The 50,212-nt window shown below is 43.7% G+C and carries 45 protein-coding genes and 2 pseudogenes; 36 read left to right on the top strand and 11 right to left on the bottom strand.

Annotated features, from left to right (window positions below; translation table 11 throughout):
- The 5 genes and pseudogenes from ABLA76_RS13280 to aceK form a co-directional block, all read left to right on the top strand.
- Window positions 1-230 (top strand): annotated as a pseudogene (locus ABLA76_RS13280) (hypothetical protein); the annotation flags it as partial.
- Between the two features lie 209 nt (window positions 231-439).
- On the top strand, window positions 440-1,369 hold the full coding sequence (metA, locus tag ABLA76_RS13285; RefSeq protein ID WP_348988279.1) for a homoserine O-succinyltransferase: 930 nt from the start codon (window positions 440-442) through the stop codon (window positions 1,367-1,369).
- Window positions 1,370-1,679: 310 nt separating this feature from the next.
- Window positions 1,680-3,275, top strand: coding sequence for a malate synthase A (gene aceB / locus ABLA76_RS13290; RefSeq protein ID WP_348988280.1), 1,596 nt, complete (start codon window positions 1,680-1,682; stop codon window positions 3,273-3,275).
- A gap of 57 nt (window positions 3,276-3,332) precedes the next feature.
- Complete coding sequence (aceA, locus tag ABLA76_RS13295) at window positions 3,333-4,640, top strand: isocitrate lyase (protein ID WP_348988281.1); 1,308 nt, start codon at window positions 3,333-3,335, stop codon at window positions 4,638-4,640.
- Between the two features lie 84 nt (window positions 4,641-4,724).
- Window positions 4,725-6,449, top strand: a complete 1,725-nt coding sequence (gene aceK / locus ABLA76_RS13300; RefSeq protein ID WP_348988282.1) for a bifunctional isocitrate dehydrogenase kinase/phosphatase — start codon at window positions 4,725-4,727, stop codon at window positions 6,447-6,449.
- A gap of 223 nt (window positions 6,450-6,672) precedes the next feature.
- Here aceK and iclR read toward each other — a convergent pair whose 3' ends face one another.
- Both iclR and lysC read right to left on the bottom strand, forming a co-directional pair.
- The gene (iclR, locus tag ABLA76_RS13305) at window positions 6,673-7,503 is read right to left on the bottom strand and encodes a glyoxylate bypass operon transcriptional repressor IclR (protein ID WP_047769929.1); all 831 of its coding nucleotides are present in this window, start codon (window positions 7,501-7,503) and stop codon (window positions 6,673-6,675) included.
- A 209-nt stretch (window positions 7,504-7,712) separates the two neighbouring features.
- Window positions 7,713-9,086 (bottom strand): lysine-sensitive aspartokinase 3, encoded by a 1,374-nt coding sequence (lysC, locus tag ABLA76_RS13310; protein WP_348988283.1) that lies wholly within the window; start codon window positions 9,084-9,086, stop codon window positions 7,713-7,715.
- Between the two features lie 277 nt (window positions 9,087-9,363).
- Between lysC and pgi the strand changes: the two genes are divergently transcribed.
- From pgi to ubiA, 3 genes are all read left to right on the top strand, one after another.
- Entirely contained in the window at window positions 9,364-11,010 is a 1,647-nt protein-coding gene (gene pgi, locus ABLA76_RS13315; protein WP_348988284.1) for a glucose-6-phosphate isomerase, read from the top strand.
- A gap of 183 nt (window positions 11,011-11,193) precedes the next feature.
- Window positions 11,194-11,706 carry a chorismate lyase gene (gene ubiC / locus ABLA76_RS13320; protein ID WP_348988285.1) on the top strand — a complete coding sequence of 171 codons (513 nt, stop codon included), beginning with the start codon at window positions 11,194-11,196 and terminating at the stop codon, window positions 11,704-11,706.
- 29 nt (window positions 11,707-11,735) lie between these two features.
- Window positions 11,736-12,602, top strand: coding sequence for a 4-hydroxybenzoate octaprenyltransferase (gene ubiA / locus ABLA76_RS13325; protein WP_348988286.1), 867 nt, complete (start codon window positions 11,736-11,738; stop codon window positions 12,600-12,602).
- 57 nt (window positions 12,603-12,659) lie between these two features.
- On the opposite strand, the gene plsB is transcribed toward ubiA, so the two are convergent.
- Window positions 12,660-15,128 (bottom strand): glycerol-3-phosphate 1-O-acyltransferase PlsB, encoded by a 2,469-nt coding sequence (gene plsB / locus ABLA76_RS13330; protein ID WP_348988287.1) that lies wholly within the window; start codon window positions 15,126-15,128, stop codon window positions 12,660-12,662.
- A 138-nt stretch (window positions 15,129-15,266) separates the two neighbouring features.
- Here plsB and ABLA76_RS13335 point away from each other — a divergent pair, with 138 nt between their 5' ends.
- Window positions 15,267-15,638, top strand: coding sequence for a diacylglycerol kinase (locus tag ABLA76_RS13335; RefSeq protein WP_285809226.1), 372 nt, complete (start codon window positions 15,267-15,269; stop codon window positions 15,636-15,638).
- A gap of 119 nt (window positions 15,639-15,757) precedes the next feature.
- Window positions 15,758-16,375: a transcriptional repressor LexA gene (gene lexA / locus ABLA76_RS13340; RefSeq protein ID WP_348988288.1), complete on the top strand. Its 618-nt coding sequence runs from the start codon at window positions 15,758-15,760 to the stop codon at window positions 16,373-16,375.
- A gap of 148 nt (window positions 16,376-16,523) precedes the next feature.
- On the opposite strand, the gene zur is transcribed toward lexA, so the two are convergent.
- The gene (zur, locus tag ABLA76_RS13345; RefSeq protein WP_348988289.1) at window positions 16,524-17,036 is read right to left on the bottom strand and encodes a zinc uptake transcriptional repressor Zur; all 513 of its coding nucleotides are present in this window, start codon (window positions 17,034-17,036) and stop codon (window positions 16,524-16,526) included.
- Between the two features lie 466 nt (window positions 17,037-17,502).
- Here zur and ABLA76_RS13350 point away from each other — a divergent pair, with 466 nt between their 5' ends.
- From ABLA76_RS13350 to dusA, 4 genes and pseudogenes are all read left to right on the top strand, one after another.
- On the top strand, window positions 17,503-18,024 hold the full coding sequence (locus ABLA76_RS13350; protein ID WP_348988290.1) for a hypothetical protein: 522 nt from the start codon (window positions 17,503-17,505) through the stop codon (window positions 18,022-18,024).
- Between the two features lie 15 nt (window positions 18,025-18,039).
- Window positions 18,040-18,654 (top strand): annotated as a pseudogene (locus ABLA76_RS13355) (DUF1266 domain-containing protein); the annotation flags it as partial.
- A gap of 72 nt (window positions 18,655-18,726) precedes the next feature.
- Window positions 18,727-19,740, top strand: coding sequence for a hypothetical protein (locus ABLA76_RS13360; RefSeq protein ID WP_348988291.1), 1,014 nt, complete (start codon window positions 18,727-18,729; stop codon window positions 19,738-19,740).
- Between the two features lie 188 nt (window positions 19,741-19,928).
- Window positions 19,929-20,903, top strand: coding sequence for a tRNA dihydrouridine(20/20a) synthase DusA (gene dusA / locus ABLA76_RS13365; RefSeq protein WP_348988292.1), 975 nt, complete (start codon window positions 19,929-19,931; stop codon window positions 20,901-20,903).
- Between the two features lie 25 nt (window positions 20,904-20,928).
- On the opposite strand, the gene ABLA76_RS13370 is transcribed toward dusA, so the two are convergent.
- Window positions 20,929-21,912 carry a quinone oxidoreductase gene (locus ABLA76_RS13370; RefSeq protein ID WP_348988293.1) on the bottom strand — a complete coding sequence of 328 codons (984 nt, stop codon included), beginning with the start codon at window positions 21,910-21,912 and terminating at the stop codon, window positions 20,929-20,931.
- Between the two features lie 269 nt (window positions 21,913-22,181).
- On the opposite strand from ABLA76_RS13370, the gene ABLA76_RS13375 reads away from it, so the two are divergent.
- Window positions 22,182-23,399 carry an integrase arm-type DNA-binding domain-containing protein gene (locus tag ABLA76_RS13375; RefSeq protein ID WP_348988294.1) on the top strand — a complete coding sequence of 406 codons (1,218 nt, stop codon included), beginning with the start codon at window positions 22,182-22,184 and terminating at the stop codon, window positions 23,397-23,399.
- A 122-nt stretch (window positions 23,400-23,521) separates the two neighbouring features.
- On the top strand, window positions 23,522-23,806 hold the full coding sequence (locus ABLA76_RS13380; RefSeq protein ID WP_348988295.1) for an AlpA family phage regulatory protein: 285 nt from the start codon (window positions 23,522-23,524) through the stop codon (window positions 23,804-23,806).
- Window positions 23,807-23,924: 118 nt separating this feature from the next.
- Here the strand turns inward: ABLA76_RS13380 and ABLA76_RS13385 are convergent, their stop codons facing one another.
- The gene (locus ABLA76_RS13385; RefSeq protein WP_348988296.1) at window positions 23,925-24,110 is read right to left on the bottom strand and encodes a YlcI/YnfO family protein; all 186 of its coding nucleotides are present in this window, start codon (window positions 24,108-24,110) and stop codon (window positions 23,925-23,927) included.
- A 315-nt stretch (window positions 24,111-24,425) separates the two neighbouring features.
- On the opposite strand from ABLA76_RS13385, the gene ABLA76_RS13390 reads away from it, so the two are divergent.
- The 18 genes from ABLA76_RS13390 to ABLA76_RS13475 all read left to right on the top strand — a co-directional run bounded on the left by ABLA76_RS13390 (window position 24,426) and on the right by ABLA76_RS13475 (window position 41,791).
- A complete protein-coding gene (locus tag ABLA76_RS13390) occupies window positions 24,426-24,836 on the top strand; it encodes a hypothetical protein (protein ID WP_348988297.1) in 411 nt (136 codons plus the stop codon).
- 2 nt (window positions 24,837-24,838) lie between these two features.
- On the top strand, window positions 24,839-27,241 hold the full coding sequence (locus ABLA76_RS13395) for a primase-like DNA-binding domain-containing protein (protein ID WP_348988298.1): 2,403 nt from the start codon (window positions 24,839-24,841) through the stop codon (window positions 27,239-27,241).
- Between the two features lie 545 nt (window positions 27,242-27,786).
- Entirely contained in the window at window positions 27,787-28,752 is a 966-nt protein-coding gene (locus ABLA76_RS13400) for a hypothetical protein (protein ID WP_348988299.1), read from the top strand.
- On the top strand, window positions 28,749-29,144 hold the full coding sequence (locus tag ABLA76_RS13405; protein ID WP_254851503.1) for a DUF1240 domain-containing protein: 396 nt from the start codon (window positions 28,749-28,751) through the stop codon (window positions 29,142-29,144). Before ABLA76_RS13400 ends, ABLA76_RS13405 begins: the two co-directional genes overlap by 4 nt.
- A 126-nt stretch (window positions 29,145-29,270) precedes the next feature.
- Window positions 29,271-30,425, top strand: a complete 1,155-nt coding sequence (locus tag ABLA76_RS13410; RefSeq protein ID WP_348988300.1) for a phage major capsid protein — start codon at window positions 29,271-29,273, stop codon at window positions 30,423-30,425.
- A 43-nt stretch (window positions 30,426-30,468) separates the two neighbouring features.
- Window positions 30,469-31,011 carry an HK97 family phage prohead protease gene (locus ABLA76_RS13415; protein ID WP_348988301.1) on the top strand — a complete coding sequence of 181 codons (543 nt, stop codon included), beginning with the start codon at window positions 30,469-30,471 and terminating at the stop codon, window positions 31,009-31,011.
- A gap of 2 nt (window positions 31,012-31,013) precedes the next feature.
- A complete protein-coding gene (locus ABLA76_RS13420; protein WP_348988302.1) occupies window positions 31,014-32,237 on the top strand; it encodes a phage portal protein in 1,224 nt (407 codons plus the stop codon).
- A complete protein-coding gene (locus ABLA76_RS13425; protein WP_348988303.1) occupies window positions 32,234-32,557 on the top strand; it encodes a phage head closure protein in 324 nt (107 codons plus the stop codon). The genes ABLA76_RS13420 and ABLA76_RS13425 overlap by 4 nt, the downstream gene beginning before the upstream one ends.
- On the top strand, window positions 32,550-32,846 hold the full coding sequence (locus tag ABLA76_RS13430; protein WP_348988304.1) for a head-tail connector protein: 297 nt from the start codon (window positions 32,550-32,552) through the stop codon (window positions 32,844-32,846). Before ABLA76_RS13425 ends, ABLA76_RS13430 begins: the two co-directional genes overlap by 8 nt.
- Window positions 32,846-33,283: an HNH endonuclease gene (locus tag ABLA76_RS13435; protein ID WP_348988305.1), complete on the top strand. Its 438-nt coding sequence runs from the start codon at window positions 32,846-32,848 to the stop codon at window positions 33,281-33,283. Before ABLA76_RS13430 ends, ABLA76_RS13435 begins: the two co-directional genes overlap by 1 nt.
- A complete protein-coding gene (locus tag ABLA76_RS13440; RefSeq protein WP_348988306.1) occupies window positions 33,276-33,428 on the top strand; it encodes a hypothetical protein in 153 nt (50 codons plus the stop codon). Before ABLA76_RS13435 ends, ABLA76_RS13440 begins: the two co-directional genes overlap by 8 nt.
- 130 nt (window positions 33,429-33,558) lie before the next feature.
- Window positions 33,559-33,918 (top strand): phage terminase small subunit P27 family, encoded by a 360-nt coding sequence (locus ABLA76_RS13445; protein ID WP_047961890.1) that lies wholly within the window; start codon window positions 33,559-33,561, stop codon window positions 33,916-33,918.
- Window positions 33,919-33,929: 11 nt separating this feature from the next.
- Window positions 33,930-35,591, top strand: coding sequence for a terminase large subunit (locus tag ABLA76_RS13450; protein ID WP_348988307.1), 1,662 nt, complete (start codon window positions 33,930-33,932; stop codon window positions 35,589-35,591).
- A 278-nt stretch (window positions 35,592-35,869) separates the two neighbouring features.
- Window positions 35,870-36,802: a hypothetical protein gene (locus ABLA76_RS13455; protein ID WP_348988308.1), complete on the top strand. Its 933-nt coding sequence runs from the start codon at window positions 35,870-35,872 to the stop codon at window positions 36,800-36,802.
- Window positions 36,803-37,248: 446 nt separating this feature from the next.
- Complete coding sequence (locus ABLA76_RS13460; protein ID WP_047961888.1) at window positions 37,249-37,509, top strand: helix-turn-helix transcriptional regulator; 261 nt, start codon at window positions 37,249-37,251, stop codon at window positions 37,507-37,509.
- A 426-nt stretch (window positions 37,510-37,935) separates the two neighbouring features.
- Window positions 37,936-39,345 (top strand): replicative DNA helicase, encoded by a 1,410-nt coding sequence (gene dnaB, locus ABLA76_RS13465; RefSeq protein WP_047771251.1) that lies wholly within the window; start codon window positions 37,936-37,938, stop codon window positions 39,343-39,345.
- A 104-nt stretch (window positions 39,346-39,449) separates the two neighbouring features.
- Window positions 39,450-40,529 carry an alanine racemase gene (alr, locus tag ABLA76_RS13470; RefSeq protein WP_348988309.1) on the top strand — a complete coding sequence of 360 codons (1,080 nt, stop codon included), beginning with the start codon at window positions 39,450-39,452 and terminating at the stop codon, window positions 40,527-40,529.
- Between the two features lie 68 nt (window positions 40,530-40,597).
- Complete coding sequence (locus ABLA76_RS13475) at window positions 40,598-41,791, top strand: amino acid aminotransferase (RefSeq protein ID WP_348988310.1); 1,194 nt, start codon at window positions 40,598-40,600, stop codon at window positions 41,789-41,791.
- Window positions 41,792-41,920: 129 nt separating this feature from the next.
- Here the strand turns inward: ABLA76_RS13475 and ABLA76_RS13480 are convergent, their stop codons facing one another.
- The 3 genes from ABLA76_RS13480 to uvrA form a co-directional block, all read right to left on the bottom strand.
- Window positions 41,921-42,487: a disulfide bond formation protein B gene (locus tag ABLA76_RS13480; RefSeq protein ID WP_348988311.1), complete on the bottom strand. Its 567-nt coding sequence runs from the start codon at window positions 42,485-42,487 to the stop codon at window positions 41,921-41,923.
- 12 nt (window positions 42,488-42,499) lie between these two features.
- A complete protein-coding gene (locus tag ABLA76_RS13485) occupies window positions 42,500-42,658 on the bottom strand; it encodes a DUF5993 family protein (RefSeq protein ID WP_167400589.1) in 159 nt (52 codons plus the stop codon).
- A gap of 261 nt (window positions 42,659-42,919) precedes the next feature.
- Window positions 42,920-45,751 carry an excinuclease ABC subunit UvrA gene (uvrA, locus tag ABLA76_RS13490; protein WP_348988312.1) on the bottom strand — a complete coding sequence of 944 codons (2,832 nt, stop codon included), beginning with the start codon at window positions 45,749-45,751 and terminating at the stop codon, window positions 42,920-42,922.
- Between the two features lie 250 nt (window positions 45,752-46,001).
- Between uvrA and ssb1 the strand changes: the two genes are divergently transcribed.
- On the top strand, window positions 46,002-46,517 hold the full coding sequence (gene ssb1 / locus ABLA76_RS13495) for a single-stranded DNA-binding protein SSB1 (RefSeq protein WP_285809244.1): 516 nt from the start codon (window positions 46,002-46,004) through the stop codon (window positions 46,515-46,517).
- Between the two features lie 111 nt (window positions 46,518-46,628).
- Here ssb1 and ABLA76_RS13500 read toward each other — a convergent pair whose 3' ends face one another.
- Window positions 46,629-47,411 (bottom strand): aminoglycoside adenylyltransferase family protein, encoded by a 783-nt coding sequence (locus tag ABLA76_RS13500; RefSeq protein WP_348988313.1) that lies wholly within the window; start codon window positions 47,409-47,411, stop codon window positions 46,629-46,631.
- A gap of 104 nt (window positions 47,412-47,515) precedes the next feature.
- Entirely contained in the window at window positions 47,516-48,484 is a 969-nt protein-coding gene (gene glk, locus ABLA76_RS13505; RefSeq protein ID WP_348988314.1) for a glucokinase, read from the bottom strand.
- 363 nt (window positions 48,485-48,847) lie between these two features.
- Between glk and ABLA76_RS13510 the strand changes: the two genes are divergently transcribed.
- Complete coding sequence (locus tag ABLA76_RS13510) at window positions 48,848-50,194, top strand: NCS2 family permease (RefSeq protein WP_348988315.1); 1,347 nt, start codon at window positions 48,848-48,850, stop codon at window positions 50,192-50,194.
- Window positions 50,195-50,212: the final 18 nt, after the last annotated feature.

Genomic DNA, 50,212 nt, shown 5'->3' on the forward strand with positions numbered 1-50,212 from the left:
CTGACACTCATTCATTAGTCAGAAAAGCCATCCGTCACCGGATGGCTTTTTTGCGTTTAGATGTTTGGAAAAATCAATTACGATATTTGCATCACCATCCAAGTTATCACCTTGCCAGGGAACCTTATGAGTTGGTTGTCTTAAGTTATCCTGAACAACTAAGCGAACAAAGTTATCAGGCGTTTAAAGATTGTTTGAGCTATCAAGTTATGAACTCTGCCTATCTTTAATTTCACTTATGAAATATTGATATTGGTCACATCGTATTGCGACTAATATCGGCTTAATTTTTCTTCCTTATTCTGATAACTATTTCCTATATAATAAAATGAAATAATTTCAATTTGAGTACAATAACTCGACATTTAACTTCCATTTGGGGTAAATTTGGCTATCTGGAAGTCTAAATACACAAGTTCAATAGTCGAGGTTTTAAGCAATGCCAATTCGTGTACCAGATGAATTACCTGCGGTGAACGCTCTTTGCAATGAAAACATTTTTGTGATGACCTCAACACGGGCCAGTATTCAGAATATTCGTCCATTGAAGGTATTGCTCCTTAACCTAATGCCAAAGAAGATAGAAACAGAAAACCAGTTTATTCGGTTATTGTCTAACACACCGCTTCAAATCGATATTCAATTGCTGCGTATTGATAGTCGCCAATGCAAAAATACCCCCGCTGAACATTTGGACACTTTTTATTGTGATTTTGATTCAATAAAAGATCAAAATTTCGATGGGTTGATTGTCACAGGCGCTCCTTTGGGACTCATTGAATTTGAGGATGTGGTTTATTGGAGCGAGGTTGAAAGAATAGTGATGTGGGCAAAAGAGCACGTTACCTCGACACTTTTTGTTTGTTGGGCTGTTCAAGCAGCATTGAAAGTGCTTTACCACCTTCCTAAATATACGCGAAAAACTAAACTATCTGGCGTTTATTCCCATTCAACTTTAGATCCTCTGGCATTGTTAACCCGTGGATTTGACGAAACATTTTTTGCCCCCCATTCGCGTTTTGCTGATTTTCCTGAATCGCTGATTCGTGGACATACAGATTTGGATATCTTAGCCAGCTCAGAAGAAGCAGGCGCTTATTTATTTGCCAGCAAAGATAAAAGATTAGTATTTGTGACAGGGCACCCTGAATATGGCGCAGGTACATTGGCCGCAGAATATTGGCGTGATCGTTCTGCTGGTCTGGAACCGGAATTACCGGTTAATTATTTTCCAAATAACGATCCTGCAAATAAACCTATTGCGTCTTGGCGCAGCCATGGTCATTTACTATTTTCAAATTGGTTGAATTATTATGTCTACCAAATTACGCCATATGATCTGGCTGTTATGAATCCCACCTTAGATTAAATCCAATTTGAGTTTTAAATCAAAATGAGCGGTTGCTGAAGCGAGCCACTTCTCATTTTTTTAATTTTCCTTCCGTTGCTGTCGTTCAATAGTCATCCGTTATTTTTCATGCATAACAAAAACTTAACATTGTTGCGTGTTATTTTTTAGAATTTATTTTCCAGATTTTTTTATCTTTTATGTATCTTAATTTGTTGATTTTACTTAATTAATTTACATTATTAAAAATAATGGAAACTGTTTTTGATTTATTTTTTTAATTGATTACTCTTAAGCAGATGAGTGTTTAAAAGTGAGAAGTGGGGAGATTATGCAGCAGGCATTAGCAACAAAATTAACCTTTATTAAACCTTTTGGAGAGGAGGAGAAACAGGTGTTATCACCTGAATCTATTCGCTTTTTAGAGGATTTAATTATCGAATTTTCTGACAGACGTACAAAATTATTGGATGAGCGTGTACATTGGCAGGAAAAGATAGATAGTGGCTCATTACCTGACTTTATTTCGGAAACAGATTCCATTAGAAATGGGGATTGGAAAATTCAGGGAATACCCGATGATCTCAAAGATCGTCGGGTTGAAATAACGGGTCCTGTAGAGCGCAAGATGGTCATCAATGCCTTAAATGCCAATGTAAAAGTATTTATGGCAGATTTTGAGGATTCATTAGCACCTGAATGGGATAAGGTCATCAATGGACAAATTAACTTACGGGATGCCGTCAATGGAACGATCTCATATACCAATGAGCAGGGTAAGCGTTATGAGTTGAAAGCAGATCCCGCAGTATTGATTGCCCGGGTTAGAGGGCTGCACCTGCCAGAAAAACATATCCTCTACAAGAACGGACCGATTTCTGGCGGACTGTTTGATTTTGCTCTCTATTTCTACTTGAATCATAAGAAATTACTGCAAAAAGGCAGTGGTCCTTATTTTTATCTACCCAAAATACAGAGCTACCATGAAGCACAATGGTGGAGTGATGTGTTTCGTTTTGCGGAATCACGTTTCAATTTGCCAATAGGTACGATTAAGGCAACGGTTTTGATTGAAACATTGCCAGCCGTATTCCAGATGGATGAAATTTTGTATCACTTGCGTCATCACATCGTTGGCCTGAACTGTGGGCGCTGGGATTATATTTTCAGTTATATCAAGACACTGAAAAATCATGCTGATCGCGTTTTGCCGGATCGCCAATCCGTTACGATGACACAACCTTTCTTGAGTGCTTACTCTCGATTACTGATTAAAACCTGTCATAAACGTGGGGCATTTGCAATGGGAGGAATGTCGGCATTTATTCCTAGTAAAGATCCTGTGCAAAATCAGCAAGTTTTGGACAAAGTCAGAGCGGATAAAGAGCTGGAAGCCAATAACGGCCATGATGGTACATGGGTTGCGCATCCAGGGCTTGCAGATATTGTCATGGAGGTCTTTGACGCAAAACTGGCAGAGCGTCAAAACCAATTAACCGTTTTACGTGAAGAAGATGATGCGATTACGGCTGAACAATTGCTTGCGCCTTGTTTGGGAGAAAGGACAGAAGAGGGAATGCGCGCAAATATTCGCGTTGCCGTTCAGTACATAGAAGCCTGGATTTCGGGGAATGGATGTGTACCGATTTACGGTTTGATGGAAGACGCGGCTACGGCAGAGATTTCCCGAACGTCTATTTGGCAATGGATTCGCCATGAAAAATCACTCTCTAATGGTAAAAAAGTGACAAAAGAACTGTTCAGAGAAATGTTGAAAGAAGAATTAGATGTGATTAAACAGGAAGCTGGGGAGCCGCACTTTAATCAAGGGCGATTTATGGAAGCTTCTGATTTAATGGAAAGAATTACCACTCAGGACAACTTAATTGATTTCCTAACATTACCTGGTTATCAGTTATTAGATTAGCTTAAAGACAATAATGGCAAAAATATCCGATTAATTAAGCATAGGAAGTAGAACATCATGACCATGTCCCGGAAACAACAAATCGCTCAATTGGAACAAGAATGGCAACAACCGCGTTGGAAAGGTATCACTCGTCCATATAGTGCTGAAGATGTCGTCAAATTGCGGGGTTCGATTAATCCTGAACATACTTTAGCGCAGCTGGGGGCGAAAAAGTTGTGGAACTTGCTGAAGGGTAACTCGAAAAAAGGCTATGTAAATGCGCTTGGGGCGCTGACAGGCGGGCAGGCACTTCAGCAAGCTAAAGCAGGTATTGAGGCGGTTTATCTTTCCGGTTGGCAAGTGGCGGCAGATGCAAATACCGCAGCGAGCATGTATCCCGATCAATCATTGTATCCTGTTGATTCTGTTCCTAATGTAATCAAACGTATTAATAATAGCTTCCGTCGTGCAGATCAGATCCAATGGTCAAATGGTATCAATCCAGATAGTCAAGAATATATTGACTATTTCCTGCCGATTGTTGCAGATGCGGAAGCGGGGTTTGGCGGGGTACTGAACGCATTTGAACTGATGAAAGCGATGATCGAGGCGGGTGCTGCGGCAGTGCATTTTGAAGATCAACTGGCCGCAGTGAAAAAATGTGGACACATGGGTGGCAAAGTCTTGGTTCCGACTCAAGAGGCTATTCAGAAGCTGGTAGCTGCGCGGTTGGCAGCGGATGTCTCCGGTGTACCCACCTTATTAATCGCACGCACCGATGCAGATGCAGCAGATTTGCTGACCTCAGATTGTGATCCTTATGACAAAGCGTTCATTACTGGCAAGCGAACCTGTGAAGGCTTCTATTGTACTCGTGCTGGTATTGAACAAGCTATCAGCCGTGGGTTAGCTTATGCCCCTTACGCCGATGTTGTCTGGTGCGAAACCTCTACACCGGATATTGAAGCGGCTCGTTGTTTTGCTAAAGCCATCCATGCTAAATATCCTGGCAAGTTGTTAGCTTATAACTGTTCGCCTTCTTTCAACTGGAAAAAGAATCTGGATGATAAAACGATTTCCAGTTTTCAAGAGCAGTTATCTGCTATGGGATATAAATTCCAGTTCATCACACTTGCGGGCATACATAGCATGTGGTTCAACATGTTTGATTTGGCCTACGATTATGCACGTGGTGAAGGAATGAAACATTATGTTGAAAAAGTTCAGGAACAAGAATTTGCTGCCCTTGACCGTGGTTATACATTCTCCTCACATCAGCAGGAAGTGGGAACGGGATATTTTGACAAAGTGACCACGATTATTCAGGGAGAAGGGGCTTCTGTTACAGCATTAACCGGTTCGACAGAAGAACAGCAATTCTAAGTTCATTATACTGATTGGGATAATAAACTGTGGGGGAATTCCCAAAAGGGATACCCCTTTACGTGCCGAGTAAGGTGGCTAAATATGGAAATAGATCTCGCACATTTAATTGCACAAACCATTTTGCAGGGATTTGATGCGCAATATGGTCGATTTCTGGAGGTCACTTCTGGGGCACAGCAACGTTTTGAACAGGCCGACTGGCCGGCTGTACAGCAGGCCATGAAAAAGAGAATTAACTTGTATGATCATCATGTTGGATTGGTGGTGGAGCAATTGAAGCGCATTCACACTTCATTACAATATGATGAAGATTACATTGCTGAAGTTAAAGCGGTTTATACCCGTTTACTGCCTGATTATCCGCGTTTTGAAATTGCCGAAAGTTTTTTTAATTCGGTTTACTGTCGTTTTTTTAAACATCGTAACTTGAAACCAGAAAACCTCTATATCTTTTCTTCCCAACCCTCTTCCCGTTTTCGTCATATTTCTCGCCCATTATCACGGGATTTTTTTCCTAATGATAATCTTGCAGCAACGTTGCGAACCATCTTAAATGATTTGCCATTACGCCTTAAATGGGAGAATTTGGATCGGGATATTAGTTATATCACGCAATATTTACAGAATACATTTTCCCAATCTGATTTATTACACTCCACATTCCAGATCGCGAATGAATTGTTTTACCGCAACAAGGCAGCCTGGTTGGTAGGAAAGATCAGGATGGGGGCGATTGTTTATCCCTTTTTGTTACCGATTCATCACAATGAATCGGGGGGGATTTTTGTCGATACCTGTCTGACCCACTACGATGATGCCAGCATTGTTTTTGGTTTTGCCCGTTCTTATTTTATGGTTTACGCGCCCTTGCCCGCCGCTTTAGTTGAGTGGTTGCGTGAAATTCTTCCGACGAAATCCACAGCAGAACTCTACATGGCGATAGGCTGTCAAAAGCACGGTAAAACAGAATACTACCGTGAATATCTGACATTCATTAATTCCACTCAGGAACAGTTCACAATTGCACCGGGTGTGAAGGGCATGGTCATGCTGGTTTTCACTTTCCCGTCATTTGATCGTGTATTTAAAGTGATTAAAGACAAATTTGCACCACAGAAAGAGGTTTCTCAAGAGCGTGTTCAGGAGTGCTATCGTCTGGTAAAAGAGCATGATCGTGTTGGAAGAATGGCTGATACTCAGGAATTCGAAAACTTTGTGATTGATAAACGCCATATTAGCCCTGAGTTAATGGAGGAATTGCAAAAAGAGATACCAAAAAAGTTAGAGGATTTAGGCGATAACCTCTTGATAAAGCATCTTTATATGGAGCGTAAAATGATGCCGTTAAATATTTATATGGAACAGATCAATGATGAGGAGCAATTGAAGGATGTGATTGAGGAATACGGAAATGCCATTAAGCAACTGGCTGCGGCAAATATTTTCCCTGGTGATATGTTGTTTAAAAATTTTGGTGTTACACGCCACGGAAGGGTGATTTTCTACGATTATGATGAAATCTGTTATATGGCCGAAGTGAATTTTCGGGATATTCCTCCGCCACGCTACCCAGAAGATGAGTTAGCGAGCGAACCTTGGTTTAGTGTTGCTGTTAACGATGTTTTTCCAGAAGAGTTTCGGCATTTTTTATGTACTGACAAACGTATTCGACGTTATTTTGAAGAAAGTCACAGTGATCTGTTTAAATCAGATTACTGGCGGGCATTGCAAGAGCGTATTACAAACGGATATATAGAAGATGTTTTTGCGTATCGCAGTAGACAGCGATTTAGTCAACGTACTTAAATAAACCAAATAAGAAAGATATACCAATCCAACTTCAAGATGCGTGTTATATCTCCCCGCGCAGCGGGGAAATATAAGGCCTCGCGTCATCTTGCAGATTGCAACTTGAAGTTTATCGAGTATAAGCCGTGATATTATGTTGGCTGTTAAAAACGACCGCAGGTGTTTCAATAACTTGACATAATTCGCGGCATGATGAGGTCTGGTTATTTTTTGGAGAAAATTACTTAATGCCACCGTATTCCCGGCTAATTGCCTTTGCTGCCCGCATGACAAGAGCGCCAAGTTCAGTCACTCGATCATCAGAGATACGTGATACTGGGCCGGAGATGGAAATAGCGGCAAAGGCTTCATGATGCTCATCATAGATACAGGCAGCAATACAGCGTAATCCTAACGCATGTTCTTCATCATCAAATGAAAAACCCTGCTTGCGGATCTGTTCGAGATTTTCTGTTAATGCTGCGGCGGTGGTACAGGTATGCTGGGTATAAGCGTGCATTCCTTTTTTATGCAGCAATTGGAAGCGTTTTTGTTCAGAGAGGGTAGACAGCAGGGCTTTTCCAGCGCCGGAAGCGTGCATCGGTAGATTGCCACCAATGGGAGCGGACATTCTCATCAGCGCATTGCATTGCACTTGATCAACAATCACGGCTTCATATTCGTCCAGATTAAGGATAGCAAGGTTGACGGTTTCACCGGAATCTTCCATTAACTGACGCAATATCGGATGAACCAGCACCATCAGATTACGGCTTTGTAAGAAACTACTCCCAACGACAAAAGCATGAGAAGCGATCACCCATAACCCTAGATCACCTATTTGGCGAACAAAACCATGTTGCTGCAAGGTGGTCAAAAGACGGTGGGTCGTAGAGTTGGGCAGACCGGCTTGTATCGCCAGATCAGTCAAAGCAACACCAATAGGCGAATCGGAAATGTATTCCAAAAGTGTCAGCCCTCGGCTTAAAGACTGAACCTGACCGCTTGCAGCGGCACTATTTGTCATCATTTTCGTTTTTTTTGTGCGTTTGCTGGCAACGGCTGTGCTCATAAGATTCTCTCTAAATAATCGTCTGCTTGCAGCAACGATAGCTGCGATGGACAAAAAATGGAATTTATTTTCGTTTTCTTATTATGAATGATAAAGAGGGGAAAAACACATCCGATGTGTTGTGGTTTGATTAATTAATCCTCTTTGCAAAATCAAGAAAACCCGCTTTTCATGCGGGTTTTTCTGGCTCGATGTTTGACTTTATTTTGTCATCCTTCAAACAAACTCTGATGCAATGTCTGAATGACTTGTTCTGCATCGTTACCCGGAACGAGCAGACAGACATTATGGCTGCTTGCACCACAGCTAATCATGCGGATATTAAAGGGTTCCAACACGCCAAAAATTCCTTTTCCCAATCCTTTTGCTCGTGAAAGTTCATTACCGATAATTGCTACTAATGCCATATCTTCCTCGACTTCCACATGGCACAATTTAGAAAGTTCAGTGAGTAATGCATTGGTCAGCAGGTTGCCATTAGTGCTGGTGGAACCTTTAGTATCCAGTGTCAGGGCGATGCTGACTTCTGATGTAGTAATCAAATCCACCGAAATATTATGGCGTGACAGTAGGGTAAAAACTTCTGCCAGAAAACCCCTGGCATGTAGCATTTTCAGGCTATGTAATGTCAGTAAAGTCTGTTTACGGCGCAAGGCCAATGCACGAAACAGCGGGGGATTTTCTGTTTTATCACAAACTACCGTACCGCCTGCTTGTGGATCTTTGCTGGAGCCGACAAATACCGGAATGCCACAGCGAACAGCCGGTAGTAATGTGGCCGGATGGAGGATTTTGGCACCAAATGTTGCCATTTCTGCCGCTTCATCAAAGGCAATTTTATTGATGCGTTTAGCGGTAGGAACAATACGGGGATCGGTAGTGTAGATGCCGGGAACATCTGTCCAGATATCAACACGCTGTAAACCAAGCACTTCCCCCAGTAAAGCTGCGGTATAATCACTGCCACCTCGTCCCAGCGTAGTTGTCCGCCCTTTTTCTTCTCTGCCAATAAACCCCTGAGTGATGACGATTGTATTGTTCAGGCGAGGATGAAGGTACCCCATTGCCAAAGTATGGATCTGGCATATATCTGGCTCTGCCCGCCCAAAGTTATCATTGGTTCGCATGATCCGACGGATATCAAACCATTCGGCACCCATATTGCGTTGACGTAGCAACTCTACAAACAATAAGGTGGACATCACTTCTCCGTGGCTAACCAATTCATCCGTCAGTGCTTCTGATGTGGCGAGCGATGCGGCTTCTGACAGCATCTCAATATTTTCCAGCAGGCGATCAATTTCCCCACGGATCACATCGGCTTCATTCAAGCGGTCAATAATGGCATATTGAATGTCACGGATCTGTTTCAGGTAACTCTCCCGTTTGTCACTCCCGCAGCCAGTCGCCAATGCAACCAGCAAATTGGTTACGCCAGCAGAAGCTGACAGAACGACCACCCGGACATTTGTGTTCGCCAGGATAATGTCGGCGCAATTATTCATGGCATCAAAATCTGCCACACTAGTACCACCAAATTTTGCTACTACATACTGCGAGTTAGGAGATGAAACAGCACACATGGATGATAACCCTTTGTTTGGAGAATAGTTCAGAGAATAGGCTGTTAGAAATATCGGGTTAGGCGTACGGAGTCAATATTTGACAATAAAGCATAAATAATTTTCATGATGGAAAGGAAATTATCGTTTTTGCCTATCTCAACAATTAAGACTGGAAATCATGAGCTATTTTGACCAATATCAGTAATTACAAGGAAAAGGAGATCAATCACAGAATTAAGCCGTTACAATCTGTGCATTCCTATTATTTATTGACAGTTGATAGAGAGCATTATTCATGAAAAGCATCAACCCTAGCCAGACCGAAGCCTGGAAAGCATTGCAGCAGCATTTTGAGCAAATGAAAAATGTGCATTTGCGGGATCTGTTTGAACAGGATAAAAAACGATTTACGGCATTTTCTGCGACATTTGATCAGCATATTCTGGTGGATTATTCCAAAAACCGCATTACGACGGAAACACTGGAGAAATTACAAGCATTGGCACAAGAAACCGATTTAGCCAGTGCAATTCGCAGTATGTTCTCTGGTGAGAAAATCAATCGCACTGAAGATCGTGCTGTGCTGCATATTGCCCTACGTAACCGGAGTAATACCCCGATTATGGTGGATGGGGAAGATGTGATGCCGCAAGTCAATGCGGTGCTGGCGAAAATGAAATCATTCAGTGAACGCATCATTAGTGGTGAGTGGAAAGGCTATACAGGCAAAACCATTACAGATGTTGTCAATATTGGTATTGGTGGTTCTGATCTTGGTCCTTATATGGTGACTGAAGCACTGAAAGCGTATAAAAATCACCTGAATATGCACTTTGTTTCCAATGTTGATGGAACCCACATTGTTGAAACGCTCAAAAACTTGGATCCAGAAACCACCTTGTTCTTGATTGCTTCCAAGACGTTTACTACGCAAGAAACCATGACCAATGCACATTCTGCCCGCCATTGGTTCCTGCAAAGTGCCGCTGATGAAGCACATGTCGCGAAACATTTTGCGGCATTATCCACCAATGAACAAGAAGTGAGAAAATTTGGTATCGATCCCCAAAACATGTTTGAGTTCTGGGATTGGGTAGGGGGGCGCTATTCGCTCTGGTCTGCAATTGGTTTATCTATTGCGATTTCCATTGGTTATGAAAATTTTGAACAGCTGTTGAGTGGCGCTCATGCCATGGATAAACACTTTGAGCAAACCGCCTTCGAGCAGAACATTCCTGTTTTGCTGGCACTGATCGGCATCTGGTACAACAATTTCTTTGGGGCAGAAACTGAAGCGATTCTGCCTTACGACCAATACCTGCACCGTTTTGCTGCCTATTTTCAACAAGGCAATATGGAATCAAATGGTAAGTACATCGATCGTGATGGCAATCCGGTGAATTACCAGACAGGGCCAATTATCTGGGGCGAGCCTGGCACCAATGGTCAACATGCGTTCTACCAGCTTATCCATCAGGGAACTAAATTGATCCCGTGTGATTTTATTGCGCCAGCAATTAGCCATAATCCAGTGAGTGATCACCACAGTAAACTGCTCTCTAACTTCTTTGCACAAACTGAAGCATTGGCATTTGGTAAAACACAGGCTCAGGTGGAAGCTGAATTTGCACAAGCAGGAAAAAATGCCGAAGACGTGGCGAATGTTGTGCCATTCAAAGTGTTTGAAGGTAATCGTCCGACCAACTCTATTTTATTACGTGAAATTACCCCATTCAGTTTGGGGGTATTAATTGCTATGTATGAACATAAGATCTTTGTTCAAGGCGCCATTTTGAATATCTTCTCATTTGACCAATGGGGCGTAGAATTGGGCAAACAATTGGCGAACCGTATTTTGCCTGAACTGCACGATGTAGAAGCTGTAACTAGCCATGACAGCTCTACAAATGGCCTGATTAACCAATTCAAAGTGTGGCGTTAATCTGAACTTTTATATTATCTAATCTCTTCTCACCTTAATAACAACAGTTGTTAAGGTGAGTTTTTTTGTGATTTACATAATTTGTTATCAACTTTTAATTTTATTGGTCTGCAACATGATATCCTCACTCCCCATTCGTTGCGCTGTCGGGGAAATTGCTCTTCCCCGCAATGGGAAAATGATATGGCAGATGACACAATATTAAATTCAACCCCCATCCACTGGTTATCATCAAATGAGACTGACCCTCTGCCTGAATCTGTTTTAGATTGGCTGATGGAAGTCGGCTCAATGACACGTCGCTTTGAACAACATTGTCAGCAGGTATCGGTTGCACCTTTCCGGGAAGATTTTATTACTCTGGCAGAGTTAAATGATGAAAGTGAGCACTTACCTGAAAGTGGAAAATATTGGTTACGTGAAATTGTCTTGTATGGAGATAACATCCCGTGGCTTTTGGGGCGCACAGTGATCCCTGAGGAAACACTCACTGGCCCAGATAGAAAATTGGTGGATGTCGGCACGGTTCCACTTGGACGTTATCTTTTTAGTGGTCATAATTTAACGCGGGATTATATCCAAATAGGCCGGCAGGGGGATCGTTGGGCGCGTCGTTCTTTATTGAGGCTGTCGGGCAAGCCACTGCTGCTCACAGAGGTTTTTTTACCGAATTCACCTGTATATAAAGAGAATTAAGATCAACAGAACTAAAGGGGAGAAATAGATTGAAGGTCAGTATTACGCGGGATAAATGGCGTGCTTATTGTCGTTTAATGCGTATCGATAAACCGATTGGCACATTATTACTATTATGGCCAACCTATTGGGCATTGTGGATCGCCGCAAAAGGTATGCCAGATTTGCACATAGGGTTAGTCTTTACTCTTGGTGTGTTTTTCATGCGTGCTGCGGGATGTTGCATTAATGATTTCGCAGACAGAAAATTTGATGGGTATGTAGAACGGACAAAATCTCGTCCTCTTCCCAGTGGCGATATTACCGAAAAAGAAAGTAAAATCTTGTTTGCCACACTGATACTTATTTCTTTCGCGCTGGTTCTGACACTGAATAAAATGACGATTGCATTGTCGGTCGTTGGTCTGGCACTGGCGTGGGTTTACCCTTTTGTCAAGCGTGTTAGTCACTTGCCACAAGTTGTGTTAGGTGCTGCTTACGGCTGGTCAATTCCTATGGCATTTGCCGCAATCAGTGAGTCCTTACCTTTAGAATGCTGGCTGTTATTTTTGGCTAATATCATTTGGTCTGTCATTTATGATACACAATATGCCATGGTTGATCGTGACGATGACCTGAAAATCGGCGTGAAATCGACCGCTGTGCTTTTTGGGCGCTTTGATAAACTGATCATTGGCATTCTGCAATTCATCATGCTGGGCATTTTGGTTTTAGTTGGCGGGATGGTGAATCTGGGGGGAATCTATTATTGGACGGTATTGCTGGCAACCGCATTATTCGTTTATCAGCAGAAACTGCTCACAAATCGGGAAAGGTCTGCCTGTTTTCAGTCATTTATGAACAATAACTACGTTGGTTTAGTTCTATTCCTCGGCATCTTTTTTAGCTATGTATAATATAACGGGCGGTAAACCGCCCGTTAATTTCTTGTTGCCATCACCAGCCTGGCCTTGTTATGGCTGATTTTGTGCTATCTGTATAGGTTCATTCTGTTCTGGTGGCATACTGACACTTTCAATCGTCAAGCGAATTTCAGGTGACATCAACTCACTCAATACATGATAGAGTTCCTGGGCACTGGTGGTGATCATATCGCCGCTGTCTTGAATATAACCCTCTTCACGCAACGTATTGACCGAGCAAGCAAAAACGGCCTTATCAAAGAACTCTGGCGCGTTGATGCCATGCAGAACTGACAGACGTTGTGCCAGCATCCGGCTCTCTTTTTCCAGTACACCACGGCTGATTTCAGGAGTGGCATTCAACAAAGAGAGCGTTATGGCATAACGTTGCAGCGTTTCCCTGATGCCTGCTGCCAGCAATTGCAGTGGGCGAATACGCGCAGGATTCAGCACCAGCATTTCTTGCTCTTTGTTGCAGATAAGGCATTGGCGCGCAAGCTCATCAATCAAGGTATTGACGACGTCCGGGAGCGTTTCCTTACTGTAACGCATGAAAAGTTCCTGCTTGATCAGCGGATAAATCAGTGCTACCTGTCTGAGCAATTCACTGCGACTAATGCGGCGGTGATGCATAATAATACTGGTAATCAGGGATGGCAGGATCAGTAAGTGCTGGATATTATTACGATAATAAGTCATCAGTACCGCGCTTTCACGTGGCAGGATAATAATATCGCCCAGGCCGTCTTTCTCAACCTCAAACTTATTCATCATAAGAGCGTGATCTAACAACTCTTCTGCGGTTTGGTTTGGCACCGTGATATCGTTAGTGTAAGGCACATTACGCAGTAATTGCAGATAGCAATCTAACTGCTCAATAAGTTGCTCGCGTGTAAGTGCTCGCTGACGTGATGATAACAGTGCTGTAGTGCATAAATTGATAGCATTAGCTGCGGCAGCATTATTGATATTGACCATAATATTGTTAGCCAGTTTACTGACTGTTGGCGTCAGCCATGTTGGACGCTGAGATTCTATCGGGTCAATGGAGTCACGCCACTCTGGTACATGCTGATTCAGGTATTGTATCAACGGGATCGGTTCACCAAAATTTACGTAACCTTGTCCCAGATTACGTAATTTGCGCAACCCTCGAACCATCTGGAAAAAGCTTTCTTTTTCCTTGGTGGCCCCGCGCAGCTCTTTGGCATACGTTGCCACTTCCATCACATATTCATAACCGATATAGATCGGCACAATCGTGATGGGACGAGATTCTCCCCGCAGCATGGCTTGCAAGGTCATGGAAAGCGTCCCCGTTTTGGGATCAAGCAAACGACCAGTACGGGAGCGTCCTCCTTCGACAAAGTATTCAACCGAATAACCGCGGGTAAACAACTCACCGAGATATTCACGAAAGAGGGTTGAATAGAGCTTATTGCCTTTAAATGTACGGCGGATAAAGAACGCACCAAGACGACGGAATATCGGACCGGCAGGCCAGAAATTCAGGTTAATACCCGCAGCAATGTGCGGTGGAACCAGTCCTTGGTGATAGAGCACATAAGAGAGCAGAAGGTAGTCCATATGGCTGCGATGGCAGGGAACATAAACCAGTTCATGACCATCCTGTGCCAACTGGCGAACTCGTTCGGCGTTATGGACATTGATGCCTTGATACAAACGGTTCCAGGTCCAACTTAAAACCCGGTCGGTCAAGCGTACGGTTTCATAGGAGAAATCCGCAGCAATCTCTTCCAGCATATTGATAGCATTCTGCTTTGCCTTTTCGGGAGAGATTTTCTTGCTACGGGATTCATCAGCAATCGCTTTTTCTATTGCTTTTGATGTCAGTAACTTGTTGAACAGATCCTGCCTGGCAGGCAAACGAGGTCCAACAGCCGCAAGACGCTGGCGGGAATAGTGCATCCGGGCCACACGGGCGAGTTTATTGGCGATGATATTATCTGTACCATGTTCGTCGGCCATACGGCGTAAAGACACCGGAGTGGAGAAACGGACAAAACTATCCCGTCCAAGCCATAAGATCGCAAAAAACTTCTGCACGCCATTTAGCAAGCGTAATCGTGGGGTTGTATGCCCTTCTTGCCCTTCGCGCCCAGGGGATCGGCCAAACATGACGGAAACAGGCACCATCTGGATATCCAGATCGGGATTATTACGATGCAAGTCCAGATAGGCGTGGAAAATTTTCACAGATTCATGTTTTGGTGCATAACAACGGAACACACGTGGACCGTTATCAATAAAGACACAACTGGGCAGCTGTGTATCACTAATTTCCAAAGGATTCAACGGATCAGGCAGATCTTGCGCCAGACATTGTTGACGTAGAGTCAATAAGTCTGTTTTTGAGCGGTACGGTAATATGTACAAAATAGGCCGAGTCGTATCAAGACGCAGCTCCGCAATAGGATCCGTAGGGATTAGTTTACTTTTTACTAAAAATTTTAGTGGTAAATTCAATAACTTATAATATATTTTACGCCAACCTGACATAACTGCTTTAAGCCTCTTGTTAGCAACGCATCGCAAGGATACCAGAAACGGGTTTTGAGATCTGTGGAAAATAAGACAATAATAAGAGCTAAAAGTTATATAACCATACAATTAATAAGTTCATTAAAGAAAATTTTTATGGCAAATCAATCAACAGGTTTGAATCGCATCATTAAAGCGGCTGGGTATTCGGCGAAAGGAATCAAGGCAGCATGGCAAAATGAAGCGGCATTTCGGCAGGAAACAATGGCCGCCATACTTGCGATCATCATTGCATTTTCTATAGATTTTGGCTTACTTGAAAGACTTCTTCTGATTGGCGCTGTTATGCTGGTGGTCATTGTCGAAATCCTCAATAGTGCCATAGAGTCAGTCGTGGATCGCATCGGTAGTGAATATCATGAATTATCGGGTCGAGCGAAAGATATGGGGTCTGCGGCGGTATTGCTCAGTATACTTTTGGCGCTGTTTATTTGGGGAATGATCTTTTGGTCGCATTTTATGCGTTGAGGTAGCGTGTTTTTTCAGCAAACTATGTTAGTTCGCTGCTTTTACATGTTGACCGGTTCCCAATTCGGCTTTACCTGTATATACTCACAGTTTGACTGTATAAACAAACAGGGGGCGAAATGAAAGCATTAACTGCCAGACAGCAGCAAGTCTACGACTTGGTGCGTGACCATATTTCGCAAACGGGTATGCCACCAACACGTGCTGAAATTGCAGCGCGGCTTGGTTTTCGTTCACCTAACGCAGCAGAAGAGCATTTAAGGGCTTTGGCGCGTAAAGGGGTGATAGAGATTATCTCTGGTGCATCCAGAGGTATCCGTTTGCTTCTTGAAGAGGAAGATGGAGGAGCAGGATTGCCGCTGATCGGTCGTGTTGCTGCTGGAGAACCACTGCTGGCTCAGGAACACATCGAAAGTCACTATAAGGTTGATCCTGAATTATTCAAACCAAGTGCTGATTTTCTGTTACGTGTCAGAGGGATGTCCATGAAAGACATTGGGATTATGGACGGAGATTTACTGGCTGTGCATAAAACACAAGATGTTCATAATGGGCAAGTCATTGTGGCGCGCATTGAAGATGAAGTTACAGTAAAACGCTTCAAACAAACAGGAAACAAAATTGAACTGATTGCTGAGAATCCAGAATTTAAACCCATTGTTGTTGATTTGAGCGAGCAGAATTTCACTATTGAAGGATTGGCAGTCGGCGTTATTCGTAGCGGGGACTGGTTCTGATTGTAAAGGCGGATAATTGCAGTTTGCCATTCTGGGGCGGTCATTTTCCCAGTGTCCGTTAAACTTAAGTTTAACGGACACTGGGAAAATATATGATTATATTAGTTATGACCGCCTCATAGCTCAATTTGTCTTCAAGTGTCTTTTATTATTTCTTTTTATTTTCTTCAACCGAATGATTGTGCTGGCATATATCACGCTCTGTACAGGATTCAATCTCATGGCAGGAAGAACACATGCCATGCACTTCTATCACGCTATTTCGCAAGTGAAATCCCGTACCTTGTGCTAGCTGTTGGATAGCTGATTCAATATCCTTTGCATCCTTTTCGGTTACTGAACCACAAAATTCACAGATAAACATTGCCGAAGTATGGCAAGGCTCTTCAAAATGATGGCAAAGCACATAGCTATTTGTAGATTCTATTTTGTGAATAAAACCTTGTTCCAGCAGAAACTCCAACCCACGATAAACTGTTGGAGGCTTGGCTTGTGGCTCGACTTCACGCAATAAATCCAGCAAATCATAGGCACTTATCGCGCTAGGTTGTTCAGTGATTAAGCGAAGAATTTCAAGGCGTTGAGGTGTTAAACGAACCCCTCTTGACCGACAGATTGTTTCAGCCTGTGCCAGTAACTTTTTTTGATTGATAGTTTTCATTACACCTCTCACCCCGACACGATGCTAATGACTTTAATATTATCATGTTTTTTAACCTGAGAGTGGGATCTCTATGATGTTCAATTCTCGTCTGATGTGTAACATACCGGTGAAGAAGAGTGGCTCACTTGTCATGATGAGATACTTGAAAATAAAGTTAATCCGTGAATAAGAACAATAAAATGGGCTGAAAAACGGAGAAAATAAAGCTGAAAATATTGGATAATATCCAGGTGCTTAAGTTAATTTATCCGGCCAATTATATTGGGAATTAAAATTATATGTTTTTTAAATATGTCATTCTTCATAATTAACACTGAAAATAGTATTCTCCATTACTAATATTAGAGATGGTTTATAATGATATATAATATAAGGCTGTTTATTCTAATGGTTTCACTTAAGAAAGAAAAAATTCCAACATTAAAAAATTATAAATACATCTTACTTAATTAATGGATTAAAAATGAAAGAATTATTGCAAAACCACCCGAATAATAGAAGATTTCCTGTTAATGGTTTTAGGATAATCAAAAATATCCTCAAGGAAAGAAAGGGATTGGCATTTCTCAAGCCTGTTCAGGTAGTTGGCTTTAGTGTTCTTTGGATTGCAACACTTTTGTTAGGGGGATTATCGATCGGAATAACGATACTGATCCTTGATGCTAATAACGTACCTTCAAAGGGATACATACTTTGGGCTAGTTTGATTGGCTTGAGCTTACTTGGTATCTATTTCTCCACTTATAGTTTACAACGCATCAAAAATCTCCCTATTACTGAACAGAAACGTTATTACTTACAGGCAAAGTATTCTGTTTTGCCGGAAGAAAAACGTCAGGCATTGCGTTTGCATATCGTTAGTTGTTATTACAATGGTTTTTGGACAGAAACATTAGAACATTACCCTTTAAAAAGCCGTGTTTCTCGTGATAATTACCAATACCGTATCTTGCCCTTATCTGATGCAGAGCCTCACCAATCTTAAGTCTATACAGATTGGGGAATACTTGATGAAAAAGACTATTGGAAAGTTTTGCATGATTTATGGGCGGGAATGCACTCAGAGCGTTTTGCGGTTGATGCGGTTTTTACCGATGGAGAAATGTTTAAGGTACTTGGCAGTTTAATTGAAGAGCCAGAGGAATATGTACAGCAATGTTCTCGCTCAATTAATGGACGCCCGCCCGCTTTACTTTGGGGATTTGATCTCTGGCGAGCTATTGTTTTGAACCGAAATTGTTTTGCTGCGGGCTATATTAGTGAAGAAACAGCGTGGAAAAATATACTAAAAACAGCCGATTATGTTTATGAAATCTTTGGCAGCTTTGATGAATTCCATACGAATTATCGGTTAGGTAATGCCTATTGGCATCGGGATTTTGACACAGTGGAAGGGCGCTTGAAAGCGTTTTGGTTTTACAAGGAACACTGTGACTGGCCGATGGCTCAGTTACCCTGGCCAAACCCGAAAGGTATATTTATGGAACAATATATGAAAGATGGTTTTGCTGATGCGGTCAATTCCATATTGCGCGATCAACAAATGGAAGATTCATTTGACGACGAAGTAATGGATGAGGAGTATAACCATACCGAAATTCGTGTATTGCATTAACAGCCTGTAGGGATAGGTATGTATACTCTATGGCACAAAGGAACAACGACAAAAAATACTACAAGTACAAACATGGCAATATATGAATTAACACAGGATTCGTTAACAGAAGTTGAAATGACTTCATTTGAGGCAGAGAAGCTGAAGGAACGACAAGACATCCAGCGTCTTTTAAGATCGCAAATTGGAGCTATTAGTCCAGATACATTAGTGATTGCAGAAGAATATAGTCATTTTGTTGGCTCTAAGCGAAGCCTCGATTTACTTGGTATCGATAAGTCTGCCAATCTCGTCGTCATAGAGCTTAAGCGAGATGAAGATGGTGGTCATATGGAACTTCAGGCGATTCGGTACGCAGCTATGGTTTCGAATTTAACGTGGGAGCAAGCTGTTAGTGCCTACAGGGAATTTTTGAATCAAACGGGACAGCATATTGATGCTGAAAGTTCGCTGTTGGATTTTCTAACCTGGGACTTTCCACAACATAATGATTTTGCTAAAGAAACACGTATCGTTTTAGCTGCTTTTGGTTTTTCTAAAGAGATTACGACATCGGTTTTATGGATGAATGATAGAGGGATGGATATAACTTGTGTTCGTCTTCAACCTTTTCGAGTGAATGAAAAACTTTTATTGAATGTTGAGCAAATTATTCCTCTTCCCGAAGCGGTAGATTACCAGATAGAGGTACGCCATAAAAATCGGGAAAAGAGAGTTGTTAGCAATGAAAAAGATCACTCATCACTTAATCTGTATGTTAATGGAATTCTTTACCAGCAAGGTTTCCGTAAGTCAGATATTGGTTTTTATACAGTTAAGGCACTTGAGGATCATAAATTAATTGATGAGTCTGGTTTTCACTATCTCCGAAATAATAAAACTTGTTCGTTTCAGTTGCTGAAAAAATATGAAGAAATTAAAGGAACTGAAGACAAATACAAAAAGTATCGTACTCAGTTAGAGCCTGAGTTTGCTTATCAAGGTGGGGAGTATTACATCGCTAGAAATTGGAGTCTTTCTAGTACAAATCGATTTATTGATGAAATTCAAGAGAAATTCTCGTCATTACATTTTGAATGGAACTAATTCAAGCATTCATTTTTGGTTGCGTTTGAAGCGATCCTTTTTGCTTTGTATAATCGCCCGTCGTGGATAATTTGGGGGAGTTTGTGCTCCCCTTAATATCTCCTAATGGCTGAATAAGCCGAAATAAACCAGAATATAAAGTGGCGATATCGGCGCTATCTTTTTGATTTTTAAACGAGGTTTGTGATATGCACCCATCATCCCGCTTTTCCGTTGCACCCATGTTGGACTGGACTGATCGCCATTGCCGTTACTTTCATCGTTTATTGAGTAAGGAAGCCCTGCTTTACACGGAAATGGTTACAACGGGGGCGATTATTCATGGCAAAGGGGATTATCTGACCTATAACGAGCAAGAGCATCCATTGGCACTGCAATTGGGAGGTAGTGATCCTCAGGCATTGGCGCAGTGTGCCAGGATCGCGCAGGAAAGAGGTTACGATGAAATCAATCTGAATGTGGGTTGCCCTTCTGATCGTGTGCAGAATGGCCGCTTTGGTGCTTGCCTGATGGGAGAAGCAGCGCTGGTAGCTGATTGTATTAAGGCAATGCAGGATGTCGTGGATATTCCTGTTACCGTTAAAACTCGCATCGGAATTGATGAACAGGATAGCTACGAGTTTTTGTGTGATTTTATTGATATTGTTGTGAAAAATAGCAATTGCGATAATTTTATTATCCATGCACGTAAAGCGTGGCTGTCGGGTTTAAGCCCGAAAGAAAACCGTGAAATTCCACCTTTGGATTACCCGCGAGTCTATCAATTAAAACGGGATTTCCCCCAACTGACGTTTTCAATTAATGGCGGTATTAAATCGTTGGAAGAGGCCAGGCAGCATTTGCAGTATATGGATGGCGTGATGGTTGGACGAGAAGCCTACCAAAATCCATCCATTCTGGCACATGTGGATCGTGAGTTGTTTGACCAAACAGTTCCAGTAACTAATACGGTTGAGGTGGTTAAGGCGCTTTATCCTTATATTGAACAAGAGCTATCCAAAGGCACTTATTTAGGGCATATCACCCGCCATATTTTAGGCATTTTCCAAGGGATCCCAGGGGCACGTCAGTGGCGTCGTTATTTAAGTGAAAACGCCCATAAGCCGGGCGCTGATATTATGGTTGTTGAAAAAGCGTTGGAAATGGTGACAGAGCGGATGTAAATCCACTCAGGTGTTTTGCCTGAAATCATGGGATCAATAAGCTGGAGCCGTGGGTTGCACGGCTTTCCAGTGTCTGGTGTGCTCTTACCGCTTCGCTCAGTGGAAATTTCTGGTTTTCTGGTACATCCACATTGATCTTGCCACTGGCAATTAAAGCAAATAATGTCTTGCTGGCTTCTGCTAACTCTTCGCGGGTGGTGATATAGCCATTAATAGAAGGGCGGGTGAGAAACAGTGAACCTTTCTGGGTGAGGATACCCAAATTCACTCCGGTGACGGGACCTGAAGCGTTACCAAAACTAACCATCAACCCTTGTCGTTTTAGGCAATCCAGTGAATCCAGCCATGTCTCTTTGCCAACAGAATCGTATACAACACCCACTTTTTCCCTGCCAGTAATAGCCAGGACGCGTTCAACAATATTTTCGCGCCGATAATTGATGGTTTGCCATGCTCCTGCTGCTTTGGCGAGTACCGCTTTTTCGTCTGAACCTACTGTGCCAATCAATTTCGCACCCAGTGCTTTTGCCCATTGGCAGGCAATTAAACCAACACCGCCGGCGGCGGCATGAAATAAAGTGGTTTCTCCTGCTTGGAGCTTATGTGTCAGGTTGAACAGATAGTAAACAGTCAAACCTTTTAAAAATGACGCAGCCGCTTGTTCAAATGAGATCTCATCCGGCAACAGCGCTAATTTGCTTTCAGGAACGTTGTGTATTTCACTGTAAGCCCCTAAGGCTGACTGGGCATAAACCACACGATCACCGACTTTAATTGATGTCACATTGGTGCCAACTTTAGTGACAATGCCAGCGGCTTCCGTTCCCAGGCCGCAGGGCAGGCAGGCTGGTGGATATAAACCACTGCGTATGTAGGTATCGATATAATTAATACCGATAGCTTTGTTTTCGACTTGTACTTCATCGGGAGCAAGATCAGCAGGTGTAAATTCACAATATCGGAGTACTTCTGGGCCGCCAGTGGCGGATAATTCGATGTGTTTTGCCATGGTAACTCTCTCATTATGTTAGAAATATTGGGAACAGACTCGCATGTTTGCAATGAAATAGCTGCAAATAGCGCGTTAATGTATCTGAAATCATTACAGACTATATATATTTACTTTGTGTTTTGAAGGTTGTCCATCATTATTATTTTTATATAAAAATCAAATAATTAATAATTTATTCACCTGTATATTGTTTCAGTGTTTATTGACGTTTATTCATTTTTACAGCACAATATGTATAAACATTTGTATAAATACTTTGGGTGATCATGGCTACCGAACTAAACAAGCTCAGTGACAAAAAACTCAAAACCCTACACGGAAAAGAAAGGGACAATATTGAATTTTTTGCCGATGGTGCTGGACTGAGTGCCAAAGCATCTAAAGTTGGTGGTATTAGTTGGGTTTTTACCTATCGGCTTGATGGCAAGAAGTTAAACCGCCTTACCATTGGGCGTTATCCTGATATGCCACTCAAACAAGCTCGTGAAACGCGGGATAAATGCCGTAACTGGTTGGCATCCGGTAAAGATCCCAAGCTCCAATTTAACTTAGTGATGCAGGAATCATTAAAACCAGTCACTGTAAAAGACGCTATCGAATATTGGATAGAGCACTACGGCAGAGAAAATCGAGTCAATATTGATACCCTCATTCTTCAATTAGAAAAACATATTTATCCTTATATTGGTGAAATGGCATTATCTGACTGCGAAACAATATATTGGCTGCAATGCTTTGATAGGATGAAAAAGAAAGCTCCGGTAGCTGCTGGCTCTGTATTTCAATTGTGCAAGCAAGCTCTAAAATTTTGCCGGGTAAGAAGGTATGCAGTTAGCCATGTATTGGATGATTTAACCATTCAGGATGTTGGAAAAAAACAAAATAAAGGCCATCGATATTTAGAAGATAATGAGCTTGGTCAATTATGGGAATCCATAAATACAGATATTTACCTACCTTATTATAATAATTTATTGAAAATTTTGGTTGTCTTTGGTTGTCGGACGCGAGAGGTCAGGTTATCGAAATGCTCAGAATGGAATTTTAATTCCATGTTATGGACTGTCCCAAAAGAAAATAGCAAGACAGGTGAGAAAATTATTCGTCCAATACCGGAATATATGAAACCATTTTTAGTTAATATTATTCACCAAAACCATAAAAGTGGTTATCTATTAGGTGAAGTTAAAAAACTTGAAGCTGTAGCCCAATATGGCAGAAAAATATGGAAAAAATTAGAGCATGGCGAGGAATGGTCTTTGCATGATTTAAGAAGAACGTTTGCAACTAAAATGAATGACATGGGTATAGCACCACATGTAGTTGAGCAACTGTTAGGCCATGCTTTGCCGGGCATCATGGCGATATACAACAAGAGTCAATACCTACCAGAGAAGCTAGACGCTTTAAACACGTGGTGTGAAAGACTGGATATATTGGCGGGTAATTATGAGAATGTAGTTATATTAAAGGCAGCTCAGTAATGGGCATTGATTTGATGATAAATAGAGAAATTGTAATATATACACAACAAAGTTGATTTCTTCTGTAATGATTTCTTTTAAGTAAAATACCCTCACAAAAACAATTAAACAGTGAGGGTAACATGACCATTCAATATAGCACTCCTACACCTGAAGAACGCCGCTCAATTCTTTCTGAGTATGGCGAACCCTATGATCGTCTTATTCGTGAAAAGGAACGCCAGCATATTACCTCTATTTCCAGAACATCAGCATGGAAACTGGAAAATGAAGGTCGTTTTCCTGCCCGCAAGCCATTAGGCCGCAATTCTTGTGCTTGGTTGCTCAGTGACCTGCTGCATTGGGTACGTAATCCGCCTACAGTAGAAAACGTAAATAACCCGTATAGCCGTAAATCTACTAATTAAATAATAACGTTATGGAAAAATTAACTGCCTTAATTGGTAACGGTCAGACTTATTCAAAAAACGGCTTAGTTTTAAAGTATAGAAGCGAAAGACAACCCTCTTCCAGAGGGTTCAATGATTATTCTTGCTCAGATAATATTTTGGCTTTGCGCTGGCGGCGTTTGATCTCACCTGACATAGCCGAAACTATGAATTGTGCGGTACTTTCACCCTCTTCTTTAAGTTTTTCCATTGAGTCAACAAGTTCGTGCGGTACACGGGCTTCTAATTTTTTTGATTTTGCATTTACTGCTTTCGTTGCCATATCTGTATCCATTAGTCGTTGGTGGCTGACAGTATACATAAAAAAATTTCAGGAAAAAGAATTGACGTGGCTGACACTTAAAAATAACATAGTGGCTGACACCTTGAGTTATTCAAGATATAAAAACAGCAACGCCCCGAAGTGCGCTAACACTGTCGAGGCGTCTGACCAAACCGTTAATAGAGGTAACGATTATGGCTGACGCACAGTCTAACCAAACTCGCCTAAAATTTACATTCCTAATTGCATCCGGCACTCAGCGGCGGCGGGCTGATATGTCCTCTCTGATCTTCGTATCTCATCAGGGGGCATACCATGAGTAAGAAGCCTATTTCATTAAAACAGGCGTTGCACCGTGCGGGACTGGGAATTTCACTTTTCACGTTTATCACCAAAAAAGCCAAAGATGAACGCTGCGAAATCAACTTAAATAACCTGATTGCACTGGCGCACGGCATTCATCAGGAGGTTCACCGCGACTTGCTGAAACACGTTCCACAGAACCCGGTGAATAAATTAGTTAATTGCATTGTACGCCGGGAAAGAGATCCATTAGGGCAATCCTCGTTTCGTGCAGGTTTATGTACCTCTTTATATGAAATCATTCTTGAGCAGGCCAACCAACACTGTTCAGAAGAGTTACACGATTTACTTTCTCTGGCCTGTGATATCAATCATGAGGTTTATCACGCGCTTTATGCGGCGGTTAATGGCGAGGATGAGTGATCATGAGTCAGGGAAATAATAACTCCAAAAGCCGCCCGATTGACCTAATCCGAGCGGTTAAGCAATCCTCCACCAGTCACTGGCAAAATCTGTTGCTAGCTTGTGGCATCGACGTTCCAGCAAAGGGTAAGCATGGTGCTTGCCCGATATGCGGCGGTACTGATCGTTTTCACTTTATCGATGATAACCATAATGGCGACTGGCATTGTCGCCAGTGTGATGAGCCAAACCACGGTGACGGTTTAGATTTGGTGGCGAGAAGCAAAGGGATCACGGTTTATGCTGCGGCGAAATTAGTTGCGGATGTACTGGTAATGCCTTTGCCCGAACCTAATCCTGTGAAAGAACAACTAAAAACGACAAAACCGATTGCTGAACGTATTGCGGCACTGGTTGCCAGCACTGTTACGGGTGAATCTCACTATCTGACTAAAAAGGGGCTGAAATGCCCCAATCAGCGGCTATTGAAAGATGGTTCGTTATTGCTGGTCACTCAGACACTCGACGGCACAATCACGGGCGCTCAGACCATCAAGCCGAACGGTGAAAAACGCCTTGTTGCCGGGACGCGGAAAAAGGGGAGTTTTATCCCCTTATCACCCATAACCGGAACACCGGACACTTTCATCATTACCGAAGGTTACGCCACCGCTTTAACGGTCAGTCAGTTACACAAAGGTGTCGTACTGGCGGCCATTGATGAAAGCAACTTATCCATTGTTGCCGGGCTGGTGAGAGAACGGTGGCCAAACGCCAGAATCATCCTTGCCGCAGATAATGACTGGCACGAACCGGAAGAACGCGACAAAAACGGCAGGCTAAAAAAGAACATTGGCAAAGTGGCGGCGGAAAAAACCGCTATAGCGATTAATTGCTGGGTAACGCTACCGCCAACGGCATTGAAAGCCGATTGGGACGATTATCGCCAGCATCATGGCATTGAGGCAGCAAAGCAGGCATTCAGCAATGGGTTATATCAAATAGGGGAGAAAAAACTTATGGAAACAGAAGCGGTGGTGATCCACGAAGTGAAACCCAAAAAGTCCAATAACAATCTGGCGCAAATGGCAGCCAGTCAGCGCGGGGCATTGTTGGTTGAACGCTATAGTAAGGTGGCGGTGAACCCTGATAGCGAAATGGTTTATCACTATAACGGTACGACATGGGAAACCGTGTCGGATAATGCGCTGCGCCGGGCAATGGTGGCAATTTTCGACCAGCACGAAACGCCTTACAGCCCGAACGGGATCAATAACGCTATCTGTGCCATGAAATTACAGGTGCCGGTTATCGGCGAACAGCGGCAGGATTTAATCGGCTTTCGTAATGGTGTGTATGATTTATCGACACAACAATTTACCCCACATCAGCCGGAGCACTGGTTAATCAATCATAACGGTATTGCATTCACCCCGCCTGCTGTCGGCGAAAATCTGCCTGATCATGCTCCTGACTTTTACCGCTGGCTATCCCATGCGGCGGGGAGCAATGAGCACAAAATGAATCGTATCAAAGCTGCCTTGTTTATGATTCTGGCAAACCGTTATGACTGGCAGCTATTTATTGAAGTGACGGGCGAAGGTGGCAGCGGTAAAAGCATCTTTACCTATATTGCGACCTTATTAGCGGGGGAGCACAATACCGCCAGTGGCAACATGCGAGCGCTGGACGAAGCCAGAGGCCGCTATCAATTCGTTGGGAAAAGCCTGATTACGTTGCCCGATCAGGTTAAATATGTCGGTGAAGGCGCAGGCATTAAGGCGGTAACAGGCGGCGATTTGATTGAGGTAGACGGGAAATATGAGAAACAGTTCTCAACCGTGATTAAGGCTGTCGTACTGGCGACCAATAACGAGCCGATGAGCTTTACTGAACGCAACGGCGGCATTGCACGGCGGCGGGTAATATTCCCGTTTAATATTCCGGTTAAAGAGTCAGAGAAAGATCCACACTTGCCGGAGAAAATCAGCCGGGAACTGCCTGTGATTATTCGCCATTTGTTAACGGAATTTGCCGACCAGAACAAGGCTAAAAAACTGCTACAGGCACAACGCGACTCTAACGAAGCGTTAACGGTAAAAAGCAATTCAGATCCGTTATATCGTTTTTGTGATTATCTAATACCTGTAGCCGATACTGTCGGGATGAAAATGGGTAATAAGAACATCAGCCCACGCGCACCGAGGCTGTATTTGTATCACGCTTACCTCTCTTTTATGGAAGCACACGGCTTTGAACGCCCGCTTACACTGACCAAGTTCGGCGAATCACTGCCTAAAATTATGCTGGAATACAAAAAGGAGTATCGGAAAGTGCGAACCAATAAAGGTTACGCTTATCACGTTGAATTATCCGAAGACGCGGAAGAGTGGCTACCCTCTGTACCTGAGCTACGGAACAATTAAGCCTACTGTATAAAACTTTTAGGTTTAGGTCTGCATTCCATGCACTATTTTAAATATCCATTTGTATTTAAAGGAAAATAATAGGTGTATAGTTATTTTTTAGCTATACACTCACTATACATTCTCTTCATTCATATAAAAAATGAGTGAACAGGTGATACAGTGAATGAATATCGTATAAATTATCATAAAGCCAGATGTAGCAAGGCTTTCAGGGGATTGTGCAGAGGGTGCATAACTGAGAGTGCGAAAAAGATTTTTAGGGGGTATCTCTGGCAGGTAAATAAAAGCCGGAGGAATCTAAGAAGATAAATTTAGTGCATCAATTTGTTTTTTTATTAGGGTACTATCTGAAATTTAAATTAGGTAATTATCTGATTTTATTTAAGAAGAGAGATTAATCACAATTTTGCTGGTGATCTTTTATTCATGCTGGAATAGATAAGCATTGCTGTTATAACCTGCTTAATTGATGCTACATCGGAAATCTTGACACAAGTCAATCAATTATTAATTTGATATTGAGTGCTACGGAGAATTGAGGAATGACACATAAGAAATATAATCCCACTTGGGATGGCTATATGGGGGATGTTTTAAGGGGGAATGTGGGAATTAATCAGCTAAAGCCTCAACATGAATTTTTTGATGCTATTGGTCTAGAAAAAGTATTGAGGGATAATACCCAGTATCACTTTGTTCTCACATTATCAGAAGCTCAAAGCATTATTGGGGATATCAGTCCCCGCCGTCCACAAAGTCCAAATCATGGAGAAGCATTTGCAAGAGGTATGAACGAAACACACCTAAGTTATGAAGAAGCATTTGCAAGAGGTATGGACGCAGGAAACAAGAAAAAAAATCCTATGGCGCGTGTATTTTCTGTCACTGATCCCATATCTACCTACGCAGGAAATATCTATGATTCACGTGGATTCCATGATGTTGTTCGAGAATTTAAGAGCTTAGGCATTAAAGCGGCAGAACATGTAGGAAAAAATGGGGAAAGGTATATTCACATATCAGGGCATGCAGGTCTTCGGAATCGTATCATGGGGACACGATATCGTGCCCAAAATCCCCAAATGCTTGGAATGGGAATTGGGCAGCAGGGTCTTAATGCAAGCGTTGTTCAAGGAGTTAGATTCTCCATCATTTTTTCTATTGGATATCGAGTAATAGAAAGTATTTTTAAGGATGAATATACGCTAGCCGATTTTCTTGGAAATGTAACCATGGATATGGCTAAAACTGCTATTATTGCTGCTTCCTCCTGGGTTGTAGGATCACTTTTAACTGCCACTGCATTTTTAGGTGGAAGTATTATTGCCGTTGCTCTGATAGTTTTAGCTGTTGGAGTTCTAGCGGCTTATATTTTAGATACTCTTGATAAGCAATATGGGATAAGTGAAAAATTAATAGCACTTTTGAAAGAAGAAATGAAAAGAAAACCAAGAACACCGGAAGCGGATTTACAGCATTTTTTTAATGAATTAGGAAGGTTTAGGTGAATAGTAAATACTTCCAAGCATTAGGTGTGCTAATATTATTATTGTTAGTAATATTTACGGTTATTTTCGTTATTGGCGATGCTGTTTCATTAATATTAATGAAAGATGAAATAACATTTTCTGCCACTGTTGTTATTGGTGTCATGACTTCACCTCTATTATTTTACGCGTTATTATGCTCTATTTTTTTCTTTATTTTTAATAGGCAACCTAAATTTAATAAAGTGATTGTTAACTTTATGGTTTGGTTGGCAATTTTATCATTCATCATCAGCTTACCTGTCTCTTTTTATGTTAGCTATAAGTTAAAAAATGATGGTTATCTGACATGTGATAAAATATCGTGGATGTCACCAACAACATATGTGAAAGATTTATCACTGTGTAATTGAAAACTTTTGTAAATATTCTGTCCTCATGTTTTCGCAAGTTTAGCCTCTGAATGTCAGGGGCTTTTTTATTGTTTATCATAATGTTAAATAGTATTTAAAGCATATAAAAACCAACCACAAAACATCATGAAAAAACTACTCGAATTACGCCAGCAGAAAGCCGATTTAACCCAGCAAATGCGCTCACTGCTGACCAACGCAGAAAACGAAAAACGCTCACTTAATGCCGATGAAGCGAAACAGTTCGACGAATTGCGCAATCAATCCAATACACTCAATACGGAAATTGCCCGTTATGAGGCGCTGTCTGATGAAGAACGCAATCAAGCCAAAAACCAGCCAGCCAGTGACAAACTCAGTAATGACGAACTGCGCAATTACATTCTGACCGGAGAAACACGCTCGCTGTCTACCGGCGTGCCCTCAGGCGGTGGCTATACCGTTATCCCGGAACTGAATACGCAGATCATGCAGCAACTGACTGATGAGTCGGTCATGCGCCAAATCTGTACGATTAAGACCACTCGCAGCAACGAGTATAAGCAGCTTGTTCCGGTTGGTGGCGCAGCGGTAGCCCACGGGGAAGAAGGTACGGCACGCGGTGAGACTGCCACGCCGAAGATGGAAGAAGTCAGCATCAAACTGTTTCCGATCTACGCTTACCCCAAGACTACCCAAGAGATTATCGATTTTAGCGATGTGGATATCTTGAGTTGGTTGACTTCCGAGATTGCCGATACGTTCGTGGATACCGAAGAAACGGATCTTGTGAGCGGTGATGGCAGCAAAAAAGCCAAAGGCTTCCTGTCCTATCCCCGTGATACCCAAGCCGACAAGGTACGCGCATTTGGTACACTGCAAAAGCTGGAAGCAGCCAAACTTGAGGCCGATAGCCTGATTGACCTGAAATTCTTGCTTAAGAACAAATACCGTAAGAACGCGGTTTGGGTGATGAACTCCACAACCGCCGCTCAGGTGCAGAAGCTGAAAAACGGCAACGGCGATTATATCTGGCGCGAACGTCTACAAGCCGGTGATCCCGATATGTTGCTGGGTTTGCCTGTTCATTACCTCGAATTTATGCCGGATAACATCATCGGTCTGGGCTACTTCAAGCGCGGTTACTTCATCGTTGACCATAAAACCGGCACCCGCACCCGTCCTGACAATATCACCGAACCGGGATTTTATAAGGTACATACCGATAAATATTTGGGCGGTGGGCTGGTGGACTCCAACGCCATCAAGGTACTGGAAATCAAAGACACGAAAGCGGGTTAACGATAAGGGGCGCGATGCCCCTTTATAGTCTTGGAGTCTATCGATGAAGAATGATTTTGAAATCCGCACTGCTTCACTTTCTGCCAGTGATAAGAAACTAACCGGTTACGTGGTCAAGTGGAGTAGTCGATCACATTTGCTATGGGATGAGTTTGTAGAACAGTTCGCCCCGAATGCCTTTAGTACCAGTTTAGCGATGAATGCAGATATCAGGGCGCTTTATGAGCATGATCACATGAACCTGTTAGGCCGTACCACCTCCGGCACATTGCAATTGAATGAGGATGCCACCGGATTACGCTTCGAGTTAACCCCGCCTGATACCCAATTGGGGCGTGATGTGCTGACATTGGTTGAGCGTGGTGATATCTCAGGAATGAGCTTCGGATTTAGGGCACTAAAAGACCTGTGGGATGTTGGTCAGGAGCCTTATATCAGGACGGTATTAGAAGCGGAATTGCGGGAAATCACGATCACCAGTATGCCAGCCTACCCTGAGAGTGGCGTGGAGATCGCCAAACGTTCGCTGAATGCAGTTAAGCCCTGCAATTTGCGCCACTACTGGCTGCAACTGTCCGAGGTGTAACCATGTGGCCGTTTAAGCGTAAAGTCCCAGAAACCCGAAGTATGACCATTGATGAGTTTCTTTCTCTGGCAGGCGTACCTAACACCAAATCGGGCGAGCACGTTTCACCCTCGACAGCCGAAGGTTTACCCGCTGTGATGAATGCCGTCACGGTGATTAGTGAAGCGGTGGCAACCATGCCCTGTTACCTTTATCGGGTACAGCACCGGAACGGGAAAGAGTCCCGCGAGTGGTTAAGCGATCACCCGGTTGATTATTTGCTCAATGAGTGCCCGAACGACTGTCAGACACCGTTTCAGTTTAAGCGAACGCTGATGCGCCATTGTTTACTGAATGGTAATGCCTATGCGGTGATTGTCTGGGGCAAAGACGGACAGCCACAATCGTTACACCCTTACCCACCGTCAGCAGTTGTCCCGCAACGGTTATCCGATCACCGTTTCGCCTATACCATCACTGAACCTTATAGCGGCAAGGTCAAAACCTACCTGCAAGAAGAAGTCTTACATTTACGCTATGCCACCGAAGATGGCTTTCTGGGGCGTTCCCCTGTCACCATTTGCCGTGAAACGCTGGGCTTAGGGCTGGCACAACAACGCCACGGTGCAAGCATTATGAAAGACGGCATGATGGCGGCAGGGGTGATTAAATCCGCTGACTGGCTGGATGGCACCAAAGGCGCTAAGGCACTGGAAGCCCTCGAACGTTACAAGGGCGCTCGCAATGCCGGCAAAACGCCCATTCTTGAAGGCGGGATGGAATACCAGCAATTGGGGATGAGCAACCAAGATGCCGAATGGTTGTCGTCTCGTCGCTTCACTATTGACGATATCGCCCGGATGTTTAATGTCAGTCCGATCTTTCTGCAAGAGTATTCGAACAGCACCTACAGTAACTTTAGTGAAGCATCACGCGCTTTTCTGACTATCACCATGCGCCCGTGGCTTGCCAACTTTGAGCAACAAATTAAATCCGCCTTGCTGATGGCTTCACCGAAAAAGGGCATTCGCTACCAAGTTGAATTTGATACCGCCGATTTGCTGCGTGCCAATCCGAAAGAACGCTTCCAGAGTTATGAGACGGCGATTAAGTCCGGTGTGATGTGCCCGAATGAAGCCCGGGAACGCGAGGGATTATCACCCCGTGAAGGGGGTGATGAATTCAGTCAGGCATGGAAGCAGACGGTAGAAGTGAAGAAGCCGAATGAGCCGGAGGGAAAAGAATGAGAGCAGGCGCACTAAGACACCAGATCACCATTCAGGGCACCCGCAGCCGCCAGACAGATTCGGGCGGTATTGTGAAGGAACGTTATACGGTTGCTACCGTCTGGGCGGAAGTGAAATTTATCAGTGGCCGCGAGTTGGTGGCCTCCAAAGCGGTGTTGTCTGAAAGCATTGCCCGTTTCTGGATACGTTACCGACCTGATATCAGTACCACGATGGAAATTGTCTTTAAGGGCAAAACTTACGCGATTCAGGCCGTGATGCCGGATAACAAGTTAACCCTGTTAGAGTTGCTTTGTAAGGAGGGCGTGAAACGTGGCTGATATTTCACTGAATGAAATCAAACAGCATTGCCGGATAGATGAAGGCAATACGCTTGAAGATGAACTGCTCAAGGGCTATGCCGAGGCTGCATTGGAAGTCTGCCAGCAACATATCGGTAAGCGATTTGAAGAGGGCTTGGTATTTAGCCCTGCGATCAAAGTGGGTTGCTTACTCTATATCGGCTTGCTGTATGAAAATCGGGCAATGGTGGCAGATAAGGAACTTAAAGAAATACCGTTCACCATTAAATCACTGTGGTCTGTCTATCGTGATGTGGGGATCTACTGATGCCGTGGCAACCCTTGAAACGTTGTACCTATCCCGGCTGTAAGCAACGGGTAAAGTCGGGTCGCTGTACAGAGCACCAGCGAGAAGCTAACCGACAACAAACTAAGCAGCGCGGCACACGTACCGAGCGAGGCTATAGCAATCAATGGGGTAAGTACAGGCTGATGTATCTCAAAGCTAATCCCTTATGTGTCCACTGTCTCAAGCAGAACAGTTATACCCCTGCCACCATCGTTGATCACATCATACCGATACAGGGTGACAGTGATGTGTTGTTCTGGCCTGACTTCAATCATCAAGCCCTGTGTCATGGCTGCCATAACCGTAAGACCGTGCAGACAGACCCGGCAACCAAACAGCGGCGTAAGAATGGTGAGTGTCGGGAACGGGAAGCAGAGGCGGCAAAGCGCAATGACTGGATGTATCAGCATGAATAATCAAGAGATAAACCAGCTCGTTAAAGGGCTGCTAAAGCACAGTGAACCCTATCGACAGCCGAAGCAGATTGCGCCTGAAAAGCACAGAGAGCAACGCAATAGCCAACGTGAACGGGAGCTAATGGAATGTTTCAGGAATCGTTAGACGAGATTATAGAAGTGGGTGGGGGTATTGAGAATAACAAGCCCTCACCTAAAAAGAACCGCCGCCTCCTCAAATTTTTATGCACGGTACTTTTTTCAATAGCAGTAATCTTCATAGGAAACAATATATTATGGCAAGAGCACCCAAACCCCCTGAGTATTTAAATGATATCGCCGCGCAGCAATGGAAATCGAAAGCCAAAATCCTTAACGAACGTGACGACCTCAGCCCGGCTGACTGGAACAACCTAGAACTGTATTGCGTCAACTATGCGATTTACCGTAAAGCCGTGGCCGATATTGAAGTGCGCGGGTTCGCGGTGGAAGGTTCACGCGGCGCGGCAACCAGTAACCCGTCATTGAAAGCGAAAGCGGATGCCGAAAAAATCATGATAAAAATGTCGTCACTGCTGGGCTTTGATCCGGTATCCCGCCGCCGAAATCCGGTAGAAAGCGACGAGCCTGATGATTTAGACGCACTGATTGCCTGATGAGACAGCCTATGAACGCATGGGAGCAGTACGCTTTTGATGTCGAAAATGGCACTATTCCAGCCTGTAAGCGTCTGAAACAGGCCGTGAAACGCTACTATAACGACCGGAATAACCCGCTTTATACGTTCGATACCGAAGTGGTAGAGCGTTTTATTAGCTTTTCCCGCCTCTGTCCCCACGTCAAAGGCCACTTGCGCGGTAAGCCCATCATGCTTGAGCCGTGGCAGCAATTCGCCTTTGCCAATCTGTTCGGCTTCAAGGTCAAAGCAACCGGACGCAGAAAATATCGCAGCGCCTATATTCAGGTGCCACGAAAAAATGCCAAATCTACGGTTGCCGCGATGCTGGCGAACTGGTTCCTGGTCATGGAACAGGGACAGCAGGATATTTACACCGCCGCCGTGAGCCGGGATCAGGCGCGTATTGTGTTTGATGATGCCCGCCAGATGTGCCTGTTATCCAAACCCCTTAAGAAACGGGTCGCTATCCAGCAACATAAAGTGACTTATGCAAAGAGTAACAGCCTGCTAAAGCCGCTGGCAGCCAAAGCCTCAACGATTGAAGGAACCAACCCCAGTCTGGCTATTGTCGATGAGTACCATTTACACCCGGATAATGCCGTTTACTCTGCCCTTGAGCTGGGGATGGGCGCCCGTCCCGAAGGCATTCTGTTTGCCATTACCACAGCGGGCAGTAACGTGATATCGGCCTGTAAACAGCACTATGATTATTGTTGCCAGATACTGGCAGGCGAAGAGCAAAATGAATCCCTGTTTGCCCTGATTTACGAACTGGACGACGAGAACGAGATTGATGATGAATCACGTTGGATTAAGGCCAATCCGAATCTTGATGTATCGGTAGACAGTACTTCATTGCATGACACGATACAAAAAGCGCGGGGCATTCCCTCACAATGGACAGAGATGTTAACCAAACGCTTTAATATCTGGTGCCAGGGCGAAACGCCGTGGATGGGCGAAGGTGCATGGAAAGCCTGCCAGACAGATTATGATGAAAATGATCTAAAAGGCTTGGAGTGTTACGCTGGTCTGGATTTATCTTCCACAGGCGATATCACCAGTATTTGCTACACGTTTCCGGTGGATAACGAACTGTTATTACTCACCCGTCATTACTTACCCGAAGCCCAGCTACAGAATCCGGCCAATAAGAATCGGGCAATCTATCGACAATGGGCGCAAATGGGCTGGTTACGCACCACCACAGGCGATTGTATTGATTATGACCGTATTCGTGATGATATTCTCAAAGACAGTCAGCAATTTGATATCAAACTGGTGGGCTTCGACACATGGAACGCCACACATCTACGCACTCAGTTACAGGGCGCAGGCTTAGATGTTGAGCCATTCCCGCAAACCTACATGCGCTTTAGCCCGGTGGCAAAATCGGCTGAGGTGTTCGTGAATCGCAAGGTCATTCGTCACAACGGCGATCCGGTTCTCGCATGGGCGATAGCCAATGTGGTGATGGAAACGGACGCAAACGCCAATATCAAGCCAAACAAGAAGAAATCCGCGAATAAGATAGATCCGGCAATTGCGTTTTTGATGAGTTTTGGCACATGGCAGGTGGAGCATGAAGATTTTGCGTTTAACTTAAGTGATGAACAACAGCAGCGGTTGAATAGCTTTGATGGGATTTAAGTAACCAATTAATTTTATTATTATAGAGATGAATGTAGAGAGATCAAATTACTCGAATATTAAAGTATTATTATTATGCGTCCCCTTTATTTATTAAAAGCGGAGTTACAGCACCTTCAACAAACAGCCACTTTATGAATCAAAGCGAGAGTGAAACATAATCAATTGAAATAATTTGGTTTCAGTGTGACTTTGAGTGGGGTGTGTATAAAGTTACTTTCCACTGTTTATAGTGTGGTTTTTAACTTTGATTAAGTTATCAGGAGGGATGAACTGACATGAATTACGAACAATTTCGGAAACAGAAGGACATTGATCTTCGCTTATTGTCCCTTCTCGGTATATTGAAACAAGAACACAGGATTATCCAGTTAGACAACTATCCAGATTATGATTTATCAAGCTATGAAGGATTTAATGAAAAACCATACTTCTTCCGTGACACTTGGAGTTTTGCTAATGATTATTCAGCAATTATCAATATCGTGGTAAAGAATGTTAAAGTGTTCCACTTTGATGACATTAAGCGGCTGTCGTCCGAGTACAAAGTTCCATTCAGATATAATGAGCGATTTGACATCGTTCTAAATCGAATTAGAAAAATGAACCCAGAGCTTATGTGGTGGGAGGGGATTGAACCAGACTTTGATGGGTTCAAGCTGAGTGAGGTTAAGATCGGGCGTGTTGATCAATTTCAAAAAATCGTTGAATTCTTTGGTGGGTATACGGGAGCTTCTGACTCAATAGAACCGATGGACTGGGATATAGTCATTGAATGTTCATTCAATGGATTTGTATCTGGGGAGCACTACGGAAAATTCTACGCCGATTTGATTGCTGAAAGCTATGCCCTGCGAGACGCTGGAAACTATAAACTGTCATACTTTATTGCTTTTACGACGCTTGAGAACTACATAAATGAACGTCTCGGAACGCACGACAAAGAAGGTCGTTTAAAGGATAAGCTATCTGAACTCTTTAAAGTACAGTTTGGATCTTTAGTGAAGCACCAAGTATATTCATCAGTTGTAGGAGAGTTTAGCACGTGGGAGTATATGCGAAACGCCATTGCCCACGGAAAGGAGAGAATTGAAGTTGCTAGAAAGCACGTTGACGAGTTAATGGTATTTATCTTGACTTTGTTGTCTTCCATTGAACAGCACCAAGCATCATTTGATGGATTGTATATACAACTTCCCAGTAATCAGTAGGGATGATGTAGCCTAACAACGTGATGGCTAAAAATTGCGCCTTCGTTGAGCACCTTTTGGTTATCAGTTATGGCGAGCTTATCACTGCCTGTCAGGTTTAGTTTTACTCTGCTTTTAAAAGCTACCAGATTAATTGGTGGTTAATTCAACTTAATATATCTAATGACATATAACGCAAAAAGTTAAGCGTTTATACTGATTCGCTTATTGAACCAGATAAACCAATCAGTTAAAGTAGCCCCGCCATTGGCAAAATCCAATGGTCAAGGTTTTGCAGCCTTGAATGTATCCCACTGGTAGGAAATTTCTACCAGTGTGTCTGCTATCGCCTTTTCAATGGCGGTTCAGACAGGGGAGGCTTCGGCCTCACCGGTTGGATACATCCGGTCTGCAAACCCTGTCTGGATCGCCACCATCAATATTAATTAATGGAAGGGGTAGCAGGAATGAATAACAACATCAGAAATGATTGGCATCAAGCCGACATTATTGCTGCATTGCGTAAGCGTGGTACAACCTTAGCGGCTGTCTCCCGTGAAGCGGGACTCAGTTCATCTACACTGGCAAATACTCTTAGCCGTCCGTGGCCTAAAGGTGAGTGGATTATTGCCAACTATCTCGAAATACATCCCTCTGAAATATGGCCTAGTCGATATTTTGATATGGACGGTCAGCTTATTGAGCGTAAGGTTCGAGACAAATCATAAAAATAGTCAGTTCTCACTTGCAAATCACCGGGAAGATAGCCGTAACGGGGTATCTTCTCACTGGCAGTAACATTCTCTCCTGTCACCTCGATAGCTCCCGCCGAAGTGCGTTGCAATCTCTCACAAGGCCAGAACTCTTAGTTTATTGCTCCAGTTTTATTGATCACAAATTCACTCTCATTCTTTCTTTTCTTTTGCATTGTTTTTATCTTATGCTTTGTTTATAGATTTGTTCAGTGTTCTATGTATAAATAATTATATAAATAAACAAGAACAAACTCGTTAAAAAATGAGGTTTATTTATTCAATATCAATTGGTTAAGTTTTAATTATGAATATAGACTATATATAATTACTCAAGGCTGTTTTCATGGCGTATACTGATACCCTATTTCGTTTTTTATTTAGTGGATTGATGCGGTATACATGGCTGGAAAAAAACCAACTAACAACAGTATGGCTGAACCAAAAGATCGCCAAGTGGAAGGGCTGAAACTTCCACCACACTCTTTGGAGGCAGAGCAATCCGTGTTAGGCGGTTTGATGCTGGATAATGAACGTTGGGATAATGTATCCGAACGGGTTAGCTGCAATGACTTTTTTAGCCGACCACACAGACGTATTTTCGCTGAAATGCAGCGTTTGCTCGAAACGGGCAAACCTATCGACCTGATCACATTATCGGAATCTCTTGAACAGAATGGCGAACTCGATAATGTCGGAGGGTTTGCCTATCTTGCTGAATTGTCGAAAAACACCCCGAGTGCGGCGAATATCAATGCCTATGCTGATATTGTCCGCGAACGTGCGGTAGTACGCGATATGATCGCGGTCGCCAATGAAATTGCCGATGCGGGATACGATCCACAAGGGCGAACCAGCGAAGAACTGTTGGATTTGGCTGAATCACGAGTATTCCAGATCGCAGAAAATCGGGCAAATAAAGACGAGGGTCCGAAAGGTATTGAACAGATCCTGGAAGAGACCGTTGAACGAATTGAACAGCTCTATCAGCGCCCGCATGATGGCGTAACTGGCGTTTCTACCGGCTATCAAGATCTGGATAAGAAAACCGCAGGATTGCAAAAATCAGATTTAGTTATCGTAGCGGCGCGTCCTTCAATGGGTAAAACGACTTTTGCGATGAACCTGTGTGAAAACGCAGCTATGATGCAGGATAAGCCTGTTTTGATTTTCAGCCTTGAGATGCCCGGCAACCAGATCATGATGCGTATGCTGGCATCCCTGTCCCGCGTAGATCAAACACGTATTCGTACCGGTCAACTTGATGATGAGGATTGGGCACGCATTTCCAGTACGATGGGAATTTTGCTGGAAAAACGCAATATGTATATCGATGATTCATCCGGTTTGACGCCAACAGAAGTGCGTTCCCGTGCACGACGAATTTTCCGCGAACACGGTGGACTCAGTTTGATTATGATCGACTACCTGCAATTGATGCGAGTCCCTTCTTTATCCGACAACCGAACACTGGAAATTGCGGAAATATCCCGCTCACTGAAAGCGCTGGCAAAAGAACTTCAGGTGCCGGTTGTTGCACTCTCCCAGCTTAACCGTGGCTTGGAACAGCGAGCTGATAAACGTCCGGTTAACTCCGATCTGCGTGAATCAGGCTCTATCGAACAGGATGCTGACTTGATCATGTTTATTTATCGTGACGAAGTTTATCACGACAACAGTGAACTGAAAGGTGTGGCTGAAATCATCATTGGTAAACAGCGTAACGGCCCTATCGGTGCAGTAAGGCTGACGTTTAATGGTCAATGGTCACGATTCGATAATTATGCCGGGCCAAGTTACAGCGACGAATAAACCTAAGGGCCTATCACACATGTTCAAATGACTTCAATAATCAACATCGAAGATAGGCTGTTATTTATCAAACCTGACTGAAAAATTATAAAAAAGGGGATGGAATGAAAGCGGCTACTGCGGTTATTGACCGCCACGCTCTGCGACACAATTTGCAACAGGTAAGGAAGCAGGCGCCTGACAGTAAACTGATTGCAGTTGTGAAAGCAAACGCCTATGGACATGGTTTATTGGAAACTGCGCGAACAATGGAAGATGCTGATTGCTTTGGTGTCGCTCGCATTGGGGAAGCGCTAGCCCTGCGCCGTGGTGGGATCGTCAAGCCAATCTTACTCTTGGAAGGTTTTTTTGAAGCGGCAGATCTGGCTGTTTTAGTCGTTAATCATATTGAAACCGTGGTGCATAGCATTGAGCAGCTTGAAGCGTTAGAACAGGCAGATTTATCCCACCCGATTAAAGTGTGGATGAAACTCGATACAGGTATGCATCGTCTGGGGATCAGGATTGATGAAGCAGATGAGTTTTATCAACGCCTGAGCCGCTGTCGTAACGTTGAACAACCCGTTAATCTCATTAGTCATTTTAGCCGTGCAGATGAACCTACAGTTGAAACGACCCAGCAGCAAATCGAGCGCTTTATGGCATTTATTGCGGATAAGGCTGGTGAAAAATCCATCTCTGCATCGGGGGGGGTTTTATTATGGCCAAAGGCACACTTAGATTGGGTTCGTCCCGGCATCATGATGTATGGTGCCTCGCCGATGACGGAGAAAACTGCGGCTGACTTTAATTTACTCCCTGCAATGACACTCAAATCCGGCTTAATCGCGGTACGTAAGCACAAAGCGGGTGAAGCCGTGGGATATGGTGGTACGTGGAGCAGTGAATGTGATACATATCTTGGTGTTGTGGCGATGGGATATGGTGATGGATATCCCCGCAGTGCACCTGCCGGTACACCAATATTTATTAATGGTCGGGAAGTCCCCCTTGTTGGTCGTGTATCTATGGATATGATTACGGTGGATTTGGGACCGGCATGTCAGGATAAAGTTGGTGATGAAGTCATCCTTTGGGGGAATGTCCTGCCTGTTGAAAAAATTGCAGCGCATTCGGGAATTAGCGCTTATGAGCTGATTACGAAACTGACTTCACGTGTTGCAATGGAATATCTAGACGAATAATCCGGGTCAGTTATATTGTCTGTTATTGTATTTTTAATCAATAACACAATAGCAGGGAGTATAACGTAATGTTCCAAAATGTTGATGCGTATGCAGGCGATCCTATCCTATCGTTAATGGAAGAATTCAAAAACGATCCCCGCGCAGAAAAAATAAATCTGAGCATCGGGCTGTATTACGATGAACAGGGTATAACCCCAAAATTACAGGCTGTTGCAATTGCTGAAAAACAAATAAACGCCTTGCCACAGTCTGCTTCCCTTTACCTCCCAATGGAAGGGTTACGTGCCTATCGTACGGCAATTCAGGAACTGCTGTTCGGCAAAGATCACCCATTATTAAACCAACAGCGTATTACCACGATTCAAACACTGGGCGGCTCAGGCGCATTAAAAGTAGGGGCTGATTTTTTACACCGTTATTTCCCTGATTCTGAAGTATGGTGCAGTGATCCGACGTGGGAAAACCATGCCGCTATTTTTGCCGGAGCCGGTGTCAAAGTGAACTATTACCCTTATTTTAATGATAAAACCAAAGGGGTAAAATTTGACGAAATGCTGGCAACATTCAAGCAATTGCCCACAAAAAGCATCATTTTGATGCATCCTTGCTGTCATAACCCAACAGGTTCCGATCTCACCAATGAACAATGGGATCAGGTGGTTCAGGTTGCAAAAGAGCGGGAATTGCTTCCTTTCCTTGATATCGCTTATCAGGGATTTGCCGATGGTATGGAAGAAGATGCCTACGCGATCCGCGCAATGGCCAATGCGGGTTTAGCTTGTCTGGTCAGCAACTCATTCTCGAAAATTTTCTCACTGTATGGTGAGCGTGTTGGTGGATTATCAGTTATCTGTGGCGATGCCAAAGTGGCTGAACATGTCTTGGGACAATTGAAAGCGACGGTGCGCCGTATTTACTCCAGCCCACCAAATTTTGGCGCGCAGATTGTTGCCAGGGTATTGAGTAACCCTGAATTAAAAAATCAGTGGCTGGATGAAGTTGAGCGGATGCGCTTGCGTATTCTGGAAATGCGAACAGTATTGGTAAGTGCCTTGCAACAAGCGCTACCAGAAAAAAACTTTGATCATTTACTGAAACAGCGTGGAATGTTCAGTTATACCGGATTCAGTCAGGCACAAGTTGATAGATTACGTGAAGAGTTTGGTGTCTATCTGGTCGGTTCTGGCCGCGTTTGTATGGCTGGCGTGAATCATCATAACGTACAACGCATTGCAGAAGCGTTTGCTGCGGTGAGTTAGCCATTTTGATTGCCTGCACGTAAAGAAATTTAGAGAAAAGAGCCTGATTGAAAACATTCAGTTGAAAAAAGCAGAAGGCTACTGGAATTATGTAGCCTTCTGCTTTAATAGTTTCAATATAAATAAAAATTACTTTTGCAATAATTGATAGAATGTTGGGTTATCATCACATTGCCCGCTACCACATTCCAATAGGGTAGAAACCAAATTGGCTGCAATCAAAAATGCGAACAATCCCATGACAAATTTGCCTAATGTTGGTGGTGTGTATCTTGCTGAATCAACATTGCCTGCTTTCAGAGGCATAATAGCGGCGATAGCAATAATAGTCAGGATAGAGAGAATTGCAGCCCAGGTATAAAAATGCAGGCCGAAGAAAGTTGAACCATATCCCATATCTCCCGGCATGATATGGAGAGAAACCTGACGCATGGCAATGAAACCAGTCACAATGCAGCCAAGTAGTGAAAGGCTATAATGGGCATTTTTTACGCCGAAATAAATATTAAACAAAAATCCAAAACCAATCATGATAATGCCTGCTCGCTGCAATAAACATAATGGGCAGGGAAGTTCAAAACGCGCTAATTGATAATAAAATGCGACTATCAAAACAACACTAATACCTAACAATCCCAGAATATTCAAGGCTATTGCAAGGTTAATATTACGTGGTGCTGACATTGTATTATTCATTACGGCCTCCGATTAGAAAGAAAGGTTCAATGCATCAGTGGCATGGTATTTGAACCAAAATACCGTGATGATGAATAAAGCAAACCACAGGGTATACGTCAGCTTTTTTTTGCCGGTAATGATAGTGATGATGATAACTAGCGCAATTAAGAACGGTAAAAACATGTACATGTTTAATCTCCATTATAAATTTGAAGCATATGTAATGTCATTATGGCATTAATACTTTGGTAATGTGAGCATTAATAATATTAGAACAACAATACAATACAATATTAATTCAGGAAAAATTGTTTCATCTGAATTGGCGGTAAGAAAAAGCATTTCTACACGTAGGAAGATGAATCTGATTAATAATTGTGTGGAAAATAAATAAAAAACTCCCCACATAGTGGGGAGGATTGTCAGCAATTTAGTTGCGAAATTAATAAATTAATTTTGTTCAAGTACTGATTTCAAAAAGCGAGCCGTGTGAGACTTTTCACACTGAACCACTTCTTCTGGTGTTCCTGAAACCAATATTTCACCACCGCCGCTACCACCTTCAGGGCCAAGATCGACAATCCAGTCAGCAGTTTTGATCACATCCAGATTATGTTCAATAACGACAATCGTATTTCCTTGATCCCGCAATTGATGCAGAACGGACAATAGTTGCTGAATATCCGCAAAATGCAGGCCAGTTGTTGGCTCATCAAGAATATACAGTGTCTGGCCTGTACCCCGCTTGGATAATTCCCGTGCCAGTTTTACCCGTTGTGCTTCCCCGCCAGAAAGTGTCGTTGCGGATTGGCCCAGACGAATATAGGAAAGACCGACATCTATCAAAGTTTGCAATTTACGGGAAAGGGCAGGAACTGCATCAAAAAACTCACGAGCCTCTTCGATGGTCATATTCAGCACTTCATTAATATTCTTGCCCTTATATTTGATTTCCAGCGTTTCACGATTGTAACGCTTACCCTTACATTGGTCACAAGGCACATAAACATCAGGCAAAAAATGCATCTCAACTTTAATTACGCCATCGCCCTGACAGGCTTCACAACGTCCGCCTTTAACGTTGAAACTGAAACGCCCAGGTGTATAGCCACGGGTACGGGATTCAGGAACGCCTGAGAATAACTCTCTGACAGGCGTAAATATGCCAGTATAAGTGGCAGGGTTTGAACGAGGGGTTCTGCCAATCGGGCTTTGGTCAATATCGATTACCTTGTCAAAATGCTCAAGACCCTGGATATCGATATAAGGCGCAGGATTAATATTTGTGGCCCCGTTCAACTGACGCTGTGCGATAGGGAACAGCGTATCGTTGATCAACGTTGATTTACCGGAACCGGAAACCCCCGTAACACAAGTAAACAGGCCAACAGGCAGTTTTAATGTCACTTTTTTCAGGTTATTGCCTTTTGCGCCAATCAATTTCAGCATTTTATCTGGATTAACAGACACGCGCTGCTCTGGAATAGCAATTTTACGTTCACCACTGAGGAATTTTCCGGTGAGCGATTTGGGACTCTCCATGATATCGCTCAGTATTCCTTCGGCAACAATCTCGCCACCATGTACGCCTGCGCCCGGTCCGATATCAATAATATGGTCAGCCGCACGGATGGCATCTTCGTCATGTTCGACAACGATAACCGTGTTGCCTAAATTGCGCAGGTGCAGCAAGGTTTCCAGCAAACGCTCATTATCCCTCTGATGCAGACCAATGGAAGGCTCATCCAGCACATACATCACACCGACAAGACCCGCACCAATCTGGCTCGCCAAACGGATGCGCTGGGCTTCCCCACCGGAAAGTGTTTCTGCGGAACGGGAGAGCGTCAGGTAATTCAAGCCAACATTAACCAAGAATTTCAGGCGATCACGGATCTCTTTCAGGATTTTTTCGGCAATTTGGGCGCGTTGTCCACTCAGTTTGATATTTTGGAAAAATGCCATTGTATGACCGATGCTGAAATCCGAAATTTGTGGCAGCGTCGTATTTTCAATAAAGACATAACGCGCTTCCTTACGCAGTCGCGTTCCATCGCAGGAAATGCAAGATCGATTGCTGATATATTTTGCCAACTCTTCCCGTACTGCGGTGGATTCCGTCTCTTTATAGCGGCGTTCCATATTATGCAGCACACCCTCGAACGGATGGTGACGAACCGTCACATCACCACGATCATTGGTGTATTTAAATTCGATGGATTCTTTACCTGAACCGTATAAAACCACTTTCTGAAGGGTTAGGCTCAATTGATTAAACGGTGTTTCGATATCGAATTTGTAGTGTTCTGCCAGTGATCTTAACATTTGAAAGTAATAGAAATTACGGCGATCCCAACCACGGATCGCCCCGCCGGCAAGGGAGATCCCTTCATTCTGGACAACACGTTCGGGATCAAAAAATTGCTGAACCCCTAATCCATCACAAGTAGGGCAAGCACCAGCGGGATTGTTGAAGGAAAACAGGCGCGGCTCCAACTCGCTCATACTATAACCACAGGTTGGACAGGCAAAATTGGCGGAGAAGATCAATTCTTCGGCCTGTGTATCATCCATATTGGCAATGACGGCAGTACCGCCGGAAAGTTCCAATGCAGTTTCGAATGATTCCGCTAATCGCTGGGCGAGATCAGCACGCACTTTAAAGCGGTCGACGACGACTTCAATAGTGTGTTTTTTCTGTAATTCGAGTTTTGGTGGATCGGAGAGGTCACACACTTCACCATCAATACGGGCACGGATATAACCCTGTGCCGCGAGATTATCCAGCAGCTTGGTATGCTCGCCTTTACGTTCTTTGACGACGGGAGCCAGTAACATCAAGCGTTGGCCTTCTGGCAGTGTCAAAACGTTATCGACCATCTGGCTGATCGTTTGTGCCGCCAGGGTGATATTGTGCTCAGGGCAGCGTGGTTCACCCACTCGTGCAAATAACAGACGAAGATAATCGTGAATTTCAGTTATCGTTCCGACCGTAGAGCGGGGGTTATGGGAAGTAGATTTTTGTTCAATGGAAATAGCCGGAGATAGCCCCTCAATGTGATCGACATCCGGTTTTTCCATCAGTGATAAAAACTGGCGTGCATATGCAGAGAGGGATTCAACATAGCGACGTTGCCCCTCTGCATACAGGGTATCGAAAGCCAAAGATGACTTACCGGAACCAGATAGCCCGGTAATGACTATCAGCTTGTCACGGGGAATTACTAAATTGATATTTTTAAGATTATGGGTGCGGGCGCCCCGAACTTCGATGTTATCCATATACCACTTCCCAGATTATTGATAGTGCAAAACTCATAAACGCGTTATTATTGCACAAACATTGCTGAATGGATATCCAGTGTTTAACGGACAATCGTGCTGTAACCATGACAATGTAAAGTACGATGCTCTTCGCAAAGTATAATATAACGGCTCTCTGTTTAAACTTATCCCTCGCATGGTAAACTACTTTGCTTATAATTAGAGAAATCCGTTTTTAGCAAAATTCATTTCATCAGGAGTATTTCCAATGGCCAGCAGAGGCGTAAACAAAGTTATTTTAGTGGGTAATTTGGGGCAGGACCCGGAAGTTCGCTATATGCCGAATGGCGGGGCAGTTGCCAATATTACTCTGGCAACGTCTGAGAGCTGGCGCGATAAGCAAACCGGTGAGATGAGAGAGAAGACCGAATGGCACCGTGTCGTGTTTTTCGGCAAATTGGCAGAAGTCGCCGGTGAATACCTGCGCAAAGGTTCTCAGGTTTATATTGAAGGTTCTTTGCAGACTCGCAAATGGCAGGATCAGAGCGGCCAAGACCGTTACACCACGGAAATTGTAGTCAATCCTATCGGTGGCGTTATGCAAATGTTGGGTAGCCGTAGTGGCGCAGCACAGGATGCGCCAGCACAAGGCGGTTGGGGGCAACCACAGCAACCACAAGCCTCTCAGCAATTCAGTGGCGGTGCTCCATCTCGCCCAGCGCAGTCGCCTATGCCACAGAGCAATGAGCCGCCAATAGATTTCGATGATGATATTCCTTTCTGAGTGGACTGAAAAAGCGGCTTGATTCTGGTCAGAACCAGTCATAGATTTTGCGATCTATAGTCGTTTAAATTTGATCTGGCAATTGTCCGTTTTGTTTCGGTAATTGTCAGATTAATCCTGAGCCAATGTACACAAATTCGTTAGCACACAATCGTGCAGCGAACTTACCGTAAGCTGAAGTTCTTGTTGGCGATTTTGCCAATCTTCTTCATGCCCTTTCAAATAGGTTTCCCGCGCATCAGCTAAGACTGCGGCCTGTGTGGCTGGAAGACGAGCAGCCGCCCAATCGGCAGCAACATCCTTAGAGACAAACTCTCCCGTCACTAATGTCTGCCACATACGCGCCAGCGTTAGAAGGACATTGCGTTCATCTCCCTGTAGCGTCTCAATTAAATTCGGCAGGACATCCTTAATAGCTCTATGAATGTCTGGACTTGGAATAGCGGGTAGAAGACGGCTTGTGTTCGGGCCGATCAGCGGTATTGCTTCCTGCCGTGATTGAGCCAACACCAAGGTAAGTTCTGGATCACAAACCGACTTGGGAATTTCTCCCACCTCATATTCATGGCGTAGCCACTCGCCGTAAATAAATTCGCTTCGGGCAGGATAAAGCGATGCGGTGAGATCGGCGCGTAAGAAAACAATCAGTTCAATAGGGCGACGCCCATCAGGATCAAAAGGATATCGGCCTGATACCATCATTAAATCGGCAGCGAGAGATGCCCGAACCTCAGATGTCATCGGTTGGTCAATAACCACGAGTAAATCTACATCGCTGCGAGGGCGAAGACCACCAACCACAGCCGAACCATGAAGGTAGACAGCGACCAGCGATTCCGCTAATCGCTTCTGGATGATCACCAACGTTTTATCTGCTTCGGGAGGAATAGTCATTAAACAGCTCACTCATAAAATACTCATGCTAAATATTGCTCAAAATTACACCAGCAAATCAAACAAATAAATAGCATGAGCACATATAAATATCTTGGTTCTATTTAACCAATCGTTTTACCCAGCAATTGGCGAATATAATATCCCGCACCCAATAACCCCGGTTTGTCATGAGTAATCAGATACACAGGAATATCTTTTAAATAGTCTGTAAATCTGCCTTTGTTTTCAAACCCTTGCCGGAAACCTGATTTTTGGAAGAAATCAAGGAAACGAGGAACGATCCCGCCCGCAATGTAAACACCGCCAAATGCACCCATATTCAGCGCTAAATTTCCACCAAAACGCCCTAACGCAGCACAAAAGAGTTCTAATGCCTGTTTGCAGATCGGGCAATTTCCACTCAGTGCACGGTCAGAGATATCGCTAGGGGTAAGATCCTCGGCGACTTGGCTGTTGAGCTTCATCAGGGAACGATAAATATTCACTAAACCAGGGCCGGAAAGGATTCGTTCGGCGGAGACATGACCATATTCTTCGCGCAGTACGCTCAACATATGATCTTCTTCCGTACTATCTGGCGCGAACTCTACGTGACCCCCTTCACCCGGTAAGCTCATCCATTGGCTGCCTGTATGAACAAGGTGCGCGACTCCTAACCCAGTTCCCGCACCATAAACCGCAATAGGGCGTTTCGCCTGAGGTTGCTTGCCACCAATCTGAATCACATCATCTGTTCCCAGAACCGGAATGGCGAGGGAAACGGCAGTAAAATCGTTAATCACCTCAAAACGTTCCCACTCCAAAGAGGCTTTCATTTGGCTAACAGAAAAACGCCAACTGTGGTTGGTCATGCTGATTACATCGTCCGTCACCGGACAGGCAATAGCGATACTGCCATATTTGACTTCACAGTTCTGTTGTTTCAAATATTGGCGGATAACAATTTCAAGCGATGCATAATGCGCACAGGGATAGAATTCGACCGCGCTCAATTGCCCGGTATCTACATCACATAATGCCAGGCGTGCATTTGTACCGCCGATATCACCTACCAGAGCATAAGTTGTCATGGTTTATCTCCTTAATTCTTACAGAAATCCTAATGAACCCGTTAAAAGTCGAATTGAGGGGATTTTACACAAGGTCAGGCCTAAAGGCCGCATAAAAATGTATCTTACAGAGCATGAGTTTTATCATCGTCGATGTGATTATCGCTTGATTCTTATCCCTGATTCACTGGATAATCGTCGGCTTCAAATTTTCTCACTTTTTCTTTACCCAAAAAGCCAAACGATTGCGCGAACGAATGGTTGAACCAATGAATGCTGCACTGATTTTTATTATCTTGTGACGTAATCGTTTTCGTTTGAAGAGGTGAAGAAATAGGGAGAGGGCTTTTAAAGCGATATATTTAACAGAAGCAGGGGAAAAACATGTCTGGTATGCAGGCTCCAACTCAATGCAAACTCGATAGGTATTTTAAGATTACTGAACGCGGATCGACGGTACGTCAGGAAGTTCTCGCTGGGTTAACGATATTTTTGGCGATGGTCTATTCCGTTATTGTGGTTCCAGGGATGCTTGGGCAAGCCGGATTTCCTCATACCGCCGTGTTTATTTCTGTTTGTCTGGTGACCGGTATCGGTTCGTTATTGATGGGATTGTGGGTTAATCTGCCAATGGCGATTGGTTGTGCAATCTCGTTGACTACATTTACCGCGTTCAGCCTGGTATTAGGGCAACAGGTCAGCATTCCGGTGGCATTGGGTGCGGTTTTCCTGATGGGATGTTTGTTTACGTTAATTTCAGTAACCGGTGTGCGAGCGTGGATTTTGCGCAATATGCCAATGGGTATTGCACATGGAACGGGTATTGGCATCGGGTTGTTTTTATTGTTGATTGCCGCCAATGGCGTGGGTCTGGTGGTGAAGAATCCAAACGCTGGCTTGCCTGTGTCCTTTGGTTCATTGACGTCATTTCCCGTGGTGATGACGTTATTGGGGCTGGCGGGAATTATCGGTCTGGAACGGAAGAAGGTGCCTGGCGGTATCTTGCTGATCATTATTGCGATTTCTATTATTGGCTTGATTTTTGATCCAGCCGTTAAATATCAAGGATTCTTTAAATTTCCTACCTTGGGGGAAGATGGCTTGTCCCTGATGTTCAGTATGGATGTCATGGGCGCTTTACAGCCTATTGTCTTACCCAGTGTTCTGGCGCTGGTCATGACAGCCGTATTTGATGCGACGGGTACGATCCGTGCGGTGGCGGGGCAAGCCAATTTATTGGATAAGAGAGGCCAGATTATCAATGGCGGCAAGGCACTGACCGCCGATTCGGTCAGTAGTATTTTTGCTGGGGTTATCGGTTCTTCTCCCGCTGCGGTTTATATTGAGTCTGCCGCAGGAACCGCTGCGGGTGGTAAAACAGGTTTAACAGCTTCTGTTGTCGGTATTTTATTCCTGTTGATTTTATTCCTGTCTCCGCTGTCGTATTTAGTTCCCGGCTATGCTACGGCTCCTGCCTTGATGTATGTCGGATTACTGATGCTGAGTAATGTGCGAAAACTAAACTTTGATGATTTTGTGGATGCAATGTCAGGTTTACTGTGTGCTGTATTTATCGTGCTGACTTGTAACATCGTCACCGGCATTATGCTGGGTTTCAGTGCATTAGTGGTTGGGCGTATCTTTGCGGGGGAATGGCGTCAGCTGAATACTGGTACGGTGATACTTGCCATTGTCTTAGTGGTATTTTATGCCGGAAATTGGGCTATCTAATTTAACCCGAATTCTGGA

Origin of the sequence: Xenorhabdus sp. SGI240 (genome assembly GCF_040081915.1) — a bacterium.
In the GTDB taxonomy this organism is placed as follows: Bacteria; Pseudomonadota; Gammaproteobacteria; order Enterobacterales; family Enterobacteriaceae; genus Xenorhabdus; species Xenorhabdus bakwenae.

Excerpts from the sequence above, each read along its gene's own strand:
- ABLA76_RS13445 (WP_047961890.1), top strand. The coding sequence starts at position 33,559 with ATGGCAAGAGCACCCAAACCCCCTGAGTATTTAAATGATATCGCCGCG.
- dnaB (WP_047771251.1), top strand. The coding sequence starts at position 37,936 with ATGGCTGGAAAAAAACCAACTAACAACAGTATGGCTGAACCAAAAGAT.
- ABLA76_RS13375 (WP_348988294.1), top strand. The coding sequence starts at position 22,182 with ATGGCTACCGAACTAAACAAGCTCAGTGACAAAAAACTCAAAACCCTA.
- ABLA76_RS13415 (WP_348988301.1), top strand. The coding sequence starts at position 30,469 with ATGAAGAATGATTTTGAAATCCGCACTGCTTCACTTTCTGCCAGTGAT.
- ABLA76_RS13360 (WP_348988291.1), top strand. The coding sequence starts at position 18,727 with ATGGCAATATATGAATTAACACAGGATTCGTTAACAGAAGTTGAAATG.
- ABLA76_RS13390 (WP_348988297.1), top strand. The coding sequence starts at position 24,426 with ATGAGTAAGAAGCCTATTTCATTAAAACAGGCGTTGCACCGTGCGGGA.
- aceB (WP_348988280.1), top strand. The coding sequence starts at position 1,680 with ATGCAGCAGGCATTAGCAACAAAATTAACCTTTATTAAACCTTTTGGA.
- zur (WP_348988289.1), bottom strand. The coding sequence starts at position 17,036 with ATGAAAACTATCAATCAAAAAAAGTTACTGGCACAGGCTGAAACAATC.
- ABLA76_RS13460 (WP_047961888.1), top strand. The coding sequence starts at position 37,249 with ATGAATAACAACATCAGAAATGATTGGCATCAAGCCGACATTATTGCT.
- ABLA76_RS13350 (WP_348988290.1), top strand. The coding sequence starts at position 17,503 with ATGAAAGAATTATTGCAAAACCACCCGAATAATAGAAGATTTCCTGTT.
- ABLA76_RS13425 (WP_348988303.1), top strand. The coding sequence starts at position 32,234 with ATGAGAGCAGGCGCACTAAGACACCAGATCACCATTCAGGGCACCCGC.
- ABLA76_RS13335 (WP_285809226.1), top strand. The coding sequence starts at position 15,267 with ATGGCAAATCAATCAACAGGTTTGAATCGCATCATTAAAGCGGCTGGG.
- glk (WP_348988314.1), bottom strand. The coding sequence starts at position 48,484 with ATGACAACTTATGCTCTGGTAGGTGATATCGGCGGTACAAATGCACGC.
- ABLA76_RS13440 (WP_348988306.1), top strand. The coding sequence starts at position 33,276 with ATGAATAATCAAGAGATAAACCAGCTCGTTAAAGGGCTGCTAAAGCAC.
- ABLA76_RS13455 (WP_348988308.1), top strand. The coding sequence starts at position 35,870 with ATGAATTACGAACAATTTCGGAAACAGAAGGACATTGATCTTCGCTTA.
- lysC (WP_348988283.1), bottom strand. The coding sequence starts at position 9,086 with ATGTGTGCTGTTTCATCTCCTAACTCGCAGTATGTAGTAGCAAAATTT.
- ABLA76_RS13420 (WP_348988302.1), top strand. The coding sequence starts at position 31,014 with ATGTGGCCGTTTAAGCGTAAAGTCCCAGAAACCCGAAGTATGACCATT.
- ABLA76_RS13400 (WP_348988299.1), top strand. The coding sequence starts at position 27,787 with ATGACACATAAGAAATATAATCCCACTTGGGATGGCTATATGGGGGAT.
- ABLA76_RS13380 (WP_348988295.1), top strand. The coding sequence starts at position 23,522 with ATGACCATTCAATATAGCACTCCTACACCTGAAGAACGCCGCTCAATT.
- lexA (WP_348988288.1), top strand. The coding sequence starts at position 15,758 with ATGAAAGCATTAACTGCCAGACAGCAGCAAGTCTACGACTTGGTGCGT.
- ABLA76_RS13450 (WP_348988307.1), top strand. The coding sequence starts at position 33,930 with ATGAACGCATGGGAGCAGTACGCTTTTGATGTCGAAAATGGCACTATT.
- aceA (WP_348988281.1), top strand. The coding sequence starts at position 3,333 with ATGACCATGTCCCGGAAACAACAAATCGCTCAATTGGAACAAGAATGG.
- ABLA76_RS13485 (WP_167400589.1), bottom strand. The coding sequence starts at position 42,658 with ATGTACATGTTTTTACCGTTCTTAATTGCGCTAGTTATCATCATCACT.
- ubiC (WP_348988285.1), top strand. The coding sequence starts at position 11,194 with ATGGCAGATGACACAATATTAAATTCAACCCCCATCCACTGGTTATCA.
- uvrA (WP_348988312.1), bottom strand. The coding sequence starts at position 45,751 with ATGGATAACATCGAAGTTCGGGGCGCCCGCACCCATAATCTTAAAAAT.
- ABLA76_RS13370 (WP_348988293.1), bottom strand. The coding sequence starts at position 21,912 with ATGGCAAAACACATCGAATTATCCGCCACTGGCGGCCCAGAAGTACTC.
- iclR (WP_047769929.1), bottom strand. The coding sequence starts at position 7,503 with ATGAGCACAGCCGTTGCCAGCAAACGCACAAAAAAAACGAAAATGATG.
- pgi (WP_348988284.1), top strand. The coding sequence starts at position 9,364 with ATGAAAAGCATCAACCCTAGCCAGACCGAAGCCTGGAAAGCATTGCAG.
- ABLA76_RS13395 (WP_348988298.1), top strand. The coding sequence starts at position 24,839 with ATGAGTCAGGGAAATAATAACTCCAAAAGCCGCCCGATTGACCTAATC.
- ABLA76_RS13410 (WP_348988300.1), top strand. The coding sequence starts at position 29,271 with ATGAAAAAACTACTCGAATTACGCCAGCAGAAAGCCGATTTAACCCAG.
- ABLA76_RS13435 (WP_348988305.1), top strand. The coding sequence starts at position 32,846 with ATGCCGTGGCAACCCTTGAAACGTTGTACCTATCCCGGCTGTAAGCAA.
- ABLA76_RS13480 (WP_348988311.1), bottom strand. The coding sequence starts at position 42,487 with ATGAATAATACAATGTCAGCACCACGTAATATTAACCTTGCAATAGCC.
- ABLA76_RS13510 (WP_348988315.1), top strand. The coding sequence starts at position 48,848 with ATGTCTGGTATGCAGGCTCCAACTCAATGCAAACTCGATAGGTATTTT.
- plsB (WP_348988287.1), bottom strand. The coding sequence starts at position 15,128 with ATGTCAGGTTGGCGTAAAATATATTATAAGTTATTGAATTTACCACTA.
- ABLA76_RS13385 (WP_348988296.1), bottom strand. The coding sequence starts at position 24,110 with ATGGCAACGAAAGCAGTAAATGCAAAATCAAAAAAATTAGAAGCCCGT.
- ssb1 (WP_285809244.1), top strand. The coding sequence starts at position 46,002 with ATGGCCAGCAGAGGCGTAAACAAAGTTATTTTAGTGGGTAATTTGGGG.
- aceK (WP_348988282.1), top strand. The coding sequence starts at position 4,725 with ATGGAAATAGATCTCGCACATTTAATTGCACAAACCATTTTGCAGGGA.
- ABLA76_RS13500 (WP_348988313.1), bottom strand. The coding sequence starts at position 47,411 with ATGACTATTCCTCCCGAAGCAGATAAAACGTTGGTGATCATCCAGAAG.
- ABLA76_RS13475 (WP_348988310.1), top strand. The coding sequence starts at position 40,598 with ATGTTCCAAAATGTTGATGCGTATGCAGGCGATCCTATCCTATCGTTA.
- metA (WP_348988279.1), top strand. The coding sequence starts at position 440 with ATGCCAATTCGTGTACCAGATGAATTACCTGCGGTGAACGCTCTTTGC.
- dusA (WP_348988292.1), top strand. The coding sequence starts at position 19,929 with ATGCACCCATCATCCCGCTTTTCCGTTGCACCCATGTTGGACTGGACT.
- alr (WP_348988309.1), top strand. The coding sequence starts at position 39,450 with ATGAAAGCGGCTACTGCGGTTATTGACCGCCACGCTCTGCGACACAAT.